The sequence below is a fragment of the Sulfurisphaera sp. genome (assembly GCF_059755235.1).
Genome location: NZ_DBPRYF010000048.1, coordinates 110,771 through 165,285, shown reverse-complemented (window position 1 = coordinate 165,285; position 54,515 = coordinate 110,771). Strand labels below are relative to the sequence as shown.

General features: G+C 33.4%; 74 protein-coding genes and 3 tRNA genes (2 of these 77 running past the window's edge). 22 read left to right on the top strand and 55 right to left on the bottom strand.

Annotated features, from left to right (window positions below; genetic code table 11):
- The 16 genes from rplX to AC3OCB_RS09585 form a co-directional block, all read right to left on the bottom strand.
- Positions 1–92: the beginning of a 50S ribosomal protein L24 gene (rplX, locus tag AC3OCB_RS09660; protein WP_498342239.1), read on the bottom strand. Its footprint begins 322 nt before the window's first position; 92 of the gene's 414 nt are visible here — the first part of the coding sequence; its start codon is at positions 90–92; its stop codon lies off the left edge, out of view.
- A 1-nt stretch (position 93) separates the two neighbouring features.
- Complete coding sequence (locus AC3OCB_RS09655; protein WP_498342237.1) at positions 94–510, bottom strand: 50S ribosomal protein L14; 417 nt, start codon at positions 508–510, stop codon at positions 94–96.
- Positions 511–515: 5 nt separating this feature from the next.
- Positions 516–857, bottom strand: a complete 342-nt coding sequence (locus AC3OCB_RS09650) for a 30S ribosomal protein S17 (protein ID WP_498342236.1) — start codon at positions 855–857, stop codon at positions 516–518.
- A complete protein-coding gene (locus AC3OCB_RS09645) occupies positions 858–1,091 on the bottom strand; it encodes a ribonuclease P protein subunit (RefSeq protein ID WP_498342235.1) in 234 nt (77 codons plus the stop codon).
- Entirely contained in the window at positions 1,088–1,354 is a 267-nt protein-coding gene (rpmC, locus tag AC3OCB_RS09640) for a 50S ribosomal protein L29 (protein WP_498342234.1), read from the bottom strand. The genes AC3OCB_RS09645 and rpmC overlap by 4 nt, the downstream gene beginning before the upstream one ends.
- Positions 1,351–2,037, bottom strand: coding sequence for a 30S ribosomal protein S3 (locus AC3OCB_RS09635; protein WP_498342233.1), 687 nt, complete (start codon positions 2,035–2,037; stop codon positions 1,351–1,353). Before AC3OCB_RS09635 ends, rpmC begins: the two co-directional genes overlap by 4 nt.
- A 3-nt stretch (positions 2,038–2,040) precedes the next feature.
- Positions 2,041–2,514: a 50S ribosomal protein L22 gene (locus AC3OCB_RS09630; RefSeq protein ID WP_498342232.1), complete on the bottom strand. Its 474-nt coding sequence runs from the start codon at positions 2,512–2,514 to the stop codon at positions 2,041–2,043.
- Between the two features lie 4 nt (positions 2,515–2,518).
- Positions 2,519–2,941: a 30S ribosomal protein S19 gene (locus tag AC3OCB_RS09625; protein ID WP_498342231.1), complete on the bottom strand. Its 423-nt coding sequence runs from the start codon at positions 2,939–2,941 to the stop codon at positions 2,519–2,521.
- Between the two features lie 38 nt (positions 2,942–2,979).
- On the bottom strand, positions 2,980–3,696 hold the full coding sequence (locus tag AC3OCB_RS09620) for a 50S ribosomal protein L2 (RefSeq protein WP_498342230.1): 717 nt from the start codon (positions 3,694–3,696) through the stop codon (positions 2,980–2,982).
- Positions 3,697–3,706: 10 nt separating this feature from the next.
- Positions 3,707–3,955 (bottom strand): 50S ribosomal protein L23, encoded by a 249-nt coding sequence (locus AC3OCB_RS09615; RefSeq protein WP_498342229.1) that lies wholly within the window; start codon positions 3,953–3,955, stop codon positions 3,707–3,709.
- Positions 3,952–4,752: a 50S ribosomal protein L4 gene (rpl4p, locus tag AC3OCB_RS09610; RefSeq protein ID WP_498342228.1), complete on the bottom strand. Its 801-nt coding sequence runs from the start codon at positions 4,750–4,752 to the stop codon at positions 3,952–3,954. Before rpl4p ends, AC3OCB_RS09615 begins: the two co-directional genes overlap by 4 nt.
- Positions 4,753–4,757: 5 nt before the next feature.
- Positions 4,758–5,789 carry a 50S ribosomal protein L3 gene (locus tag AC3OCB_RS09605; protein ID WP_498342226.1) on the bottom strand — a complete coding sequence of 344 codons (1,032 nt, stop codon included), beginning with the start codon at positions 5,787–5,789 and terminating at the stop codon, positions 4,758–4,760.
- A 51-nt stretch (positions 5,790–5,840) separates the two neighbouring features.
- Positions 5,841–6,587 (bottom strand): putative RNA uridine N3 methyltransferase, encoded by a 747-nt coding sequence (locus AC3OCB_RS09600; protein WP_498342225.1) that lies wholly within the window; start codon positions 6,585–6,587, stop codon positions 5,841–5,843.
- A complete protein-coding gene (gene ileS, locus AC3OCB_RS09595) occupies positions 6,584–9,721 on the bottom strand; it encodes an isoleucine--tRNA ligase (RefSeq protein ID WP_498342223.1) in 3,138 nt (1,045 codons plus the stop codon). The genes AC3OCB_RS09600 and ileS overlap by 4 nt, the downstream gene beginning before the upstream one ends.
- Positions 9,722–9,791: 70 nt before the next feature.
- On the bottom strand, positions 9,792–10,805 hold the full coding sequence (leuB, locus tag AC3OCB_RS09590) for a 3-isopropylmalate dehydrogenase (protein WP_498342222.1): 1,014 nt from the start codon (positions 10,803–10,805) through the stop codon (positions 9,792–9,794).
- Positions 10,806–10,821: 16 nt separating this feature from the next.
- A complete protein-coding gene (locus AC3OCB_RS09585; RefSeq protein ID WP_498342221.1) occupies positions 10,822–11,412 on the bottom strand; it encodes a DUF447 domain-containing protein in 591 nt (196 codons plus the stop codon).
- A gap of 6 nt (positions 11,413–11,418) precedes the next feature.
- Here AC3OCB_RS09585 and AC3OCB_RS09580 point away from each other — a divergent pair, with 6 nt between their 5' ends.
- From AC3OCB_RS09580 to AC3OCB_RS09565, 4 genes are all read left to right on the top strand, one after another.
- Positions 11,419–12,012: a hypothetical protein gene (locus AC3OCB_RS09580; RefSeq protein WP_498342220.1), complete on the top strand. Its 594-nt coding sequence runs from the start codon at positions 11,419–11,421 to the stop codon at positions 12,010–12,012.
- A 59-nt stretch (positions 12,013–12,071) separates the two neighbouring features.
- Positions 12,072–12,482: an IS200/IS605 family transposase gene (gene tnpA / locus AC3OCB_RS09575; protein ID WP_498342382.1), complete on the top strand. Its 411-nt coding sequence runs from the start codon at positions 12,072–12,074 to the stop codon at positions 12,480–12,482.
- Complete coding sequence (locus tag AC3OCB_RS09570; RefSeq protein ID WP_498342218.1) at positions 12,469–13,737, top strand: RNA-guided endonuclease InsQ/TnpB family protein; 1,269 nt, start codon at positions 12,469–12,471, stop codon at positions 13,735–13,737. The genes tnpA and AC3OCB_RS09570 overlap by 14 nt, the downstream gene beginning before the upstream one ends.
- A gap of 94 nt (positions 13,738–13,831) precedes the next feature.
- Positions 13,832–14,386, top strand: coding sequence for a hypothetical protein (locus tag AC3OCB_RS09565; protein ID WP_498342217.1), 555 nt, complete (start codon positions 13,832–13,834; stop codon positions 14,384–14,386).
- A 66-nt stretch (positions 14,387–14,452) separates the two neighbouring features.
- Here the strand turns inward: AC3OCB_RS09565 and AC3OCB_RS09560 are convergent, their stop codons facing one another.
- The 16 genes from AC3OCB_RS09560 to AC3OCB_RS09485 form a co-directional block, all read right to left on the bottom strand.
- Entirely contained in the window at positions 14,453–15,181 is a 729-nt protein-coding gene (locus AC3OCB_RS09560) for an HAD family hydrolase (RefSeq protein WP_498342381.1), read from the bottom strand.
- Between the two features lie 3 nt (positions 15,182–15,184).
- Entirely contained in the window at positions 15,185–17,398 is a 2,214-nt protein-coding gene (locus AC3OCB_RS09555) for an elongation factor EF-2 (protein WP_498342215.1), read from the bottom strand.
- Positions 17,399–18,089: 691 nt separating this feature from the next.
- Complete coding sequence (gene xpf, locus AC3OCB_RS09550) at positions 18,090–18,785, bottom strand: 3'-flap repair endonuclease Xpf (RefSeq protein WP_498342213.1); 696 nt, start codon at positions 18,783–18,785, stop codon at positions 18,090–18,092.
- 51 nt (positions 18,786–18,836) lie between these two features.
- Positions 18,837–19,214, bottom strand: coding sequence for a prefoldin subunit beta (locus AC3OCB_RS09545; RefSeq protein WP_498342212.1), 378 nt, complete (start codon positions 19,212–19,214; stop codon positions 18,837–18,839).
- Positions 19,211–19,438, bottom strand: a complete 228-nt coding sequence (locus AC3OCB_RS09540; RefSeq protein WP_498342210.1) for a KEOPS complex subunit Pcc1 — start codon at positions 19,436–19,438, stop codon at positions 19,211–19,213. The genes AC3OCB_RS09545 and AC3OCB_RS09540 overlap by 4 nt, the downstream gene beginning before the upstream one ends.
- Complete coding sequence (locus AC3OCB_RS09535) at positions 19,413–19,943, bottom strand: Brix domain-containing protein (RefSeq protein ID WP_498342209.1); 531 nt, start codon at positions 19,941–19,943, stop codon at positions 19,413–19,415. Before AC3OCB_RS09535 ends, AC3OCB_RS09540 begins: the two co-directional genes overlap by 26 nt.
- Entirely contained in the window at positions 19,924–20,136 is a 213-nt protein-coding gene (locus tag AC3OCB_RS09530) for a 50S ribosomal protein L37ae (protein ID WP_498342208.1), read from the bottom strand. Before AC3OCB_RS09530 ends, AC3OCB_RS09535 begins: the two co-directional genes overlap by 20 nt.
- A 15-nt stretch (positions 20,137–20,151) precedes the next feature.
- Positions 20,152–20,979 (bottom strand): exosome complex protein Rrp42, encoded by an 828-nt coding sequence (gene rrp42, locus AC3OCB_RS09525; protein ID WP_498342207.1) that lies wholly within the window; start codon positions 20,977–20,979, stop codon positions 20,152–20,154.
- Positions 20,980–20,981: 2 nt separating this feature from the next.
- Complete coding sequence (rrp41, locus tag AC3OCB_RS09520) at positions 20,982–21,713, bottom strand: exosome complex exonuclease Rrp41 (protein ID WP_498342206.1); 732 nt, start codon at positions 21,711–21,713, stop codon at positions 20,982–20,984.
- Positions 21,679–22,425: an exosome complex RNA-binding protein Rrp4 gene (gene rrp4 / locus AC3OCB_RS09515; RefSeq protein WP_498342205.1), complete on the bottom strand. Its 747-nt coding sequence runs from the start codon at positions 22,423–22,425 to the stop codon at positions 21,679–21,681. Before rrp4 ends, rrp41 begins: the two co-directional genes overlap by 35 nt.
- Positions 22,426–22,432: 7 nt before the next feature.
- On the bottom strand, positions 22,433–23,134 hold the full coding sequence (locus tag AC3OCB_RS09510) for a ribosome assembly factor SBDS (protein ID WP_498342204.1): 702 nt from the start codon (positions 23,132–23,134) through the stop codon (positions 22,433–22,435).
- 15 nt (positions 23,135–23,149) lie between these two features.
- Positions 23,150–23,875, bottom strand: coding sequence for an archaeal proteasome endopeptidase complex subunit alpha (gene psmA, locus AC3OCB_RS09505; RefSeq protein ID WP_498342203.1), 726 nt, complete (start codon positions 23,873–23,875; stop codon positions 23,150–23,152).
- Between the two features lie 93 nt (positions 23,876–23,968).
- Positions 23,969–24,388: an Rpp14/Pop5 family protein gene (locus AC3OCB_RS09500; RefSeq protein WP_498342201.1), complete on the bottom strand. Its 420-nt coding sequence runs from the start codon at positions 24,386–24,388 to the stop codon at positions 23,969–23,971.
- Entirely contained in the window at positions 24,375–24,920 is a 546-nt protein-coding gene (locus AC3OCB_RS09495; RefSeq protein WP_498342200.1) for an RNase P p30-like protein, read from the bottom strand. The genes AC3OCB_RS09500 and AC3OCB_RS09495 overlap by 14 nt, the downstream gene beginning before the upstream one ends.
- The gene (locus AC3OCB_RS09490; RefSeq protein WP_498342199.1) at positions 24,895–25,338 is read right to left on the bottom strand and encodes an RNA-binding domain-containing protein; all 444 of its coding nucleotides are present in this window, start codon (positions 25,336–25,338) and stop codon (positions 24,895–24,897) included. The genes AC3OCB_RS09495 and AC3OCB_RS09490 overlap by 26 nt, the downstream gene beginning before the upstream one ends.
- Positions 25,335–25,982 carry a 50S ribosomal protein L15e gene (locus AC3OCB_RS09485; RefSeq protein WP_498342380.1) on the bottom strand — a complete coding sequence of 216 codons (648 nt, stop codon included), beginning with the start codon at positions 25,980–25,982 and terminating at the stop codon, positions 25,335–25,337. Before AC3OCB_RS09485 ends, AC3OCB_RS09490 begins: the two co-directional genes overlap by 4 nt.
- Before the next feature lie 61 nt (positions 25,983–26,043).
- Here AC3OCB_RS09485 and AC3OCB_RS09480 point away from each other — a divergent pair, with 61 nt between their 5' ends.
- The gene (locus AC3OCB_RS09480; RefSeq protein ID WP_498342198.1) at positions 26,044–27,246 is read left to right on the top strand and encodes a redox-regulated ATPase YchF; all 1,203 of its coding nucleotides are present in this window, start codon (positions 26,044–26,046) and stop codon (positions 27,244–27,246) included.
- Here AC3OCB_RS09480 and spn read toward each other — a convergent pair.
- The 8 genes from spn to AC3OCB_RS09440 are packed head-to-tail and all read right to left on the bottom strand — an operon-like array spanning position 27,236 to position 32,280.
- Complete coding sequence (gene spn / locus AC3OCB_RS09475; protein ID WP_498342197.1) at positions 27,236–28,441, bottom strand: bifunctional sugar-1-phosphate nucleotidylyltransferase/acetyltransferase; 1,206 nt, start codon at positions 28,439–28,441, stop codon at positions 27,236–27,238. The genes AC3OCB_RS09480 and spn overlap by 11 nt on opposite strands.
- Before the next feature lie 14 nt (positions 28,442–28,455).
- The gene (locus AC3OCB_RS09470; protein ID WP_498342196.1) at positions 28,456–29,040 is read right to left on the bottom strand and encodes a 30S ribosomal protein S3ae; all 585 of its coding nucleotides are present in this window, start codon (positions 29,038–29,040) and stop codon (positions 28,456–28,458) included.
- Between the two features lie 37 nt (positions 29,041–29,077).
- A complete protein-coding gene (trmJ, locus tag AC3OCB_RS09465) occupies positions 29,078–29,761 on the bottom strand; it encodes a tRNA (cytidine-2'-O-)-methyltransferase TrmJ (protein WP_498342195.1) in 684 nt (227 codons plus the stop codon).
- Complete coding sequence (locus AC3OCB_RS09460; RefSeq protein ID WP_498342194.1) at positions 29,733–30,341, bottom strand: HemK2/MTQ2 family protein methyltransferase; 609 nt, start codon at positions 30,339–30,341, stop codon at positions 29,733–29,735. The genes trmJ and AC3OCB_RS09460 overlap by 29 nt, the downstream gene beginning before the upstream one ends.
- On the bottom strand, positions 30,293–30,952 hold the full coding sequence (locus AC3OCB_RS09455) for a 16S ribosomal RNA methyltransferase A (protein WP_498342192.1): 660 nt from the start codon (positions 30,950–30,952) through the stop codon (positions 30,293–30,295). Before AC3OCB_RS09455 ends, AC3OCB_RS09460 begins: the two co-directional genes overlap by 49 nt.
- Positions 30,921–31,592 carry a DUF655 domain-containing protein gene (locus AC3OCB_RS09450; RefSeq protein WP_498342191.1) on the bottom strand — a complete coding sequence of 224 codons (672 nt, stop codon included), beginning with the start codon at positions 31,590–31,592 and terminating at the stop codon, positions 30,921–30,923. The genes AC3OCB_RS09455 and AC3OCB_RS09450 overlap by 32 nt, the downstream gene beginning before the upstream one ends.
- A 32-nt stretch (positions 31,593–31,624) precedes the next feature.
- Positions 31,625–31,969 (bottom strand): DNA-directed RNA polymerase subunit F, encoded by a 345-nt coding sequence (locus AC3OCB_RS09445; RefSeq protein ID WP_498342189.1) that lies wholly within the window; start codon positions 31,967–31,969, stop codon positions 31,625–31,627.
- Positions 31,970–31,974: 5 nt separating this feature from the next.
- Positions 31,975–32,280, bottom strand: coding sequence for a 50S ribosomal protein L21e (locus AC3OCB_RS09440; protein ID WP_498342188.1), 306 nt, complete (start codon positions 32,278–32,280; stop codon positions 31,975–31,977).
- Between the two features lie 182 nt (positions 32,281–32,462).
- On the opposite strand from AC3OCB_RS09440, the gene AC3OCB_RS09435 reads away from it, so the two are divergent.
- Positions 32,463–32,559, top strand: a tRNA-Leu gene (locus AC3OCB_RS09435).
- Between the two features lie 1,085 nt (positions 32,560–33,644).
- Here AC3OCB_RS09435 and AC3OCB_RS09430 read toward each other — a convergent pair.
- Positions 33,645–33,744: transfer RNA gene (locus AC3OCB_RS09430), tRNA-Leu, on the bottom strand.
- Positions 33,745–33,782: 38 nt separating this feature from the next.
- Positions 33,783–34,052, bottom strand: a complete 270-nt coding sequence (locus AC3OCB_RS09425; protein WP_498342187.1) for a stationary phase-response protein — start codon at positions 34,050–34,052, stop codon at positions 33,783–33,785.
- A gap of 62 nt (positions 34,053–34,114) precedes the next feature.
- Between AC3OCB_RS09425 and AC3OCB_RS09420 the strand changes: the two genes are divergently transcribed.
- Positions 34,115–34,480 carry an Sjogren's syndrome/scleroderma autoantigen 1 family protein gene (locus AC3OCB_RS09420; protein ID WP_498342186.1) on the top strand — a complete coding sequence of 122 codons (366 nt, stop codon included), beginning with the start codon at positions 34,115–34,117 and terminating at the stop codon, positions 34,478–34,480.
- On the opposite strand, the gene tmk is transcribed toward AC3OCB_RS09420, so the two are convergent.
- The 3 genes from tmk to AC3OCB_RS09405 are packed head-to-tail and all read right to left on the bottom strand — an operon-like array spanning position 34,446 to position 36,612.
- The gene (gene tmk / locus AC3OCB_RS09415; protein WP_498342185.1) at positions 34,446–35,024 is read right to left on the bottom strand and encodes a dTMP kinase; all 579 of its coding nucleotides are present in this window, start codon (positions 35,022–35,024) and stop codon (positions 34,446–34,448) included. The genes AC3OCB_RS09420 and tmk overlap by 35 nt on opposite strands.
- Positions 35,009–36,076, bottom strand: coding sequence for a Clp1/GlmU family protein (locus AC3OCB_RS09410; RefSeq protein WP_498342184.1), 1,068 nt, complete (start codon positions 36,074–36,076; stop codon positions 35,009–35,011). Before AC3OCB_RS09410 ends, tmk begins: the two co-directional genes overlap by 16 nt.
- Before the next feature lie 5 nt (positions 36,077–36,081).
- Positions 36,082–36,612 carry a hypothetical protein gene (locus AC3OCB_RS09405; RefSeq protein WP_498342183.1) on the bottom strand — a complete coding sequence of 177 codons (531 nt, stop codon included), beginning with the start codon at positions 36,610–36,612 and terminating at the stop codon, positions 36,082–36,084.
- Between the two features lie 32 nt (positions 36,613–36,644).
- Here AC3OCB_RS09405 and AC3OCB_RS09400 point away from each other — a divergent pair, with 32 nt between their 5' ends.
- The 4 genes from AC3OCB_RS09400 to AC3OCB_RS09385 are packed head-to-tail and all read left to right on the top strand — an operon-like array spanning position 36,645 to position 38,260.
- Complete coding sequence (locus AC3OCB_RS09400; RefSeq protein WP_498342182.1) at positions 36,645–37,178, top strand: AAA family ATPase; 534 nt, start codon at positions 36,645–36,647, stop codon at positions 37,176–37,178.
- Positions 37,169–37,669 (top strand): CDP-2,3-bis-(O-geranylgeranyl)-sn-glycerol synthase, encoded by a 501-nt coding sequence (locus AC3OCB_RS09395; RefSeq protein WP_498342181.1) that lies wholly within the window; start codon positions 37,169–37,171, stop codon positions 37,667–37,669. Before AC3OCB_RS09400 ends, AC3OCB_RS09395 begins: the two co-directional genes overlap by 10 nt.
- Before the next feature lie 9 nt (positions 37,670–37,678).
- A complete protein-coding gene (locus tag AC3OCB_RS09390; protein ID WP_498342180.1) occupies positions 37,679–38,020 on the top strand; it encodes a hypothetical protein in 342 nt (113 codons plus the stop codon).
- A gap of 18 nt (positions 38,021–38,038) precedes the next feature.
- Positions 38,039–38,260 (top strand): hypothetical protein, encoded by a 222-nt coding sequence (locus tag AC3OCB_RS09385; RefSeq protein ID WP_498342179.1) that lies wholly within the window; start codon positions 38,039–38,041, stop codon positions 38,258–38,260.
- Here the strand turns inward: AC3OCB_RS09385 and mcm are convergent.
- Complete coding sequence (mcm, locus tag AC3OCB_RS09380) at positions 38,257–40,323, bottom strand: minichromosome maintenance protein MCM (RefSeq protein ID WP_498342379.1); 2,067 nt, start codon at positions 40,321–40,323, stop codon at positions 38,257–38,259. The two genes, AC3OCB_RS09385 and mcm, sit on opposite strands and share 4 nt — an antisense overlap.
- Positions 40,298–40,849, bottom strand: a complete 552-nt coding sequence (gene gins23 / locus AC3OCB_RS09375) for a DNA replication protein Gins23 (protein ID WP_498342178.1) — start codon at positions 40,847–40,849, stop codon at positions 40,298–40,300. Before gins23 ends, mcm begins: the two co-directional genes overlap by 26 nt.
- A gap of 46 nt (positions 40,850–40,895) precedes the next feature.
- Here gins23 and AC3OCB_RS09370 point away from each other — a divergent pair, with 46 nt between their 5' ends.
- Genes AC3OCB_RS09370 through moaC form a run of 4 tightly spaced genes read left to right on the top strand, consistent with a single transcriptional unit; the run spans position 40,896 to position 43,387 of the window.
- Positions 40,896–41,405 (top strand): THUMP domain-containing protein, encoded by a 510-nt coding sequence (locus AC3OCB_RS09370; RefSeq protein ID WP_498342177.1) that lies wholly within the window; start codon positions 40,896–40,898, stop codon positions 41,403–41,405.
- Positions 41,406–41,439: 34 nt separating this feature from the next.
- Entirely contained in the window at positions 41,440–42,696 is a 1,257-nt protein-coding gene (locus tag AC3OCB_RS09365) for an ORC1-type DNA replication protein (RefSeq protein WP_498342176.1), read from the top strand.
- On the top strand, positions 42,675–42,935 hold the full coding sequence (locus AC3OCB_RS09360) for a helix-turn-helix domain-containing protein (RefSeq protein WP_498342377.1): 261 nt from the start codon (positions 42,675–42,677) through the stop codon (positions 42,933–42,935). Before AC3OCB_RS09365 ends, AC3OCB_RS09360 begins: the two co-directional genes overlap by 22 nt.
- On the top strand, positions 42,932–43,387 hold the full coding sequence (gene moaC, locus AC3OCB_RS09355; RefSeq protein WP_498342175.1) for a cyclic pyranopterin monophosphate synthase MoaC: 456 nt from the start codon (positions 42,932–42,934) through the stop codon (positions 43,385–43,387). The genes AC3OCB_RS09360 and moaC overlap by 4 nt, the downstream gene beginning before the upstream one ends.
- On the opposite strand, the gene AC3OCB_RS09350 is transcribed toward moaC, so the two are convergent.
- Genes AC3OCB_RS09350 through AC3OCB_RS09325 form a run of 6 tightly spaced genes read right to left on the bottom strand, consistent with a single transcriptional unit; the run spans position 43,362 to position 48,520 of the window.
- Positions 43,362–44,702 (bottom strand): replication factor C large subunit, encoded by a 1,341-nt coding sequence (locus AC3OCB_RS09350; protein ID WP_498342174.1) that lies wholly within the window; start codon positions 44,700–44,702, stop codon positions 43,362–43,364. The genes moaC and AC3OCB_RS09350 overlap by 26 nt on opposite strands.
- A 1-nt stretch (position 44,703) precedes the next feature.
- A complete protein-coding gene (locus AC3OCB_RS09345) occupies positions 44,704–45,687 on the bottom strand; it encodes a replication factor C small subunit (protein WP_498342173.1) in 984 nt (327 codons plus the stop codon).
- A 50-nt stretch (positions 45,688–45,737) separates the two neighbouring features.
- On the bottom strand, positions 45,738–46,187 hold the full coding sequence (locus AC3OCB_RS09340; RefSeq protein ID WP_498342172.1) for a YbhB/YbcL family Raf kinase inhibitor-like protein: 450 nt from the start codon (positions 46,185–46,187) through the stop codon (positions 45,738–45,740).
- A gap of 32 nt (positions 46,188–46,219) precedes the next feature.
- Positions 46,220–46,858 (bottom strand): archaeal proteasome endopeptidase complex subunit beta, encoded by a 639-nt coding sequence (gene psmB / locus AC3OCB_RS09335; RefSeq protein WP_498342171.1) that lies wholly within the window; start codon positions 46,856–46,858, stop codon positions 46,220–46,222.
- 19 nt (positions 46,859–46,877) lie between these two features.
- Positions 46,878–48,062, bottom strand: coding sequence for an amidase (locus AC3OCB_RS09330; RefSeq protein WP_498342170.1), 1,185 nt, complete (start codon positions 48,060–48,062; stop codon positions 46,878–46,880).
- A gap of 23 nt (positions 48,063–48,085) precedes the next feature.
- Positions 48,086–48,520 carry a UCP014422 family protein gene (locus tag AC3OCB_RS09325; RefSeq protein WP_498342169.1) on the bottom strand — a complete coding sequence of 145 codons (435 nt, stop codon included), beginning with the start codon at positions 48,518–48,520 and terminating at the stop codon, positions 48,086–48,088.
- A 70-nt stretch (positions 48,521–48,590) separates the two neighbouring features.
- Between AC3OCB_RS09325 and AC3OCB_RS09320 the strand changes: the two genes are divergently transcribed.
- From AC3OCB_RS09320 to AC3OCB_RS09310, 3 genes are read left to right on the top strand one after another with little or no spacing between them, the layout of a single operon-like run.
- Complete coding sequence (locus AC3OCB_RS09320; protein ID WP_498342167.1) at positions 48,591–49,595, top strand: acryloyl-CoA reductase; 1,005 nt, start codon at positions 48,591–48,593, stop codon at positions 49,593–49,595.
- Between the two features lie 25 nt (positions 49,596–49,620).
- Positions 49,621–50,229: a hypothetical protein gene (locus AC3OCB_RS09315; RefSeq protein WP_498342165.1), complete on the top strand. Its 609-nt coding sequence runs from the start codon at positions 49,621–49,623 to the stop codon at positions 50,227–50,229.
- An 8-nt stretch (positions 50,230–50,237) separates the two neighbouring features.
- Entirely contained in the window at positions 50,238–50,717 is a 480-nt protein-coding gene (locus AC3OCB_RS09310; protein ID WP_498342163.1) for a hypothetical protein, read from the top strand.
- Positions 50,718–50,720: 3 nt separating this feature from the next.
- On the opposite strand, the gene AC3OCB_RS09305 is transcribed toward AC3OCB_RS09310, so the two are convergent.
- A tRNA-Leu gene (locus tag AC3OCB_RS09305) sits at positions 50,721–50,805 on the bottom strand.
- 132 nt (positions 50,806–50,937) lie between these two features.
- On the opposite strand from AC3OCB_RS09305, the gene prf1 reads away from it, so the two are divergent.
- Positions 50,938–52,023: a peptide chain release factor aRF-1 gene (gene prf1 / locus AC3OCB_RS09300; protein WP_498342376.1), complete on the top strand. Its 1,086-nt coding sequence runs from the start codon at positions 50,938–50,940 to the stop codon at positions 52,021–52,023.
- On the opposite strand, the gene AC3OCB_RS09295 is transcribed toward prf1, so the two are convergent.
- Positions 52,020–52,649 (bottom strand): phosphoribosyltransferase, encoded by a 630-nt coding sequence (locus AC3OCB_RS09295; protein ID WP_498342161.1) that lies wholly within the window; start codon positions 52,647–52,649, stop codon positions 52,020–52,022. The genes prf1 and AC3OCB_RS09295 overlap by 4 nt on opposite strands.
- Before the next feature lie 85 nt (positions 52,650–52,734).
- Here AC3OCB_RS09295 and AC3OCB_RS09290 point away from each other — a divergent pair, with 85 nt between their 5' ends.
- The 3 genes in view from AC3OCB_RS09290 to gdS-2 are tightly spaced (at most 1 nt apart) and all read left to right on the top strand, a layout consistent with a single transcriptional unit that may run on beyond the window.
- Entirely contained in the window at positions 52,735–53,547 is an 813-nt protein-coding gene (locus AC3OCB_RS09290) for an S-methyl-5'-thioadenosine phosphorylase (RefSeq protein WP_498342375.1), read from the top strand.
- Entirely contained in the window at positions 53,517–54,317 is an 801-nt protein-coding gene (locus AC3OCB_RS09285) for a hypothetical protein (RefSeq protein ID WP_498342159.1), read from the top strand. Before AC3OCB_RS09290 ends, AC3OCB_RS09285 begins: the two co-directional genes overlap by 31 nt.
- 1 nt (position 54,318) lies before the next feature.
- On the top strand, positions 54,319–54,515 hold the 5' end (the start) of the coding sequence (gene gdS-2 / locus AC3OCB_RS09280; RefSeq protein ID WP_498342374.1) for a hexaprenyl pyrophosphate synthase. Its footprint extends 655 nt past the window's final position; the window shows 197 of its 852 coding nt (coding positions 1–197); the start codon lies at positions 54,319–54,321; its stop codon lies beyond the right edge, outside the window.

The following is a 54,515-nucleotide window of genomic DNA, read 5'->3' as shown; positions in this document are numbered from 1 at the left end:
TCAGACAGTTTAGCAGTAAGTAGTTTATGCTTATGATGTTTTGGGATATTATGAAGAAATGCTCTTTGCTTTGTAGGTTTATGGGACACCATATTAGATCACCATAGTTGCTATACTTGCAACCTTAGGCCATCTTTCAGCAGCTTCCTTTGCTATAGGACCTCTAATTTCAGTACCCTTTGGAGTACCATCTGGGTTTACTATTACAACAGCGTTATCCTCAAACATTATCCATGTTCCATCAGGTCTTCTAAATGGCATTCTTTGTCTTACTATTACAGCTTTGAACTTTTGCTTTCTAACTTCGGGTGTTCCTCTACGTACAGATACTATGACCAAGTCTGCAATATTCGCGAAAGGCACTCTTCTTAGAACACCCTTATATCCATAAATGCCTATAATTACGGCTTCCTTTGCACCACTATTGTCTGTCACAGTTACTGAAGTATAATGCTGTAAACCTGGTGTTAAACCCTTTCTGCTTCCTAGTACTTGAAGTTTTTCTGACATTTACTTCACCTCTTACCTATAACTACGAATGAAATTGATTTAGCAATTGGTCTACTTTCTGCAATTAAAACGTTGTCTCCCTCTTTTACGTCTAAGCAAGGAGGTATATGTACATGTATCCTGCTTCTTCTTCTCTCATATCTTTTAAACTTTGCATCATAGGAGAGATATTCTCTCTCCACTACTCCGCTTTTTTGAGCTCTATATTTTATTAACTTACCTTCTATTATAATTCCTCTTACTCTTAAACTCCCATGGAAAGGACAGTTTTCATCTTCGCATGTTTTTTCTGGTGTACTTATACCCTCTATTCCTATACTTTTAACTAAAGAACCTTTTTTACCCATTTAAGTCCACCTCTTTTCTATTTTTCCAACAAGCTTAGAACCTGGAATAACTAAGTTTTTATTATTATAATAAATTTGAAAAATTCCATTATCTTTAAAAATAGTAATTCTTTTTTGAGGGGTCTGAACCAAAAAAGTCTTCCTTGTCTCAAATATAATTGTTCCCTCTTTTCCGATTATATTAGGATCAGAATAACCTAGGACTTTTATTTTATTTCCTATTAGATCAATCATTTCTTAATCTCCTTCTTTTTCTTACTTATTTCTTTATTTAATATAGAAAGAGCAGTCAATATTCTTGCAATGTCTTTCCTCGTATTCTTTATGGAAGCTGTATTCTTAAGAGTACCCATTCTTGCCTCAATTCTTCTCTTTAGTAATTCTTGTTGCATTTCATTTAGTTTGCTGATAAGTTCTTTCTTCTTTTCAACAAGCTGATCTAGATTTTGGTTATATACCTCTTTTATTTCATAACCTAAAATATCTTTCATCCTCATTGTTTCTCACCTTGTTGCTGTTTCTGTTGTGATTCTTCAACAAAACTAACGTTTGTAACTGTGACCATGCTCTCATTCCCTCCCTTAGGTTCTTCTCTAAGTTCAATTTTATCAACACTCTTCATTGGCTTTGTTATAAGTATTTCAACTCCGTAAACTCCTGCCTTTAGCATTGCTATAGCTATTGCTCTATCTACTATTTTCTCTAGATAGGCACCTGTTTTGTATACTACGCCTTCTTTCAATTTCTCATATTTTGCTCTTTCAGAGGTAAGCTTTCCACTAATTATTACCTCTGTTCCTAGAGCACCTGCATTCATTATCCTTCTGACAGTTATAAACGCTGCTCTTCTGAAGTGATATCCTTTCTCTAATGCTATTGCTAATCTGAAAGCCATAACTCTTGCATTTAGTTCTGGATTTTCAACTGTAGTAACTGTAATTTGTGGATTTTCAAGACCAAAATATCTTTCGAGCATCTGAGCTAATTGTTTGATTGTTTTACCCCCCTTTCCTATAATTAGTGCAGGTCTTCCTGCATATATTATAACTCTAGTTCCTATTGGCGTTTTTACTATTTCGACCCCCGCATACTCTGCATTATAAAATTGCTTAGCTAGGTATTCATCTACCATAACTTTAGTCATGGATTTCTGTAGAAAGTATTTTTTAATTAATACCATATTTTATGACACCTCTGCTAATACAACTTCTATGTTTGATGTATATCTATATTTACGAGTTGATCTACCAAAAGCTCTTGGCATAAATCTTTTGATTGTGATTCCTTTATGGACAGCTATATGCTGAATCTTTACGTTATCCATGTCTAAACCTTTGGAATTTGCATTATTTTCTGCATTTTCGAGGACTTTAAGAACATATTGTACAGCTTTTTTTGGATATCTACCATTCTTTACTTTCCATTTAGGAGATATGTTAGCCTTATGAGAAGATCCATGTGAATATCTCCAAAATGGTAATGCTTCTTTTTCTTCTAGTACATTATTTAAGAATTGTTTTGCATCGTTCAATTTCATGCCTCTAATAGCCTTACATACGTTATATAAGTCTCTAACAGATGATGGTACATTTCTTATTACAGCTTTAGCCATCTTATTCTCTTCTATTTCCAATTGAGGGTAAGTCCAGTGAGCCATCTTATCATCCCTTCATAGCGAGGAATAAGCTTGATCTTGTTGCTTTTAGCCCTGGTTCACCGTGTTCTACTTTCTTCGTGGTTATTGAGAATTCTCCTAGGTAATGTCCTATCATCTCTGGTGTAACTTGGAATTCAACGAATTCTTTACCATTATAAACAGCGAACTTAAGTCCTACCATTTCTGGTAATATGATCATGTCTCTGACATGAGTCCTTATAGTTTTGCTATATTTTCCTTCTCTTGTAGTTTTTCTAATTTTTTCCAATAATCTTCTTTTTCTATCAGAAAATCCTTTTTTTAATGTTCTTCTCTGTCTAGAAGGTAATAATTTTATAAATTCATCCATAGGCATATTTAATAATTCTTCCAATGACTTTCCTCTATATCTAAATTTTTTCCATTCAGGTGGAATTTCCATTGACATTGTATCACCTTAAGTAATATAGTACATGTTTAAAAAATTCATGCACCTTCTCTCCTTCCAGTTCTTCTTGCAGCTATATGTCCAACTTTTCTACCTGGTGGAGCATTCCTTGACACAGTAGAAGGTCTGCTAACACTCTGATGTAACCCACCACCATGTGGATGAGATACGGCATTCATTGCAACCCCTCTAACATGTGGCCATTTCTTTGCTTTTGCTTTATTTTTCCAATAGTTGTTTCCAGCTTTAAGTAGTGGCTTCTCTGTGACACCACCACCAGATATTACTCCTATAATAGCTCTTGCGTCACTACTTACTTGTGCAATTTTTTCTGATGTAAGTTTTACAAGTACTTTATCTCCCATTTTTCCTACGACCACTCCATATGATCCTGCAGATCTGGCAAATTTTCCTCCATCTCCTTTCGTTTTCTCAATGTTTGAGACTATTGTACCTTCTGGGACTTTTCCTATTTCAACAATATTTCCGGTACTTATAGATGCATTATTTCCCATTTGGATCTTTTGACCTACTATTAATCCTTGAACAGCTGGGACATAGAATTTACTGCCATTTTCTAACTTAATTAGCGCAAGAGGAGCATTGACACCTGGATTGTGTACTATATCTATTATTTTCCCTATATGATCTCCTTCTATATTGGGAATTCTTGCCTTACCTACTCTTTTCCAACTTGGACTCCTGAAATTTATGTTTCCCCTTCCTGCTCTTTGTTGTAATAACTTTTTACCCATAACTTTCACCTCATAACATACCTAACTTGTGAGCTACCTCACTTGCGTTAAACTCTTTCTTAAGCTTAACATAAGCCTTCTTTTCTCCTTTAGGTGTAATTAACGTGTTTATCTTTTCCACTTTTACATTAAACATAGTCTCTATCTCTTTTTTAATATCTATTTTTGTAGCTTCTTTATTTACTATTATTGTTAAGGTGTTTTGTGATTCGATTAGCTTTATCGCCTTTTCTGTTGCTAGCACTTCTTTAACTATCATAGGATCAACCTCGTTTCAAATCTTTTACGTAATACATCAATTGAGGATTTAGTATAAATTGTTAATCTACCAGGGTGTCCACCGGGGGCTAAATGCATAACAGTTAAATCTTGTGCTGTAATTACATCCACGCCTGCTAAGTTATCTGCAGCTTTTATAAACCCTGGATTTAACTCATGAGTTACTATCAATAGACTCTTTGATTGCTTATATCTTCTTCCTCTCATTTTGCCTTTTCCTGCTCTAACTTTCTTGCTTTCCTTGGCTCTTTCTATGTCATCTACGAGTTTTAATGCCTCTAAAACTGCTAAGATATCTTTGCTTTTTGTAATCTTTGCAAAATCATCACTTAATATTATTGGTAAACTTTCCAGGGAAAATAAATGACCTCTCTTTTTAACTAGATTTACATCAGTTGTGGCACTTAATGCACTTATTATTGCTAATCTTTTCTCTTTTTCATTGATTTCTTCTTTTATACGCTTTTCTACTGTAGGTGGGAAAGTTACTCTTCCCCCCACTGTATTAGGTGCTAACGCTGCTTCTCCGCTTCCTTTTACTCTCGGAACTCTAGCTAATCCTAAGTTAATACCGAAGCTCTCAGCTGTAGTCCTTTTTCCTGCCATAGGATCTCTTCCTTTTGGCTGAAGTGATTTTGTGAATTCTGAAAGAAAAGCTCTTCTTATAAGGTCTTTTCTTACTGGATAACTAAAGAAGAGCGGTAGTTCTATTTCTTCTACTTTATTTCCTTTGATATCAAAAACTTGAGCTTTTTTACTTTGCAATTCTATATACATAACTTTCACCCTTGTTGACTATTTTTATTGACATAGGTAATCTGGGGAACTGATTGTGGACTCCAACTTGGTCTGATTGGATATCTTAAGAATAATGGTCTTTTCTTAGCTCCAATTATAGATCCTTCAATAACTAAGTAAGTGTTTTTAACTATTCCATAATTTACAAATCCTCCTTTTGGATTGATTTCATCCGGGTTATCAGAGATCTTTAGTATCCTCTTGTTATATTCAGTTCTTCTATGGAATCCCATTTGACCAGGTTGTGGGACATAACTTGGTGTCGATATTGAGAAACCTCTTGCACCTACTTTTCTGCTACCTTTTCTGTGCTTGTGCCATCTTGGTAATTCCACAACTCCATATCTTTTTACTACACCCTGGAATCCTTTTCCTTTAGTTACTCCTATAATATCAATAAGTTGGCCTTCTTTAAATACATCCTTTACTGGTAATTGTTTTCCTAAAATGGAGAGTGCATAATTAAGCTGTGCTTTTATATCTCCTCCACCCAATGCAATCTCTACTATTTCTGGTTTCTTCTTTCCTATTGAAGGCACTAGTTTAGGTTGTGTAGCGACAAGTAATCTTAAATTTAATATATCATTTATCTTATTATTTATAGTATCTAAATTACTTTTTATCTTTTCTTTATCTAGTTTCAATCTAGAGATTTTTCTTTCTTGAAGTGTTTTTAATATGTCATCTGGTATTTCTCCCCAGTATTCAGTCAGCGTAGTCGGTTCCCCTTTAGGCCCCATTACATAAGCTCTGAGTGCTAGTGGGATAATAGGTGGAGTTTCTACGACACTTACAGGAACGTAAACCTCTTTTCCGTAATTAGGAGAAGTAGGTTTATCGTCAATCATAAATATATGAGTCATTCCTACTTTATACCCAACGAATCCCAAAAGCTTAGGCTCATTTAGTTGTATTGCGGGCCAATTTCTTGGTGTAGGTAAGATTTCCTCTGCTCTTTTCCTAGGTCTTACTCCTGCTGATCCTCTTCTTGGCGAAGCAAGCTTACGATGACCCATTAATTTTCCCTCGTTCCCTTCTTTTTAAACTGTCTACGTATAAAAATGTATCTATCCTAAGATATAATTAAGAATCGACAAAGAAACTAATAGTGCCTCTTCTGCTCTAACATCTTTAACTCCTTGGTTAGGAATAAAATTATATACATATTCATATTTTTTAATGTTTATATTTTTTAATATTCCCCCTTGAGGGGGGCCAATTAAAAGTGAAATTCCATTTTTTTCATATAGCTCTTTTATTTTACCAATATCTTCAAAAGGATTCTTACCAGATCTGCTTCCTATAACTAGATTATTCATCGAGAAGATTTGATCTTGTCCTATAAATCTGGTCTTAAATCCACTATAATAAGGGAACATATCATAAGATTTTACTTTTAAGGGATTTGAGTTAATTACTAGGATTGATTTAGATTTACTTTTAATATTTCTTAACCCAAACTCCCCGTTTTCTCCAACTCTATATTCTCCTTCAACTGCTTCTCTCTCTACGATATGTGAAGGAATATTCACCGGATTAATTAGTCCCGCTTTTTTTAAAGTAGTTTTTAAGGGGACTTTTCTCTTAAGATAAGGAGGTAGTAACGCATAGCTAATTATATCGGTTACAGTTTTCTTAACTTGTGAATCATTTAAATCATCAACTAGATAAAGATTTGAAACTCTAAAAATTGCTAGTGTTCTAACTATAAAGGAAGTTTTAATTGTAATTTCAGCAAGAGTCTTATCAGTAGAAAAAACTGATGTAAATAGTATTACATTGAGGTTCTTTCTTCTAGGAAAAGGAAATATCAAGCTTTGCTTACTCCTATGGTATAGTTTTCTTCCTCTATCTCCCAAGTGGTTATTAAGTCTCCTTTTGCTTCTCCTATTATCAGCTCTTTAGCCCTAGTTTCGGATTTTATGTATTCACTCCATTTCTTTAGTATCTCTTCTCTTCCTTGTGGTGGATCGATAGTCAGAATGATGTAGTCATTTACTTGAATATTTAGTAGTTTTCTCATAAATTGTATTCTTCTTACTATATCTCTTATTATTCCTTCCTCTTCCTCCTCTTCACTAATCTCTTTCTTTAATACTACGACTCCTTTATCGAATCTTGCAGATACATATCCTTCTTCGGTCTCTTCTACTATATTAACATGGTTAACCTTAATCTGCAAAGCTTCACCGTCAATTACAACTTCATGATATCCTTTACTTATTACATCTGAGGCAACTTTCTCAGCATTATTGTCTATGTAATCTACGATTTTTGCTGATAATCTCTTAAATTCTGGTCCTATTGTACCTCTATTTGGTATTGCCTTTATCTTGCTGAATCTTTTATATCCTTCAATGCCAGCTATCTCTACGTCTTTAGAGTTTAATAGGAATTTTATTACGTCCTTAACTTCATTAGCCATTGCTACGTCCGTATCTGAAACTAAAAATACATAGGCATTCTTAATTGGCCATCTTAACTTAATTCCAGCTTTAGCTCTCGCATTAAGTCCTGCCTCTCCTATTTCTTTGCTAAGCTCAAACTCTTTCTCTATTCTTTCGTTTATAAACTCTTCATTTGCTTCTGGTAAACTCTCCATGCTTATAGAATCTTTCCTATTTACAACAAAGTTCTGATATATTTTCTCTGTTGTAAAAGGAATTACTGTAGATAATAGGATTAATGTACCTTTTAACACTTCATAAAGAACGTAGTACATGGTAATCTTATCTGGATCATTACTTTCATTCCAAGCTCTTTTTCTAACTAATCTTAAATAGAATCTGCTTACATCATCAAGTAAGAAATTAGAGGCTTTGTTTGATAGTTCATGGACTTTGAAATCCTTCATTGCTTCTTTTACTTCTTTTAACATTCTATTATATCTAGATAGTAACCAGAGATCTTCAACCCTTAAGTTTTCCTTCAAACCATCTAATGAGTACTGTAAGGGGTTAAAATTGTCCAAATTCATATACGTTGAGGCAAACACATAGATATTCCATATAATGTTAAGATCTCTTTTAATCTGGTCTAATGCTTTCCATGAGAACTTAGCATCTTCCCAAGTGGTATTTCTTAGCAACCAAAGTCTTAATATATCTCTACCATACTTTTGGGTGACTTGTGAAGGCTCTACATAGTTTCCTAAACTTTTGTGCATTTCTCTTCCTTGTTCGTCTAACATAAATCCATGAACTAAAACAGCATTATACGGTGCTCTATCAAGTAATATAACACCAGACCTAAGTAAACTAAAGAACCATCCTCTTAGCTGATCATGCCCTTCTAAGACTAAGTCTACTGGACCTATTTCCTTCCATTTCTTTTCCCACTCTTCACCTAAACTAGCAAAGAAAGCTACACCGCTATCAAACCATACATCTGCAACATCGGGCACTCTATAAGATTCTCCGCCACACTTACTGCACTTTACTACTACTTGATCAATCCAAGGTCTATGAAGATCATCAGGAACTTTGTTTATAGCTACTTTTTGCAATTCTTCTTTACTTCCAACTACAGTTATGTTACCGCAATTTTTGCATACCCAAATTGGTAATGGGGTTCCCCAGAATCTTTGCCTACTTATTACCCAATCTCTGATTTCTTTTACCATATTCCCTATTCTAGTCTTTCCCCAATCAGGTACCCATTTTACATTATCTATTTCTCTCAGCAGTTCATCCCTTAATTTTGAGACGCCAATAAACCATTGCTCTATTGCTCTTAGAATTAGGGGAGTTTTACATCTCCAACATACTGGATATCTATGGATAACTTTACCGGCATGTAATAATGCATTTCTCTCTTTCAAGTCGTTAATTATTTCATCCGCAGAAGCCCTTACATTTTTGCCAGAGTATTTTCCAGCCTCTGGTAAGAACTCTCCTCTATCATTTACTAGCATAACAATCGGTGCATTTATCTTCTTGCCTATTTCAAAATCTACGTCACCATGACCTGGAGCAGAATGAACTAATCCAGTTCCTTCCGATAATGTAACTTCTTCACCTGCATCTACTACTACATGATAATTATCTAAACCTTTTTGTGCAGGTACAATGTCAGCTAATGGGTGTAAATAATGTAAACCTAGAAGTTTCTCCCCTTTGTAGGTTCTCAATATTTTATAGTCTTTTACCCCAGCTTCCTTCATTACTTCAGCAACTCTATCCCTAGCCATTATTAGAATTTCTCCGTTAACTTCAACTTCAGCATACTCATAGTCTTTATTTATCATAACAAAGACGTTCGCTGGTAATGTCCAAGGTGTTGTTGTCCAAATTACTAAGTATTTATTATCTTCTCCTCTAACTTTGAATTTTACATAGATAGATGGATCTTCAAGCTCCTTATACTCTGATACTTCATAGTCAGCTAACGTAGTTTCACATCTGGGGCACCAGTGTAATACATGAACTCCTTTGTATAATAACCCTCTTTCATATGCTCTTTTTATTAACATCCAAGAATTAGAAATATAAGAGTTATGGAGAGTCATATAGGGGTTTTCCCAATCCATGAAGACCCCTACGTCTTTGAAGTTCTGTGTCAACGCTGAGGCATTGTTTAAAGCAAATTCCTTGCATTTATTTACGAAATTATCTACCCCTATTTTCTCTATTATATCAGATTTTTTCTGAACTCCTAATTGTTTTTCCATTGCAACCTCAATAGGTAATCCGTGAGTATCATAACCTGGCTGATCATATGTTCTAAACCCGGCTAATCTTTCATATCTTAGTATACAATCCTTTATTACTTTGTTCCATATCGTTCCTATATGAGGAACTGGACTTGACGGATAAGGAGGACCATCTATAAATAAGAATTTCCTTTCCAATCTACTGTTACTTTCTTTCAATTTTTTGTAGATTTTATTTTCGTCCCAATAGCTTAATATCTCCTTCTCTACAGAAATGGGATCAAATTTAGAAGACAAAGGCTTTATTGTGGGGTAAGATAATTTAGTTCACCGTTATAATAGATTAAAATTCCGCTTTAAAAACCTTTTAACTTAGCTTATTGAAGATCTCATTAATCATATCATCAGTAGTTCCATTTCCACCTACGTCAGGCGTAAGAACTTTTTTCTCTCTATACACTTGATGTATAGCATTTTCTAGAGCTTTTGCCGCTTTTAAATATTTGTCGTCATTTGATAGTTGATGCATTCTTTCATACATCATAACTACTGACAGTAAGAAGGCAGTAGGATTACCGATATTTTTGCCTGCAATGTCAAACGCTGCCCCATGTACTGGCTCAAATAATGATTTTTTATCTCCAAGATTAGCAGAAGGTGCTATCCCTAAGCTCCCTGCTATTTGACTTGCTTCATCGCTTAAAATGTCTCCATATACATTCTCAGTAACTATAACGTCGAACATCTGTGGATTTCTTACTAGGTTAGCTGCTGCAGCGTCAACATACATTTCAGAATACTCAACTTTTCCTTTTAAGATACTTCTGCAAGTTTCAGCAAATAACCCGTCTGTCACTCTCATTACATTTGCTTTATGTACACATGTAACTTTTTTGTGTCTTTGCAAAGCGTAATTTAACCCCACTTTTGCAATTCTCTGTGACGCAAATCTAGTTATAACTTTCATTCCAATGGTTACTCCGTCAGATGCTATGTATTCGAAACCTTTGTATAAATCCTCTGTATTCTCTCTTACTATTAGTATATCTACATTTCCGAACTTAGTATCAATTCCGGGTAATGATTTTGCAGGTCTGATATTTGCATACATGTCATACATCAGTCTTAATTTTACTATCACATCGACCGCAGATTCTCCTACGGGTCCTTTAAGTATTATATCTGCTTTATCTATAATTTTCAAGCTTTCTTTTGGCAATGGTTCTCCATATCTAGCTAAAGCTCTGTCACCAGCCTCAACTTCAGTATATTCTATTGGTAAAGAGTACATTTCATTAAGTTTAGCTAAAATTCTCTTAGATTTAGATACTATTTCCGGTCCTATTCCATCGCCCTGTATGAGAGCAACAGTGAAAGACATATATCTTTTTGAGATCTTAGATTTTTAACCCTTTCTGTGAAAATAATTCCATTATTTTTGAGACATTTTTTATACTCTCGGGGCTAGTTTTACGAATAATTTCAATCTCGTATCTGATAATTGGTAAATATTTTTCAATTTCCTGTTTGGTATAAATATCTAATCTTGAAACATGAACTAGCAAATCTATTAACATAGAATTACCTCTGTTAAAAGCAGTAAAATATTCGCTATATTTTTTATAATTTATAACCTCATAAAAGAAATATGTAGGATCTTCTATTTTCTCATATTTACATGAAGCTATTAGAGTAACTCCTTTTTCTAAGATCGGAATGTCATCAACAAAGGAATTAACTTTTACAGAACCAAAAAAAGAATCAAAGAACAAATTAGGATCATGTATAATATTGATGCTACATTTTGACTTTTTTAAAAGATTAGAAAATGTTATAGTATTTCTATATATTTTTGATTTTAATATATTACCTTCTTTTATAATTCCCACAGGGGCTAAGTTTGGCTTTTCTCCATTAGATCCTAAAATTACCTCATAAATTCCATCGCTCGGGAATATATTATTTAATACATTAGCTAGTGTATTCATAATTTAATGCTGTTTAGTAGAGTTAAAGAGCTTTCGAAATTTGGAGAACTTATAGCAGGAGATAAAAAAGAACGCCTTGTAATAGATAAAATAAAGGAATTCTTTGAAGAAAAGGAAGATGTTCAAACCTATGTCTATCCTCAAAATGTTTTATATTGGGAGCAAAAAGAAATAGAGATAGAATGTGAAGGAAATAAAGTAGAATCTATTGCAATGCCATATTCCCCTTCAATAGACATTGAAACAACTAACTATAAAGTAATAAAATTGAATGGTTTACTTGAAATAAATAAATATTACCACTTATATAAAGATAAACTATTAATTTTTACTTTAGATAATTATATGAGAAAGTTTGTTTTAAAAAATGGTAAACTTCTTTCACATTTACCTCAACCTCCACCAGAGATACCTGCTTTTTATGTGAGAGAAAAAGACATTCCTAGTATTAAAGGGAATTGTCGTTTTTATTTAAAATCGAAATTTAGGGAATCAACCGGATACACAATTGAGGCAATTCAGCCCGGTAGATCTGAAGAAAAAATTTATGTTACAAAAGATGAAAGCCTCGCCTTTCAAGGCGGGGATGAAAACTTATAAAGTATGCATCATTTAATATATTCTAGGGACTAGCTGTGGAGGACAACCCTCAAGCGAAGATGAAAATTAAAAGCACAAGGTATGCAAAGTATTGGTGTGCCTACCACTTTATATGGATCCCAAAGTATGGTAGGGATATACTTGTTGGTGAGGTTGCCGAATATACTAAAAGAATCATAAACCAAATCATCACTGAACTAGGCTGTGAAAACCTAGCTTTAGACGTTATGCCTGATTATATCCACGTTTTTGTTTTATGTCCTCCACGGCTAGCCCCAGCCTATGTAGTAAAGTATCTTAAGGGTAAGAGTGCTAGGAAAATTCTGCAAAAGTTTCCTCAACTTAAAGTTAGAGTTAAAAATGGTAAACTGTGGAGTAGAGACTATTTTGTAGCTACAGAAGGAAATGTCACTTCTGATATTATTAAAAAATATGTTGAGGAGCAGTGGTTGAGAAATGAAGAGGACTAGCGTTGTAAAACTAGTGCCCGATAAAGACACTGAAGCTAAGTTGAAAGCTTTATGCAGTTTGTCATCAAAGCTATGGAATGAAGTTAATTACGTCAGAAGGATTCAGTTTTTCGGGAACAAAGGTGTTAATTTAAAAACAACGTATAAAGAGTTCCAAGAAAAATACAAGAAACTAATAGGTATTGTCACAGCCCAACAAGTCCTAAATAAGAACAACCAAGCTTGGAGCAGTTTCTTCAGAGAGTTGAAGGAAAAGAAAGATGGAGGTTTACCTGGTTTCATAAAGAAAGTAAACCCTCCAGGTTATAAAAAGAAAGGGAAAAGCAGAAAACTATGGGTCGTAATAAGAAACGACCAATACGAGATAATGAAAAACAAAATCATTATTAAATGGTTAGGAGCAATTGGTAGGATAGAAGTAGAATATTCTGGTTTAGTTCATTTGAAGGGAAAACAAGGAACATTAGAGATTCATTATGACTCAGGCACTAAAACATGGTATGCACACATCTCTTTTGAAGTCGAAGAGAAAGCTGTTAGAGGTATATGGAGAGAAGTTCCCCTAACTCCTAAAGGTAATCTAAGAGCTGGGATTGATTTAGGAGTAAATAACTTAATGGCTGTATATGTTGAAGACGGAGCATCAGCGTTAGTGAACGGTAGACCTCTAAAGTCAATTGTACACTATGTTAGAGAAAAAGTCTCCGAATATCAGAGTAAAATAAACAAACTCGGTATCAAAATAACGCATAAACTCAGACTGCTATATCAAAGAGGAAGAAGACAAGCAAAGAGCTATATAGATGCTCAAGTTAGAAGGGTTGTTGAGAGGCTCTATAACATCGGAGTTTCAACAATTTATGTTGGCTATCCTAAGTACATTGCCCAACAGAAAGGTAATTTCAACGTCTCTAACGTTTGGAGTTATGGTTATGTGATTGAGAGATTGACAGAGGTAGCTGAAGAGTATGGGATGAAAGTTGAAGAAGTCGATGAAGCATATACCTCAACAACTTGTCCAGTTCACGGTGATTCTTGTGGGAAAAGGATTGTTAGAGGTCTATTCAAGTGCTTCAAATTAAACAAAGTGTTTAATGCCGATGTCGTTGGTGCTTTTAACATTTTGAGAAAATCCATATCCCCGAGTCCTCGGAAGGGGATAGGGGTAATAGGCTGGAGACCCAGCCTGGTGGTGAATGGAAAGAGATATACCACCAAACCAATGAAACGCACTAAAGGAATGCCCGGACTTTAGTGCGGGGAGGAGGTCAGATCTGATATCATTTACTGCAGAAGAAAGCGGTTGTTTCTTTTCAAGTTTTTCTTGGGCGTGCGGGTCTTTCTATTTTTTGAAAAATAAAAAATTAGACAATACTCGACTTGTAATAAGCCTTGATAATGTAACACAAAATTCTAGGTACTATGTCACTCCAGGTTTGTCTAAGTACTTTCCTAACAGTGTTTCATCTCCTTCAGCATATTCAGACTCATATAATTTCTTAAAGCTAGGAATACCTACTGTTACCGTCTCCGATACAAGATATCCTTATTATCATTCTGAAGCGGATATTGTGAATAATGACGAGAACTTTGAGCCAATTATAAAATTTTTTAACAATAATTTACTAAATGGCAACATCCAAATAAATCTGGAAGAATTAAAAAATAATATAATAGGATTAAGGATACCACTGGAACTAAAAATCGTTGCATTAAACCTTATAGAAAAGAATAAGTACAGTGATTTGTTGAAATTTTATGGAGGCATATTAGATTTTAGTATTAGCATAATAGAGCCCTATATCTTTCATAAAATTGTTGGGCTTCAAAAAGCTTACGATGAGGATTTCGTAGCCATAGAAGATTTTGATGAATTTACAAATCCATGTGAAAATGAGGAATGAAAAAAGAATAGAGAAAAATATTTCTCATATTTGCAAAATACAATTTCTAAAGAATACCTTTCCGAATTAGAAAATCTCTTCTAATTGTTTTAGATTTTGAACTACAAAATCTGCATATAGCTCTGCATATTTCACTTTACTGTTTCTATCCACTAATATTGAGTATAAACCAGCTTTTTTCGCTGCTAAACAATCTTTTACGGGGTCGTCTCCTACCATAACGCAATTATTTGTTGAAAGGTTTAGTTTTTCACAAGCCATTATGAATGGTTGAAGATTAGGTTTCGGTTTTATGTTGTTTTCTCCACTAACTAGTATAACATCAAAGTAAGAAATTAAAGGAAATTTGTTCAGTCTCTGCTTTTTATCTCCCCATTCTCCGTCACTATTTGTTATAATGCCCAACTTGAAGCCCTTCCTTTTTAGGTACTCAATTGCATCCAATGCATCATCATATGGCTGATTATTCCCTGCGATGCTCCAATATATCTGTGTCCACTCATATAGGTCTTCCATTTCGGCCTTGATGTTATATTTCTTTAAAACTTCTTCCCACCATACTCTTCTATCATAAATGCCTTCCTCATCAAGTTTTTTAGAAGTTTCAAGGAGTGACTTAAATAATTCATTCTCATCAAGGTTCCTATTAGGATAGTTCTCCTTAACATAATCTAATATATCATTTGCCACGCTTTTTAATGCTTTAATAGAAAGCTCTTCAAAAGAGACAAGCGTATTATCAAAGTCAAAAAATATAGCTTTTACATCTTTAAAAATGTTAAACTCTTCCATAATATTTCACGCTAGGAAGTCTTCTACTTTGGGTAGTTGTTTAGGTAGTCCTTTTCTCTCCCTAATCTTCATTACTAGGTCTATAAGTAAGCTATCTGGAACTGGTGCCCATTTACTGAACTCTGTTCCCCAGAATGCTCTTCCAGCACTAGCGGCCCTTAGTTCGCTAGCTAATTCATATGACTCAGATACTGGGATTTCTGCAGTTATTCTAGCAACATTTCCTACTTGTGACATATTAAGTATTTTCCCTCTCTTTCTCGTAATTACTCCACTAACGTTGCCTACAAAATCCATTGGAACTCTAATATCAAGCTTCTGCAATGGTTCTAATAATGTTGGTTTTGATGTTAGGAATCCTGCATATATCGCGTTTCTTACTGCTGGATACAATTGTGCTGGACCTCTATGTGCTGGATCTTCATGAATTACTGAGTCATGAAGGACTACTTTCAATCCTCTTATAGGCTCATGCGCTAATGGTCCTTCTTTCATTGCTAACCTAAATCCTTGAAGTATAGTATCCATTACTTCTCTCAAGTGTTGGACACCGCTTGTTGCGTTTACGAATACGTTGATATTTTCATCAATTGCTATAATCTTCTTGGCTTCGTCGTAGTCCCATCCAGCTTGATCTCTAAGTATCTTAGCCATTTCTTTATTATCCATATCTTCTTTTATTGTACCGTTTGCGATTAGCTCTATTGTCTGGTCATTTAATGGCTCAACACTAATGTATAATTTGTTGTGTTTGTTGGGTGATTTTCCTTCGAATACCTGGCTCTTTGCTCTTATACTTTCTCTGTATACTACGATCGGTGGTGACGTTACTACATCTACTCCATAATTCTCTTTTAGTAATTGTAATGAAACTTCTAAATGCAAGAATCCCATACCAGAAAGTAAATACTCGCCAGTCTCTTCATTTATTTTGACTAGTAAGTTTGGATCTTCTATGCTAAGCTTTCTTAGTGCATCAATCATTTTGCTGAGGTCTTTAGGATTCTTTGGCTCTACTGATATAGTAACTACTGGTTCAGAAACATAATGTAACGACTCAAATGATCCAAGGTTCATGTCTTTAAACTTTATATCTACAGCAGTTTCACCAGATCTTGCTTGATCCATTCCTAATGCTGCTGCAATATTACCTACTGGAATTTCTTCTGCTAGCTCTCTGGTTTGTCCCATGTATAAGCTTACTTGTAATATCCTTTGTTCTCTTTTTGCGTTAACTAGCCATACTTCTTCACCTGATCTAAGAGTACCCGAGAATACTCTTCCAGTTGCTACTAATCCTGCATGAGGATCAACCTTCATATCACTAATCATCATAACTATTGGTCCATTAGGATCAGCATTAATCATAGATTTTACTAATTCATTATCTAAATCTCCTTTCCATATCTTTGGTATTCTATATTTCTGAGCGTCTCTCGGATTTGGTACGAATTTGATTACAGTTTCTAATAAAGCCTCATGTATTGGTGCCCTGTTTGCTAACTCTTCTACCTTCGACTTATCTCCACCAGAGTAAGCGGTAACTATATCTGAAAACTTGACACCTTTCTTCTGTGCTATTGGTACACTAAATCCCCATTTATCTTTTGCAGATCCGAAGACTACGTTTCCTAATTCGGGTTTAATTCTCCATGCTTCCTTATATTCTGGCTCTGCGTACATCTCGATTAGATTGTTAATCTCTACTATCATATCTACTAATTTTTTCTGAATCTCCTGTGAGCTTAATTTCAATTCTTTGACAAGTCTGTCTACTTTATTTATGAAAAGTATAGGTCTTACTCTTTCTTCAAGGCTTTGTCTAAGTACAGTTTCTGTTTGTGTCATTATTCCTTCTACTGCATCGACAACAACTATAGAGCCATCTAAAATTCTAAGGCTCCTTGTTACTCTACCGCTAAAGTCCACATGCCCTGGAGTATCAATTAAGTTAATAACGTATCCTCTTCCTTCACTTTCGTGGTATAAGCTTACGTTTGCTGCTTTAACAGTAATACCTCTTTGTTGTTCTACGGTTAGGTAGTCTAAGGCTAATGCCTCACCGGCTACTTTCTGAGAAATTATTCCGGATGCAGCTAATAAAGTATCACTTGTTGTTGTCTTACCGTGATCTACATGGGCTATAATCCCAATATTTCTTACTCTCTCAATATCTTTCATTAAGCTAAGGACTTGCTCTACTGTTTTATATCTAGGCAAGGTCTAAATCACCAGTTTGTATTTAGTAACTCAACTTTAAGATATTAAAGTGTAATGGGTTTCAGTACGTAGACTTCTTTCAGTAAGTTTAGCTACTTTTTTTTTCCTCAATTAATATCATTATCACATTAATTAAAATACAAAGGGAAAAACAAAACGCTTTTCTTTTATTAGCCTTATATTTCGTTGTTAGAAAGTAACTATTATTTGGTAGACATTATGTTAAATATGATTAAAAAGACGAAGTGTCGTTACTATACGTAAAGACTAACAATCATCCGAGTAATTAGAGACTTTATTTTATAGAAATTTATGTTAAGCATGACTTATTTAAATATGAAATAAATCCTCACCTAGAAATTAGAAAGAAATAAAGTAGTAATTTCTTAAAGAAATTCTTCAGGATAAAGAGAGTTCTATGTAGTAACTTACTATTTATACAATAAGACATATATCACACAAGAGCTTCAAAAAAATAAAGAAATAAATCCATTTTGGATTAATTTTCATAACTGTTGTATAATGACTAGGTTTGTCAAAATCTTCTAATCGTATTTAATGTCCTAGGATACTTAATTGTTCTTTGTGATTAGTCGATCTAGTTCTCTTTTAAGATCTTTCCCCTACGTTGCCCTTATTGGAAGTAGTCATATTCATTATTAAAAGAAATAATTAGTACTCCTTATTCAATTTACAAGAAATCAAGGAGAGACTTTTTATTATTTTCATCGTTGTTTTTCTTTTCATTTTTATTATAAGCAGTATGTATGATTTTATATATTTCTTCAGCTTTTTTCCTACTCTCAAGAGCTTTTTCTAAATCCGAAATAGAAGCTGTACAGATTTTCTCTATGCTACCAAATTTTTCCAATAATCTCTCTGCTAGTTTACTTCCTATCTGTGGAAAAGCCTCTACAACATAGAGTTGCATGTCTTTAATATTTTCGAATTTAGGTTTTTCGTGTAAGCTAAAACCTTTCTTACTTTCTTGTGCGCTTCTTTCTGCTATTTTGTATATGATTTCAGCAGTTTCAGTTCTATCATTCGAATATATAACTCTAAGGTCAAAATCAACTATTGCAGAAACCAAAGCAGAATTAATAGCTTTCCAACGGCTTGTTATCTTTCTTATTTTTTCGGTATCTCCCTCAATTAGTATAAATGGTCTGGGATAGACCTCGCTTAATCTACTCAGCTGATCGAAGAATCGTTTATCAAATACTGAACTAATTAAGTCTTCTACACTTTTTCTTTCAATTGCTATTTCACTTGATATCACATAGTCTCCTACAGATAAATTATCTAAAATAACAATAACACCTTTCTCCTTGATTAAATCTGGTATACCACTATTTTTTTCACGATAGTCAGCATAAATTCTTAACATTGAATAACTTTTTACGTAAAATCCTATAAAATGCTTGTGTTAAAAAAGGTCTTATGCCTTAATTGTTCCTCCACTTTGCGGATAGTATTTAGCAAGAAGTTCATTCACTTTCTTTTGTAGATCTTCTAGTTGAGTTCTAAGAAGATTCTCTTGTTTCTGATAGGTCTTTGATCTTAATTCAAGAAGTTCTTTCCTATCATTTAGTTCCTTCTGTATAGCTTCTTTGTCAGTTTTAACTAATAAATTTCCTACAATTTTGTAAACAGGAGTTCCTGCAGCCAGCTGTGATAATTCTTGTAGTATTTTGTTTATCTCTCTCAATTCACCATCTATCACATTTTTTTCAGTAAGTAATCTATTAAGCTGGTCTTGTAACTGCTGTAATTTTACTAATTGAGTTTGAAGTTCTGGGGGTATTCTTTCTGTCATTTGTTGTTCACCCTTTTTATTGTCTCCATTATTGTGTATATCCAAGATATATAAGAATTCATTATAGCTCTTCCTCTACTTAATGACTGAGGTCTAATTATAATCTCAGATCTTTCCTTATTTACTTTGACAACCTTACTGTCTACACTCTCTTGTAATATTGAATTAAACAATAATGTCCTTTCCTCATCCGTTCCCTCAATAGTTATTTTGATCTCTATCATATAATGCAAATCTTATTATAGGCCCTAAAATCTTATCATCTCTTAGGAATTTTAACTCAAAAATCTTCTTATCATTTCTATATACATATTGACCAAAAGCGTATACATCACAATTCTGTATTGATGTATACCCTAAATCCAAAAGCAAACTCCTTATTTCATCATTATCTATTTTCCCTAAGCATCCTCTTTTAACAATTGTTCTAGATAAATTTAATTCTGTAAGTAAAGTAACACCTTCAATTTTGAGAGAATATTTGACAAAATTAGTTAATAAATCATAAACTTTAAGTCTACCCGGATTTCCTTTTATAACGTCTACCATTACAAGATATTTGGCTTGTGCATATAAAGATCTAGAAAGTATACTTTCTAAGCTTTGTCTTCCTCTATTAACTTTTATAGAATAAGGAAATAAAGCAACTAATTCATTTAAAAAACGTCTTACTCTTAAGGGCGCGTCACGACTCGTCGTAAAAATAACTTCAATATGGGGTATAGGCAAGCCCTGCCCACTTAGCACCGCACTTTTCACAGTACCATATACCAGAAGCTATCCTAACTACTTTTCCAGTTGTTTTACAAACTGGACATTGATGATCTTGGTATCTTTTTTCCATTATTTCTTTCCATTTCTTTCTTGTAGATGATCCATATCTAGCTCCAAATCTACCAGCAATCCCAGTTGTTTTACCCATTATACTTCACCATATCTAAATGTTAAGTTGCTTTTTAAGCTCTTCGAACAATTTTTGTGATGCAGTTCTAGCCAAGTTTTCTGCCATATCGACTTCTTGTAAACTAAGACTTCCAAAACTAGATTTTTGCATTCCAACTATTCTTCCATCTTGGACATATGAGAATGAAACTTTTACGTCAGCTATATTTTCCTCGTCTAAATTAGGATCCACAACTAGGTATTTGCCTATCTTTGCTACAGTGGTCGTAACGACAGGGTAATTAATTGGTATAATATCTGTCTTTTCTTCTTTTAAAATCTTAATATTCTCTCCATCTACTTCTACTTTAGGAAGCTTTGTATTATATAGAGCTGATACTGCTGCCAATGTACAAGCATCTAAAATATTTCCTCCGTAATCTAGGACATAGACATCTACCCATGCTGTCCACACTTTTTTCCCTGGTACTATAACTAACTTAGAAAGGTCCACAGCTTTTGAATCTCTGAGACTTCTATCTACAACTCTTGCTAATTCTACTGCATTTTCATCTGGTGGCCCAAGTTCAAATGTTTCATAGGCCAATGGTAAAAGCTCAACATTTACTACTAAGTTACCTTGATTTGGCGTATCTGGAAAAGGCTCTTCTTCTTCCAATTTAACTCCTGCTAAAACCATTGTATCTCCAAGTTTAACTAAGGCTGAGCCTTCTGCTTTCTTAGCATAATTCAAAGTAACCGATAATTGTCTATAGTCAGTAGGTTTTCTTCCATCTATTCTTACTCCTTTTTCCAAAGCATTTATTATATTTTCTTTCTTTAAAATTGAAGTCACATTTGTATTAGATGGTGTAATTGACATATTTACTCCTCCTTATACTCAGCATATTTACTCTTTATTGCTTCTCTTTGAAGATTATAAATGGTTTCTATACCTTTCTGGGCCATTTCTAAGCCTTGTCTAAACTCTTGTGGCGTCATATTTCCATTTAGCTGGAGCAACGCTACTTGCTTTAGTGATGGCATTAAAGCAATAGGCATATCTGCTTCTCCCCACATATCTTCTGGTTCGTTTAAATCAAGGACGAGCACGCCATCAGCCTTTCCTACAGCAACTCCTGCTATTAAATCTCTCATTGGGATTCCCGCATCAGCTAAAGCCATGGAGGCAGACATTAATGATACTAATCTTGTTCCTGCATCTGCCTGTAGTACTTCCATAAATATATCAATAACTGTTCTAGGGAATAGTTCAACTAGAATTGTTGATTCTAGTGCTTCTCTTATTACTTTTGATAACTCTATTTCTCTTCTGCTTGGCGCTGGATTCTTTCTTTCATCAGTTGAAAAAGGCGTCATATGATATCTTACTCTTAGTACCGCTCTATCAGGCAAAGCCAGATGCCTAGGATGCATTTCTTTTGGTCCATATACAGCAGCTATAACTTTTGTATTCCCCATTTCAAAGATTGCGGAGCCATCAGCGTTTTTTAGAACTCCAAGTTCTATTTTTATTGGTCTCATTTCGTCTGGCTTTCTTCCGTCTAGTCTAAGCCCGTTATCAAGTATTAGCCGAGGTTTCTGCAGTTGTATCATTTTTATTCTCACCTAATTTTTCTCTCAGAAACTTTCTTATTTTTTCTGTTAGTCCTTTTATATGTGATTCTTTCTCAATTAGTTCAATTGCACTAATTAGTGCTTCTTCAATTGTTTTGTTTGCACAATTAGCTAATATTCTACCATTTTGAGCAACGAGAATTTCACAACCCGTTTCTCCAGTTAAGGTATCTAACATGCTTTTATTTTTCCCTATAACCCTTGGTACTTTTATTGGCGGTATATCTATTACTATACCATTTGTGACTCTTCCCAAGTTTTTCCCTTTAACTGATAAAATAGGATTTACTGTTCTATCATAGGTTTCTATTTTCGCAACTACATAGTCTCCAAGATTTAAATATCTTCTTAGGTCTTCTCCAGGGCTAACAGATCTTCCTAATAATGCCGAAGCAGGTAAATAAGCTGAATAAGGTGATTTTATATCCAAAACCCATCCATAAATTTCAACGTCTTCTACTAAACCTATAACAGTATCGCCTACTTTAGGAAAATATCTATGTCCTTCAAGAGGAATGATCTCGAATAAGTTTTCCTTTACTTCTAACAATCCAGTAATAGACGAATAATACTTATTGCCAACTTTATAGTAATATGGGGACCAGGGTATTTGGAAATCTCCCTCTGCAATTAGTTCCCCTGGAGTTACTACACTTCTATCTTCGAAATATATTTTATTTGTACTAGACATTTTTACCTCACTTAACTTGAAGTATTTTTACTTCTACTTCTCCTTTGGTTAAAGAATTTAACTTATCTATAAGTTCTTGTTGCATACCAGCTGGTATTTCTAGCTCTGCAATTAATGTTCCATCACTAAGCCAATTAGACTTCTTTACTTCGCCCAAATTATGAAGCTGTGATTTAACCCTAGAACTATACTTTGGGTCTACTTTAATTTCTACTAGGGCTTTTGCTACCTTGATCGGAATAATTTTAGCTATTTCTTTGATTATCTGGAGAGCTTGCCCTTCTATATCTTTATTCGCATCTATCTGAACTTTTGCTTGCTCCATTGCCATTTCAATTCTAGTCCTAGGTATGGGTAAATGAGTCTTAGGATCTATTGCATTTCTTGATATATAATCAATGACTTGTTTTCTTTTATTTTCTAATAATTCTTTCCTTTGCTCAGCAGTGACTTGTATTTCTCCTTTTAATATTATTTGCCTGGCAACTTCTTCAAAGTCTGTAGTTCCAAAAGCTTTCTTTAATGCAGAAGGAGAAGCTTTTAAACCTTTTTTGACATCTTTAAAAATTTCATCAGAAACAACTACATCTGATAAACTTATACTTTTCCCGCTCTTTAATTCATTAGCTTCCTTTGGTTTTACTAAAATTTCAAACCTTTCACCGGCATGCTCGTATCTTGCAATTACATATTCCTCTTTTTTAGTCATGAAATAAGTCTCACCTCATAATTTTTGCAAAATAGAAGCTCTTTCCTCAAAGCTCATCTTTCTGAACAATCCAGTTTTGCTATCAGCATACCCTATTTCAAGGTTGGACGGCGCTAGTTTTTCATTAGGTTTCAATGTAGATGCTAATGCTCTTACTGCTAGTAGAATAGTATCTTCCATACTTAAATCATCTCTGTAATTTTTCTCAAAGTATTCTGTTGCAGTATATCCTCCTTGACCTATCGCTACAGCGTAATATGGCATAAATTGACCGCTAGGTTCTGTCATTAATAGTTTCGGTACTCCTCTATCAATACCACCAATTATTAATGCGACACCAAAAGGTCTTACTCCGCCGTGTTGTGTATACATCTGTTTTACGTCTGAAACTACTTTTGTCAAGTAATCTATGTTAATTGGTTCATCATAAATTAACCTATGTTGCAAGGCTTGTGATCTAGCATAGTCAATTAATACCCTTCCATCAGAGGCTAAACCTGCAAAACTGCATCCAACATGATCATCTATCATAAATACTTTTTCTATACTATCTACATCAAGTAACTGTGTAGCCTTTCTTTTTTCTCCAATTAGTACTACACCAGACTTTGTTTTTACTCCTAGAGTTGTCCATCCTTTCTTTACTGCCTCAAAGGCATAATCTACTTGATATAACGAACCATCTGGTGAAAATATTGTTATTGCTCTATCATATCCCATAGCTGCTGGACCGAATGCCAAATTTGTTCTCCCTAATATCTACATAATAATTATTGTTAAAAAGTGTTATCAGTTCGTCGCGTGCTCATCATACTCCAGTCTGGAGCGGCGTCATCATTTAATTCCTATTAGTTTCTTGGCTCTTTTTAAACTTCCGGTAGTTCTTCTTGGTACAAGAAGAACATGTTTATTCTGAACTTTTGCTAAGGGTAAACTAGCTATTAGTATTTTGTAGCCACTTCTGTTGGTCGAGACTATTCCGTGATTCTGGTAAATCATAATAACTTTAGGGTTAGCAATCTCTAACCATAATTTTCCTCCAAGTTCTTTTATGGCGTTTCTGATCGATTCTTCTATCTCCTTTAGCTCTATGTTATCCTGTGATATTATGTCAAAAATTACATATCTCTTAGCTCTTATGTCTCTTTTATTCTTTATTTTTTTAATATAGATAATTTTTGTTCTATACGATAAGATAACTAAAACAGTTAGAGCAGAAAGCCAAAGGATTACTATCAAATCAAAAATGTTCATCTTTCGAAATTAACTTTTGTGGTGAAAAATAAATCCATTTTATTGCTTCTTCTTCATCTGCACCGTGAGTGACAAGAAGATCTATTTTAGCCAAAGGTGGCCATATTTCATCAAAATTATTAGCGCAAGAAGAAAATAATGGATACATGATCCATCTATAAGACCATGTGATAATTTTCCTTAGGACAAAAGAGTTAAAATTATGTAGTTGTACCTCTACTGGTTTATCATACTGTCTAATTAAACTTAACATTGTTTTTTTGAATAGGTGAAGATTATCAGAAGAAAGAATTATACTAGACACCTTATCATTTATTATAGCATATTTTAAAGCATCTATACTTAATGGCTTTACAAATACTAGAGCTTTAGGATTTGTTTTAAGAAAGTTGGTTATACTTCTAGAGTTTTTTGCGATTATTGTTATTCTTTTTTGACCAATTAAGCCGTCTTCTGAGAAAAAATAGTCGTATCCTACTATTTTTAATATATTAAATAACTTCGAGTTAAGTACGCATGGTTCTACTAGCAATCTTTTTCAGCTCTTCTTTAAGCTCCTCCGTTACTTTCCCTTTAAAACTCATAACTATCTTTATCACATCATCGCTATCTTTTATACTAATTTTTTTCTCTGCAATTAATCTTTGTTTGTCTATTCTTAAATGTAATTTACTTCCATCTAGTCTTTCATTAAGAGTAGATAAAAGAAATATTATGTCAGCATTATCTAATGATTTAAATATTTTATCTACTAATTCATTTGCATTTTTCCCTGCCAATTTATACTCTATTATCGAGATAGAATTTCCAAAATACCCTTCTACTTTTCTTTCAGAGATATCTGCTGTATTTAGAATATTACCAAAAAAATCAATTAGTGAACCGATTATCTTATTTTTATCTTCTGTTTCATGACAAAATATAGTGATTGAAATAGTAGAGAGCTTCATTTCCCGGGTACTTTCTTATAATTCTGTATTCTATAATATTTGTTCGCTTCATGACCTTTTTTGAGCTCTCTTTCTTTTTGTTTCTTCTTCCATTTTTGTTTAATAGTTCCTTTAAGTCCTCTACTCTTTCTTAACCCTCTCACTTTCTTACCTGATGAGGTAAGCCCTCTAAACACTCTTTTCCTATTTGCAGGATCCTGTAACCATTTAAGATTAGGATCAGATTTAATCACTGGATGACTAGGATCAACCATAACTATTTCATAGTACTTGTACATACCATCTTCTCCAACATAATAGCTTCCTAATACTTCCAAATTAGGAAACTTTCTAGCCGCTTTTTCCTCTGCTATCCATTTGTATCCTTTAGAGGGACCGTAACCATAAACTCCCATCCTTTTCGGTCTTCTTCCACTATTAGGTCTTGGTTTATTCATTCCTCCTCTTCTTACCCTCACTCTAACAACGATAAAACCTTGTTTAGCCTTATACCCTAATTCTCTTGCTCTGTTTAATCTTGTAGGATTATCAATTCTTGTTATTGCGGGCTCCCTTCTCCACTCAATTAGTCTTTGTCTGAGAACTTTGCCCCAGTCCTCTGATTGCCAAGTTTGTTCTATATAATTATACATTGATGAGGTCATTATTCTTCTAATCATTAAATGAGCAACTACTTAATAAATGTGTTTCTCCACTTTATCATGAATGATAACTATAGGTTTGATTGGAAAAACAAACGTAGGTAAAAGTACATTTTTTGCAGCCTCTACATTAATTGATGTACCTATAGCTAACAGACCATTTGTGACTATAGAGCCTAACGTTGGAATTGCATATGTTAAAGAGAAATGTGTTCATGTGGAATTCGGAGTAAAATGTAATCCTAGAAATTCGGTATGTATCGGTGATTATAGATTCATTCCAGTAAAACTAGTTGATGTAGCTGGTTTAATACCAGGGGCTCATGAAGGAAGAGGTTTAGGAAATAAATTTCTTGATGATTTACGAAAAGCAGATGTACTAATTCATGTTATAGACGCTAGTGGATCTACTAATGAAGAAGGAATTCCAGTACCACCAGGCAGTAGAGACCCGGAAGAGGATATAAAATTTATAGAAAATGAGATAGAGGAATGGTTTTTCTCTATAATAAGCAAAGATTGGCAGAAATTTGCAAGGACTACTGACTTGTCTAACAAAGATCCTGTGGACGAATTACTATCAAAACTCTCCGGCTTATCTATAAATAAATATCATATAATAGAAACATTAAGACAATCTAAATTGGAAAATGTCAAACTAATGCAATGGACTGATGAGGATCTAAGGCGTTTTTCTAAAAAATTAAGAGAGATCTCAAAACCCATAATAATTGCGGCAAATAAGGCTGATCTCCCAGAATCAAGAAAGTTCATAGAGAAACTAAAGCAAAAATACAATTATGTAGTACCTACTAGTGCTGAAGCGGAATTAGCGCTAAGAAAAGCAGCAAAAGCTGGATTTATTGACTACATACCGGGGGAAAGAGACTTTAAAATATTAAAAGATCTAGGGGCAAAACAAAGGGAAGCATTAGATTATATAAAGAAAAATGTACTGGAAATTTATGGAAGTACTGGAGTACAAGAAGCAATAAATACTGCTGTATTTGGAGCACTATCTATGATAGTAGTATACCCAGTAGAAGATGAGAAAAAACTAACGGACCATAATGGTAATGTATTACCAGATGCATATTTGATAAAGAAAGGATCCACACCTAAAGATCTAGCCGCTTTAATTCACTCGGATTTGGCTAAAGGTTTTCTATTTGCAATTAATGTGAAGAAGAAAATGAGGGTAGGAGAGGAATATCAGTTACAAGACGGAGATGTAATAAAAATAGTCTCTTCAACGGCTAAACCTTAAAGAATTCTCCGTAGCCTACATCCCTATTTACAACTGCTCCAGGATAAATCTTTGCATACGCTCCTATTTTTATCCCAGGTAGAATTGTCACATTTATTCCAGTTCTCACATGTCCTCCTATGAATGCACCAAGTTTCTTTCTTCCACTATCAACTCTTTTTCCTTTTACATTTACCTTAACTTCTCTCTCATCAAATCTTAAATTGGCTATCAGAGTCCCAGCACCAAAATTAACATCTTCGGCTATTACTGAATCTCCTACATAACTTAAATGTGGAATTTTTGAAGTTTCCATGATAACACTTTCTTTTACCTCTACAGAAGCACCAATCTTCACTTTTTCAGAAAGAACTGTATAAGGTCTAATATAGGAATTAGGACCTATTTCGCTTCCCTTACCGATATATACTGGTCCCTCAATATATGTACCAGATTTCAATTCTGCTCCTTCTTCAATTATCACTTTTCCCTTAATTTTTACGTTCTCTTCTACATTTCCTAAGTTTTTACTGAATTCTATATTATCTAAAGCCCATTTATTTATATCAATTATATTCCAAGGCTTTCCTATGTCATACCAAAAGCCGTCATAGCTTATCACTTTGACTTTTTTTTCACTTGCCATTAGAGTCACTGCATCAGTAAGTTCAAGCTCGCCCCTTTCCGATAAAGATATTTTATCAAGAAAAGTGAAAATATCTTGACTAAACTTGTATATTCCTCCATTAATTAAATTAGAAGGAGGTATTTCTGGCTTTTCAATAATTTTTGTTAAATTTCCTTCATTGTCGGAAATTAATACTCCATAATCTCGTGGATTATTGACCTTTACACCTAAAATCGCGTTATCTTTTTGAGAAATTAAGTTACAGATTATGTTATGATCTGGAATAAAAATATCTCCATAAATTACTAAAATATCATCATTAGTTTTGATAGAAGATAATGCAGCTCCAGTTCCTTTTTTATCTTCCCTTTGAATTGAAAATGATACTCCAGATAAGTTTTTTTCAAAATATTCTTTGTACTTGTTAGAAATTACAATAGTAATATCATTAATTCCACATTTTTTTAAAAATTCAATCTGATATTGGATAAGGGGCTTGGAAAGGATGGGAATAAAAGCTTTAGGTCTGGTGTGAGTAATAGGCTCTAGTCTTTCTCCTGCACCTGCTGCTAAAATTATAGCTTTCATGAATTTCTAATTTATTAAGCTGGTACTTTAAGCACTTTCGTTTTTTCTACTTCAACTTTTCTTAGTGGATAAATCTTCTTTGCATTTTCGAATATGTCATTAGATAATTTTCCGAATATGACATCTTGGACAAATTCATCAAATGTACTTTCAGAAGCTTTCTTCGAAAGTATATCCCAGATTATTTTTCTTATCTCAGTTTTCTGAGATACATGAGCATTATATGTTGTCAATGCGAGTCCTTTAACTCTTAAACTATAACCGTCTTTGGTTGTTACATCTGTTATAGCACTTATTTTAGAGCTTTTTCTTCTTACTAATGATCTAATATAATCTCTAGAAAGCTCATGACCAACAAATCTAGTCATTAATTTATCTCCTTCTAAGCCAATTATTTTAAAATATAGATGAACATATACCATACTGTAATCACCTGTAAGATCATAAAGTGTAGTTTCAAGTTTTCTCCCTATTGCTTGATTTGCATCATAAGCTGGAGTTGAACCTAATACTATTTCACCAAACGTCTTAGGAGTAACTATAGTAAACCATTTTTTCATTTTCCATTTGTCCTTTATCGCTCCCTTTGCTGATGACATGCTAATCTTCTTATTGCACACCTTTATAAAAAGTTCACTATTCGATTTTACCACTTATTTTCAAATATAGTTTTCTCAAAATACGAATGATGGTTCTAGCTTCTTCTTCATCATACACTCCTTTAATTAGAACTCTTTTTAATACAATTTGCATTTTCTTATCTTCCTCACTACTTTGTAAAAAACTAAGAACATCAGAAACATATCTTTCAATTAGAGAGATTGCTTCTCCGCTTACAATTGGCTTATTTTCTGATCTGCTTCTCCAGATCTCATATAAGACTATACCAACTGCATGAGAAAGATTAAGCACTGGATATTCAGGGTTTGCTGGGATAAATAATAGTAAATCTGATTTAGCTATCTCGTCTCTCGTTAAACCCACGCTTTCCCTACCGAAGACTAGCGCAACTCTTTTACCCTCTATTAGCCTAGGTAAATCCCATGGTCTGATGGACTTTCTCAGAATATCTCCTTTATTATCAGCTATACTAGAAGTGGCTATTTTTAGTTCAACATCTTTTACAGCTTCATCAAACGTAGGTACAATTTTGGCTCTCTCTAAAAACTCTAAACCTTTGGCCGAAAATTGTTTAGATTCCTCTAAGTTACATTTGGGATTAACTATATAAAATTCATCTACTAGAAAATTTTTTGCAAGTCTTGCGATAAAACCGACATTATATGAACCCTCAGGTTCCACTATCACTAATCTTATCATTTCTCATCTCTATAGCAGTTAGAGTTTCAAAACCTATAGTTTTCTCTAATGAATAGGAAATTCTATATCCTAACATGTTTATAACATAAAAAAGATAGTCTAAATCATCTAGCGATGAATAAATTGTGTAAATTCTCCTTGCTTTAACACTTTTCAAGAAATTTATGAGAGTTTCAACTCCACTCTTTCCTCCAGACCAGCTGTAGCCAATCCATTTATCATATTCCTCAACAGGTAAATAAGGAGGATTAAAAATTGCAACATCGAATACTTTATTTCTTAGACAATCTAAAATATTGCAGTTAATAATGTCATAATTAGTAAAATTATATAAAGATAAAGTACAAAGTGTTGAAAGAGTAGCATATGGGTTAATATCTGTAAGAGTTACATACGAAGCTCCTTTAGTTAACGAATATAAGCCTAAGATTCCAGAACCGCTTCCAACTTCAACTACTTTTTCCCCTCTGTTTATCTTTATGATGTCTAAAAGAAGTTTAGTGTCATCTGAAGGTTCATATGTATCTTCATTTATACATAGTTTATACCCATCAAATTCAATAATTCTCTTACCTCCCATGGCTTGAAATCCCTTACTTTCTTATTAGTTTTTCCTGTTTTTTCTTCGGAGTTGCATAATTTTAATGCATTCGAAATGTTCTTATTCTTGTACTTTGCCACGCACTTGAGAAGTACATTGACTCTTTCATCAAAATCTCTCACTCTAGTAAATCTTACTAATGTGGAATATACTTTTGGTTTGGGCGAGAAAAACCAAGGTGGTATGTTGTCTTTTATGTCTATTCTGTAGTAGAAATTTACAAGATATGATATATATGTTGACTCATTTTTTATTTTTTCAGCAAAATCTGATTGTAATATAAGGGTTAAGTATTTTATTCCATCTATTTTGCTTATTTCTTCGAAGAACTCATAAGTTATATAATATGGTAGAGAAGAAACTATTTGCCCTCTAGCTATTGGTAGATATCTTCCGTCTGCCAATACAGCATTAGGGAGAAATTTTACTAATTTTTCATCAAGCTCTATTACCAGATCTGGATGAAGAAAATTAGTTAGATTTCCTTTACCTCCACCAACCTCAATTAGTGGTCTTATGGAAAAATCGATATATGATATTATTTTTTCTATTATTTTCTTATTTATTAGAAAGTGCTGTCCCAGTTTCATTCTGTTTTCCCAATTTTTCTAGATACCCCACGTAAACTGCATGTTCTCCAAGTTTTTTACTCTTTTCCTCAAATATTGGATAAACGAATAAATAGTATTTTTCTCCTCCTTGGATTTCTTTTATTATTCTTTCCACTATGATCCCAGGTACATCTTTTATTCCTACTCTTGTTTCAATATCTTTAAAATCAACAAAAGGTTGTTTTTTCCTTTCCTCTAAAATAATTCTCAAGGTTTTTTTTCCTATGTTTGGTAAAAGTTCTAAAGCATGTAATTTTAACGTCAAGGGTTCTGCCTTATTGAAGAAATCTACAAATATAGACGATTTTTCTTCTGTAACGATCTTTCTTATAACTTTAGGTAACTCATCTTTTGCCATACTCGTAAGATCATCGTAAGTAATATGGAAGTCTACTCTAATAGGTGATTCTGTCAACTCTACTCTTTGTTCTATCTGAAAATCAATATTATCTGAAATAGGTGAGGCTTCTATCAGCATAAAGTAGTCCTCTCCTACCAATTGGAGAACAGGTCTATTCTTGTGCTGAGCATGTTTATCTAAAGGATTTCCTTGTCTCATGTAGTCTAGGACATATGCTACTTTCTCCATCCTCTCTTTTACAGGCTTTCGTCTCTGCATACAAATAATAGTTGTTTTTTAAAGTAAAAATCTCAACTCTCCATATGTGACTTGACTACTTCAATTATTTTTTGTATTATTTCTGTAGTATAAGTTTTTCCACTATCTAAAACTAGAATTGATCTAACTTCCTCTATTGTTGTAGGGCATAAGCTAGCTATGATAGCTCTTACATCTTCTCTTGGTATTATATCTTTCAGTTCTTTCATCACTGCTTCTGCTTCATCCTCATTACATTTAGAGAAAGTATTCAGATATTCAAATGTGCGTTGTAATATAGTGGATGAATTTCCAGAAGATATAAGTTCTTGAAGAATCTTCTTAGCATAAGAATAAGGAACATAGTGTTCCTCTTCTATTTTGAGAGAAAAAGACAAAATATTCACCCAGACTTATTAAATTTTGCTAAATGTTCTGGTCTCACTATTATCTCTTTTTCTTTATCACCTAATGAAACTTTGACTAAATATGCTTTGCCTCTTTTACCTTCTATAATCCCCACTTTTCCGTGGTATATTCTATGAGGCATTCCTTTATGAACAGACGGATTTATCTTGATTACAACATAGTCTCCTTCTTTATATTCTGCCATTAGTTGACTTAGACGTGGAACTGAGCCCCTCTCTCTTACTTTTTTAGTTAATAATTTTCTTGTCCTACTTCTATAGCCCTTCGAATGCTTAACCATCTTTAATCCTAAATCAATCTAAGTTCTAAGTAACAATTAAGATTTTTGTTTTCCTCAAGGAAACTTGGGACGTTTTATTTTAAAGTCATCATGGAATGCAAAGAACTGGTTTTTAAACAAACATTAATTAGCATAAGAGAAAATATTATAAGTAATTATGTGACACTTATTTCTTGGGCAAAGCGGGGGTGCCCGAGCTGGTCAAAGGGGGCGGACTTAAGACCCCTGTAAGTGATCCGCTGGCGAAGGCCTGCGTGGGTTCAAGTCCCACCCCCCGCATTTTAGATCTATGATATAATTGTTATCTCTACTTGGTATTTGTGGAAGATGTTTGTTGATTTCATTAGAGTTTAACTTTTATATATGTGAAAGCCTCAAAAACGATTAATAGACAGTTCATAACCATTAAACATTGTTAATGCAAACAAGAAGTTGCATCATTTTCATTCTTTCTCCTTTATAATTTGTCTGAATCACCAAAATAATGTAATTTTATTTCAGATTTGAAATACTTCAAGAGCCCAAAATGGTAAGACCCACAGTGACACATACAAAGAACTCATAATTGCCTTCTTCTCCCTTATTGACAGCTGATAATAGAACAGTAAAGGTCACTTTGTTAGTATAGTTTAAATATGTTATTATTCTGTAATGAAATTTAAGCCAAACTATTTTTAAGTCTTTAATAGGCTGGTCCAGATATATTGTAAATCTTAAATATTTCAAATAATTCTTAATTATAAGATTCAAATCCATTAATAATTTATAACGTGTAGAAAGTATATTTAAACTCCAACCAGAGGCTTATAGAGATAGCGTCGATCGAGCTGGTGTGGTTTAAGCTGATTATGTTATACTTAGGGTTAATTCAAACCACGGAATTAAGAACATCTCGGAATAACGAAGAATGAGATGTTTGGGAAGCTCATCAGTCTATTGTTTATAATTATTTCAAAGTTAAAATTAATTGTAAGCGAGAGTCTTTATAATTCCTTAGAGTTGTTAAACTAGATTATAGTCATTTTTGTAGAAAAATAAACTAATTATTTATTTTGCATAAACAAGAGCCCCTTATTATGTAGCAAAAATAAGCTTTTTTATTTAGAAATATATTAATGTTGTTTCATTCGAAGCTTATAATATTTCATTACATATGAATAAAAATAAGGTATCTGATTTGTTTAAAATATAAAATACGAAATTGATTAAAATATTTTTAATTATTTATTATTTTAAATTTTGTTGTATAAGTTTCTTTTAATTTATAACAACATAAGATGTCAGAAGAATTAACTCTGTTTAGGTTATAAGTGTTTATGTATTTAGTAACTAATATACAAGAAATTGAAAGATAATTACTGAGATGCGGGGGGTGGGACTTGAACCCACGCAGGCCTATGCCATCGGGGATCTTACCTTAGGGTCCTAAGCCCGACCCCTTTGACCTTGCTCGGGCACCCCCGCAAGATAAAAAATCTATTATGAAGGATAAAAAGCTTAGCTCAATCTTTTATCGTTTCTAACATAGATACTATGTTCCAAATAGAAATTCTAGTATGTGTGGGCATATTAGGATCTTGGCTTATATCTTCCAAAATACCTATTGCATTCGCTGCCCTAACTCCAGGGCTTAATGACGAGTCTTGCAAATTCCTTATTGCATCTGTTGCTGCTCTTCTAATGTTTCTAGGAACGCTAGTATCATTAACTATTTTCTGGAGCATTATTACAGCCTGCTTAATTTTTGCCTCGTTGTCATAAAGCGATGCCATATACTAATCACCGTATCATATTTATTATGCTTTGGTTTTTTAGTTTATACTTGTGATTAGTAATGAGTAAAGAAGAGAGTGGTGTTAAAAAAGCTGCAGATCTTTTACGGCAAGGCGCTACTATGCTTGATATAGCTTGTCCTATTTGTCATATGCCATTATTTAAGCTCAAAAATGGTGATGTTGTATGCCCCAATCATGGCAAAGTTTATTTAGCTAAAGATGAAGAGGAGGAGAAAAAAATTTCTCTTTCAATCTCTCTAGATTCTATTGAAGAAACTTTATTTAAAAACATGAGTAATGTCACAGAGAAGCTAAAGACCGATCCCATGGATAGCGATGCTCTTCTTCAAATAATAAGATATTTAGATGCAATAGAAAGGATAAGAAAAATTAAGAACATTTCAAGTTCATTGATGAACAAATAATAGAGCTAGCTTTTTTTGCTATATTTTCTATTGTGTGCGTTGCATCAAGCACTATAAAATTATATTTTCTAGCTAATTCAAGGTATTTATTTCTAACCAATTTAAGGCTAGTGATTTTCTCCTCAAAATTAAATTTGTCATCTTTTTTTAATCTCTTTAAAGCTTCTTCTTCATTTAAGTCAAGCAAGAATGTAATATCAGGTTTAGGGAATTTCGAATTTACGTTTAGTATCCAATCTTCTTCTACACCTAGGACACTTTGATAAGCTATTGTAGAATAATAGTATCTGTCCATTATTACAATTTCTGGTTTTTGCTCCATTAACCACTTTATGTGATAAGCTCGATCAGCTGAAAATAAAAGAGTTAATAACACGGGATCTCTCCATCCAGACTTCTTTATTAACTCAGTGATTTCATTAGTAAACGGCTCTTGTGTAAGTACTGTGTTATAGTTTTTTTCTCTAAGAAATTTATAAAGTATCTTACTTATTGTAGTTTTCCCAGCTCCATCTATTCCTTCAAATACTATAATCTTGAACATTTTCCTATCTTTACTCTTCTTTCCTCAAAGTTTTCATTTAAATTTATGTTACCCATCAATATTCCATCAGCTTCTTTTACCCTTGTCCTAATTGCAATATAATCTCTTGTAATATTGGTAATTATGCCAGCTCCTATTGTTTTCCCTTTAAGGGTTAATCCTACCAGTAATCCTTTTACATCTTTCAACGTAATATAATATCCTTCACAAGGCTCCTCATCGCTTAATTGAACCATATCTCCCCAACTTATAAATAACTTATCATTAATTGGATTTCCAAATAACTTATTTGTTTCCATCATTATCTGATTCTTTGTATTAAAGTACTCTCTATAAAGGTACTGTCTATACAACCTTCTTTGTTCTCGATTCCGATCTATATCTAAAGGAAAACTTTTACTTTTTATTACTTTTCGTTCTATATCAGAAGGAAAATTCTTGTTATTGTTTTTGTCAAATAATATTATAAAATCAGGGTTTATTAGATAAATTAATTCTATTTTATGCCTGTAAGATTGATAGCCAGAAACCCATCCATCAGTGTCAATCACAACATTATTAACTGAATCACTTAATTTGGATACTAAAGTTTGGTGAAACTTTGGATTTACTGAAGGAGTAATATCTCCAAAGAATTCTATTTTCTTAAGTCCTTTTTCTCTAGGTGTTAAAGTTTCTCTAAAATTTGATAAAGAGATAAACGTTGGTATAAATAGTGAGGATTGTCCAATATCTGCGTCTAAGATAGGAGCTTTTTGAGTGTTTGAAATGAGATTAGCTAAGTATGACTTACCAGAATTTTGCTCTCCAATAATAATAATTTTTCCGCTTATCTCTTCTGCAATATTTCTCCATCCCAAAGAAGGATACTTGGCTAGAATATTACAGTTTAAATCTACTTCGCTTTCTGTTAATGTGGTTATCGTGAATGTCTTATTATTCTCGATATGCAGAGTATCGGTTATTTCAATTCCAGAGATATCAATTTTTCCTTGAATGACCTTTACGTCGCAAGGTCCTTGTATAACTATATCAATGCCTTTTTCTATCATTTTAGCTACCTTATCGTTGATCTTAACGCTATGACATAGGCAGCTCTAATATCTCTATCTTTGATATCAATAAATGGATTTTTTCCACTAGTCTTATTTTCATTTACTATTTTTGTATCTTTGAAATTTATCTTTAACATCCTATATACCAATTGACCAATCCTATTACCTCCCCCTACACCAATATATACTCTTTTATGTGGAATAGATGAAACTATTTCGTTAATTTTTTCCTCTATGTCCATGAGGTTACTATTTAGTGTGTATAGTAGTTCTCCATCACCTATTGCAACTATGGTAAGTTTCTCTTCTTTATTTGTGTCAATTCCTATCAAAAGTTCATTAAAACTTTCTTTTCCTCTAACTTTGCACAAAATATAGCCTAATAGTTTGTTTAATTCCAATTTATTTATAAGTTCATCTGTTATTACAATATCTCCGTCTTCTGCAATGCTTATATTCATTTTTTTAATTTTGTTTATAAGATAATATGCGGTTTTTGGATCATTAACTTTCACTGCTACTTTTTTTACCACAATTTCTCTCTGTAATTTGTGGAATTTAAACCTTGAAAGTATCAGAGTTCATTTTTCAGAAGGGTAAAATTGTATCTATTTACGGTGAATCTGGTAGTGGCAAAACAAGCATCCTTTTACAAGTTGTCAATGATATAACTCCAAGTCTTTATATATCAACTGAAGGAGTTTCTTACCAAGGAAGAGTTGAAAAGTTAAGATGGAAAAAAGATGTAAATTTTGTTGAAGTTTCTAATATTTATGAATTAGTTTCTGCTATATTATACTCTTCTAAACTTAGTTTTAAAGTAATAGCAATAGATACTATAAACAATTTTTATAGACAAAGTAGGAAAGACAAGGATTTAGAATATCCATTGCTTTTGCTTTATGCTATGTCTCAAGAGAATAATGTGAAAATTATTTTAAGCTGGCAAGTTTCCTTTAATAGCAGAGTCACAGGCGAAAAATTCATGCGAAGATTTTCCGAAGACGTATATAGAGTTACTAAAAATCATGTTATCATTGGGAATTTAAGGGTTTGTAGGTTTAAAATTAACAAGTATGGTGTTGAAGGATGCCTTTAATTAATTATGTGGTTCTTTCTATATTATATTATTTACCCGCATTAGTTGCTAATGGCAGTGCTCCATTTGTTAAAAGAGGATCTCCTATAGATTTTAGAAAGAATTTTATCGACGGAAGAAGAATCTTTGGAGACGGTAAGTCGTTCGAGGGCTTAATTGTTGCGTTAACTTTTGGAACTACTGTTGGTATTGTTTTATCAAAATTTTTAGGTGAAGATTGGATTATAATTAGTTTTGTTGAATCTTTATTTGCAATGATTGGAGACATGGTCGGTGCTTTTATAAAGAGGAGATTAGGTCTAGAAAGAGGAGCAAGAGCTTTAGGCTTAGATCAGTTAGACTTTATTCTAGGTGCCACGTTAGCCTTACTTTTACTTAACGTGAGCCTAAATTTATATGAATTTTTAACCATAATAGTTATAGCATTTGTTCTTCATATATTTACTAATAATGTTGCATATCGATTAAAAATAAAAAGTGTCCCATGGTAATATATAACTATGCCGAAGCCTTCAAGATCAGATAAGCTCTATGGAGCAGTAAATAATGTCTATGTCCTAATTGTTTTAGTTGTGATTATGGTTATTGGAATATTAGGTGCAATAGCTTTTCCTTACTATATTTCTCCTATTACGTATTCTAATGGAGGTGCTCCGCAAGCAACCGGAGTGGCATTTTTAGCCACTATATTAATTGCTGGACTGCTTGTAGGAACTTATCTACTAGAAAACAAGAATTATGAGCTGGGCACTGCATTTCTTATCATTGTTTTTATAATTCTAATGGTATATGTATGGATTTCCTACGGATCCACAGCGATTAAATTTTTATTTAATATATGACAAGTAGAAGTGAGAATTATGGAACAGCTTAAAATCAAGCTTTCAACAGGTAGAGAGGTAATATTAGACGATGAAGCAATAAGGGCATTGAATGAGTATGTAAGAACACAACTGACATTAGAACAGCTTGCAAAAAGACTTGGCTTAAGTGGTTGGGAAGAAGCTTATGAATTAATTAAACAAGTCCCCGTTTCGGTTATGTGGAGTCCATTGCCAATATATAAGAAATTAAAAAGCTAAACTTTTCTATAACACTCTGGTCTAGACTCATATATCAACCCTTGTTTTCTCATATCTGAAATTAATTTTTCTACGCTCTGTTTATCTATGCCCAATCCTTCTGCCTCTTTAATTATATCTTTAACCTTAGCACACTCATTACTTCCAGATATAGTATCTATAATTTCAAGTATTCTAGTCATTTTTTCCCTAGCACTTTTAGGTTTCCCAGTCATGATTGTATCAATGTCTATTTTACCGGACTCAACATCTAAACCTACATTTTCAAGGAATATCCTCATAATATTTATTGCTCTTTCCGCATCTTCTCTAGTCACTTCACTTCTTAGAGCCATTCTTGCGTAGGCTTCAGAAAGCCTTATTAATGCCTCAAGCTGTCTTGGTGTTATTATTATCGGCGAATCTGGTGATTCCGAGCTCTTTCTTCTCATTTCAACGAAGAAATCCTGTAAAAGACTTTTTGCTTCATCAGTAAGTTTAGTGACAATGTTCTTTCTAGCATAGGCAATATATTTCTTTAACAGATCTATATCTATAATTTCGTTTTCTTTCCCTTTCCCAGCATGCACATCTAATATATGTGATGCCAATAATTCGTCTTCTGTACCTGGTTTATCTATAAGGATAAATATTAGATCAAACCTAGACAAGATCGTAGGCGGTAGATTAATATTTTCAGAAAGACCTCTTTCTGCTATATATCTTCCTAATTTCGGGTTTCCTGCTGCTATTACTGTTGCTCTTGCGTTAAGTTTAGCTACTATTCCAGCTTTAGCTATAGAAACAGTTTGTTGTTCCATTGCTTCATGAATAGCCACTCTATCTTCATCTCTCATTTTATCTATTTCGTCTATTACCGCTATTCCTCCATCAGCTAGCACAAGTGCTCCGGCTTCTAAGTAAAAATCACCAGAATTCTTATCCCTAGTTACTGTTGCAGTTAATCCAGCAGCCGTGGAACCCTTTCCAGTTGTATACACGGCTCTGGGAGCCACCCTCGCAGCAAATTGTAATATTTGAGACTTAGCGGTACCCGGATCTCCAATAATTAACACATGTATATCTCCTCTTATTTTTGTTCCATCGGGCATTGTTTTGGGTACTCCACCAAATAATGAGAGTGCAATAGCTTCCTTTATTTCCCAGTGTCCATAGATACTCGGTGCTATTGAGCTAATTATTTTTTCTCTAATCCATGGATCTCTAGATAATTCTCTTATTTTTTTCTCGTCGTCTTCGGAAATTTTTACTTCATCAAGAACTTTTTGAGAGATCTCTACGCTATTTACTTTTAAGTAAAAATCAAAAATGGATTTACTTCCTCTCCTTATTTGTGAATCTTTCTTAATTTCTAGCACTCCTACTACCTTTACTCTGTCCCCAGGTCTTGCAGAGTCAACTAAGTCGTCTTCGAATACTATTTCTAATTGTCTAGGAATTTGCCCTGGAGGGATTTCTTCTGGTCTTTCTTGGATTACAGCTTTTTGCCAGTCTACAAACTCTGACTTGTCTTCAATTAGTTTGAACTGTCCGGCTTTACCGCACACTGGGCAAGTAGAAGGTACTTCTAATATTTCATCAAATTCTTCGTCTGGTGGCCATACGAAATCCTGCATACAGTCTGGATTTAAATGTCTAAAGATAGCTTTGCTTAATCTCTGCTTCACTGGAGTTGATTTGACTAAAATTCCTTCAATACTAATTAGCTTGTTTGCATAGTTAGTTCTTATTTTTCTTAATTCTACTGTTCTTGGTACATTTGTAATTCTTATATGAATTTTTTTTATTTCTTCTTGGTAAGTAGGATCTTTCTCTATTATATACTCATATATTTTGTTCTCTAGTACTGATAAGGTTTCTTTAGGATTGTTTATAATCTGTGTTGCTAATTGTTCATTAAAGTTAAATAGATCGGCAAAGTTAATAACTAAACTCTTTTTTCTATATGCAATTATTTCATTTATTTGATTAATATATATATTTTTACCTTTATTATCTCTGAAAGAATTTATAAATTCTAGTAATAGATCCCCATAATCAGCTTGCTGTATTGCCAATGATATCACCTATGCTATGCTCAATTGTATATTTTATGTTTTTATAAACTAAAATCTCTTCTGCTGTTAGTTTGTCAATTATTTCTTGGTCAGTAATACCTAAGAACGCAAGTTGTATTATTTTTCTTACTCTTATTGATATTATCTCATTTATTAATTGTGACGCCTTTTTTAACTGTTCTAACGCTTCTAAATCTTTTTGCATTTTTAAATCTTTGATTAATGCGATTACTCTAAAATAGAAATCTCTAGGCAATCTAACTAAAGACGCTGGTGTATTAACGTTTTGCCTCTCTTGAAATAATATTCTACCCAGTTCTTCTAATGAGACCGAATCTAGTATCTTTACCTTATTTTGTTTCTGTAATTCTTCGGCTAGCCAGAATTGTAATTCATCTTCACTTCCTTTTGTTAGACTGATTTCTTCAAACCCATCATCGAAGGGCCCCCAATCATCTAAAATCATTATTTTTTTCCTATGAAGAAGACTGGCTCTAGATAAAGCCTTGAGTTGTATGCTAAGTATTGTCACAGATTAAAAATTAAATCAATTAAGGATAAAAGCATAAGTAGTAATTATGGAAGAGCCTAAACTATTGCTTACTGTAAGGAACAATAAGAATAACAGATGTATAATAGAAATTTTAAATAGATTATATTTGAAAGATCTTAATGCTAAAGCTGAGGAAGTAATAAGAAACGTTATTACTGTCTTTACTACATTAAGTCCTATAATAAGTTACGGATTGCTTATCTCTGCCCCTCCTTCATGCTTAGCAAAAATTTATCCAATAGATCTAGTTGTGCATTCCACTGACGAGAATCTGATAATAGAAAAAATAGTGAGTTATATTAGGGGACTCTCTCTTCGCATTTTCGAAACATTCTACGTAGATTGCTATAATAGGGGAATAGATTTGAATTGTAGACAAATAGAGATAGGAATAGGGTTAGGACTAAGAGGATATGCAAAAACAGACTTTAAAAATCCTGATAAAATAATAGTTGTTAATGTAGTTAAAAATTCTGCTTTTTTATCCATAATAAAAAGGGGTCAAGAGAAAGTTTCGGTCAACCCCCTCCGTTAAAATATATAGTATTACCAGTATATTTACGAGTAGGGTGAAAGTTTTGGATCACTTAAAGGATCTTGTTGAGGACGCTATCCAAGGTTCCACTGTATTTGAGAAAAATAATGTACTTAACCCAGATTATATTCCTCGTAATTTACCTCATAGAGAAAAACAAGTTAGAGAGTTAACGATAAATTTTAGGGACATATTAGTAAATCCGGGTAGTAGCTCTATTAGAACTGTGATTTCGGGAAAAACTGGTGCGGGAAAAACTGTTACAACTAAAAAATTCGGAGAACTATTCACTCAAGTAGGAAAGGAAAAAGGTATAAGAATTGTTTATTTGCACATAAACTGTCATAGGCAGAGAACACTTTACCTTATATTAATGGAAGTTGCAAGACAGTTGAATCTTCAAATACCCAATAGAGGTTTATCCTCTCAAGAAACGTTTAAATTGATATATGATTACTTAGAAAAAAGAAATATTCAATTAATAGTTACCCTTGACGAATTTGATTATTTCATAAGTACATCGCCTATCGAAGATATTTATTTTCTGGTAAGGATTTATGATGAACTCAATACACTAGTAAAAAGACTTCATTATATTTTCATCGTAAGAGAGATGTCGAGTTTATCTGGACTAGACAAAAGTATTAAAGACCATATTTTAAAGAGTATAATAGACTTTCCTCCGTATACTTCGTCTGAACTTTATGATATCTTAATGGATAGAATAGTTAATGAGAAAGCATTTAGAGAAGGTGCTGTAGAAGAAGAAGCAGTAAAATTTATTTCAGATATTTATGGTGCAGATAAAGGAGGAAGTGGCAATGCGAGACTGGCAATAGAAACATTAGAACTTGCTGGTAAGATTGCTGACTCAGAAGGTTCCCTATTAGTTACGACTGAGCATGCAAAAAAAGCCAATTCCCAAATTAACCCAGAATTAAGTATCATAATGGATACTTTAAAAGACCTAGATCTTCATCATTTGCTTGTTATAAAAGCTATAATGAATTTACACAAGAAGGAAGGATCGGATTTTTTCCCTATGGGAGTGGTCGAAGAACAATACAATTCAGTTGCTAATGAACTAGGGGAGGCACCAAGAAGACATACTCAACTATTTGAGTATATAAGGAGACTAAAGCTAATGGGCTTGCTTACTACTAGACAGAGTGGTAAGGGAATGAGAGGAAGAAGCACATTAATCTCTCTTTCAATACCATTATCAGTTGAATTAGACGATTTAATAACAAAAGAAATAAGGGATAGGCTATCACAGCAGAAGAATTACTAAAATCTTCAATTATAAGGATTCTTTATGTCCTGTTTAAGAATGGAGAGCTCACTGTAACTAGATTATCTAAAGAGTCAAAAGTAAGCTATCCAGCATTAATTAAAGATCTAGATATTCTGGAGAAAAAGAACATAATAGAAATTATAAAAGGAGAAAGAACCAAAATAGTAAGGTTAAACTATTCTAATCCTAAAGTGATAATATTAAAAAACTTGTTTGAGGAATTAGAAGATGTATGACTGAAACAAAAATCGTAGATATATCATCTAAAGATATTGTACTGAGAGAAGCTACAGCAGAAGGTTTTATAAAATTAAAGCGATCTACAATAGAAAAAATCAAAGGAAAAGAAATAGAGAAAGGAGATGTAATTAGCGTTGCAAAGACTGCGGGCATTTTAGCTGCTAAAAAGACATACGAACTTATACCTATGTGTCATCCTATACCGCTTGAGTTTGTAGATGTTGATATAAAGATTGAAGAAGACGGATTAAGAGTTACTACTATGGTGAAAGCTCACTATAAAACAGGCGTAGAAATGGAGGCACTTACTGCTGCCTCCGTAGCCCTTTTAACTATTTGGGACATGGTAAAAAAATATGAAAAAGATGAAAATGGCCAGTATCCTCACACTGAAATCTTAGGGGTAAAAGTATTAAATAAAATTAAGACTTACGACGATAATATCTAGTCCTTCTACTTTTTTCTACTTCCTTTTTCTCGTTTCCAGCTTCTTCCTCAATACTTTCCTTTCTTTGCTCTCCCTGGAAAAGTGATGCTAACATTGAAATTACTTCTTTCTCTCTGTCTGTAAGTTCTAATTCTTTATCTATTTTTTCATGATATTTCTTATAATACTGAACAAATAAAGGAATTACATCATTTAGTGTTTTATCTTTAGAAGCATGAATACTAAATCCTATTTTAGCTAATAGAGTATCTAGTGCATCTCTATTTTGTTTGGTTTTTGCTAACAATTGTATGTACTGGGGGAACTGATATTTCACCCATTTAGCCTTATATGTAGGTTTCTTCTTTTCAAAGGACGCAAAAGCTACTCCGGGTCCCATTAAATCAAATGTATAAGATAAAAGATCCCAACCAACAGTTTTAGCTCTATTTAAAAACACAGAAGCCCTCGATAAGGCGTCATATGCTCTCCATACATCTTCAATGTTATCATATTGGATAGGAATATTCTCATCGAACCATCTCATTAAAAGCTCATAATCGATCTGCGTGTCTGTAACAGCGTTCTTTGCTTGCCAATAGTATTTTGCCCAAAACACGCTTCTTAATGCTTCAAAAGGATCTAATTCTCTATCTTTTTTCCTTATCAGATTCTTGGCAATATCTAGTGTGACTCTACCATATCCTTCAGCAACTCCTTGAAGCATATTTATCGCATATCTTGCATCTCCTTCAGACTGTTCAATGATAAAATCTAATGCATCATCTTCACATTTTATTTTTTCTGAATCACATATCTTTTTTAAAATTCTTTTTAATGGATACTTAGTAAGTCTTTTAAGCTCTATCATTTTTACTACATTTCTAAGAGGCCTAAGAGAAGGATCCCATGGATCATTTGCAGTTAGAATGATTGGATACTTAGTTTTATCTATTAATTCTACAATTGCATCTATTGCTCCTGCGTCAGCCCTTGCATTTAGTCCGTCCACTTCATCTAAAAGTATTAACTTTCCTTTAATTCCAAAAAGAGTTCCACTTACAGACGCTTTTTCAGCCATATTTCTAATATCGTTAAGATTTCTAGAATCACTTGCATTCATTTCAAAGAGTTCCAATTTATAGTCTCTGGCTAAGGCTTCAGCTAAAGTAGTTTTGCCTATTCCAGGTGGTCCATAAAGTAATACAGCCTTATAATTTGGTTTGCCTTTCAACCAACTTTCTATCCATTCTACTAGTTCTTTTTTTGCCTCTTCTTCATTTTCTACTTCAGTAAGGCTCTTTGGCCTATATTTTAAAAACCACTGTAAAGGCAATTTACTTCCCTTTCAAGTATTTGTCTCCATAAACAGCTAGTTTTGCTAAAAGTGCACTTAACTGTATTTCATCATCTGCTCCTTCCATGATTCTAAATTCTACTTCTCCTACATAATCTACCAAAAGCACTTTTAGATCATCAGGTATATTTATGTCATTTCCAGTTATTTCTCTGTGAACTTGTTTTATTATGTCTTCTCCAGAAAGCCCATAATTAATGATTAAATCTCTTAGTTTCTCTCTAGCTTTAATAAAGTTCCCTTGGAGTGCAAGATTTATCATATCTCGTATCTCTTTAGGCTGTGCTAGACCAAGAACCTTATATACAGCTTCTACTGTAACTTTTCCGTAAACGGATGAAGCTTGGAGAATATTTATTGACTTTCTCATATCCCCTTGGGCTATATCGTAAATTGTCTCTAGCGCTTTTTGATCATATTCCACTTTTTCATTTTTAGATATATATGCTAATCTTGCTACTACATCTTCCTTCTTAAGGGGATAAAATCTAAATAAAGCCGTCCTTGATTGTATTGGTTCTATTATTTTGCTCAGATAATTACAAGCTAAAATGAATCTAGTAGTCTCTGTATACAGCTCCATTGTTCTTCTCAGAGCTTGTTGTGCATCGGCTGTCATGTTGTCTGCCTCGTCTAAGAGTACAACCTTAAATGGAGCATTTCCCCCTGCTACTGTTCTTGCAAACTCTTTAACTTTATTTCTTATTACGTCAATTCCTCTCTCATCACTCGCATTTAATTCAAGAAAGTATTGTCTAAAATTATCCCCATATAGATCATGAACTAGAGCTAATGCTGCCGTAGTTTTCCCAGTACCTGGTGGCCCAGCAAAAAGTAAATGTGGCATATTTTTTTCTTTTACAAATTTCTTAAGTCTCTCTACTATATCTCTCTGATTAACTATGTCGTCAAGAGTTCTTGGTCTATATTTTTCCGCCCAAAGAATTTCTTCTTCTGCAGACATATGAATTTACCCTTGATTATATCATTTCGAAAAAATAGATTAAAAGAGCTTTACTTCCTCTTATACTTTCCCATTATCACTCCTTTATCAATAATATGTCCTTCCATCGTTTCTTTTAACATATTAGCCGTTACCTTTGATTTCTCGGGTAATTCTGTATCTAGCGCGTAAACATAAAAATAATATCTATGTGGTGGATGAGTCCTAGGTGGGCAGGGTCCTCCATATCCTATTTCGTCAAAATCATTTAAACCTTGAATTCCATACTTTGTTTTTTCGGTCTTTTCAATATCCTCTGGTAGCTTGGTTGAGCGAATATTATAGATAACCCAGTGGATAAAAGTACCTCCAGGTGCATCAGGATCTTCAACTATCAGTGCATAAGTCTTAGCGTTCGAAACCAAATCCCATTCAATTTCTGGAGAAATATTCTCTCCATCACAAGTGTATTTTTGAGGAATAAATTCCCCGTTCTTAAATGCAGAAGACCTAATATTCATAATTATGAATTGGAAATTAGAAATAAAAATCTTTAGATTTTCTTTTCTGGGTAATACTCTTTCTCCTCATAACCGTTCTTTGTAATCTTAGTCACTATTACCCCAGTTCCCGTATAAGGATCTCTTTTTATTGACGAGAAAATTGCTCTTCTAGCCAATTCCGCGGCTTCATCAAGACTCATATCATGTCTATAACCATCTTCTATTACACCTATAGCTTCCACAGAACCAGAGCCGGTTGCTGTATATTCCTCTTCAGTTATGTCACCAACATAATCCAAGTTATAAAGCCTTGGCTGTTCATCCACCCCTCCTATTAAAATCTGGACCAAATACGGTAAATACTTTGAGAAGGAGAGAACATTTGCCAGATAAGTTGCTAATGCTTTTATTGTTATCGGCCTCATCCCTGTTATAAGGTTATAATGATATATGTTTTTCAGATTTTCATAAATAAACTGTAAATCGGCCACGCTGCCTGCTGTAGTTATTCCTATATTGGGAGCAATATATAGAACCTTTCTGACAAACTTGTTTGCTACAAATGAACCAGCACTAGCTCTTCTATCTGCAGCTAATACCACTCCATCTTTAACTTTAATTCCAACAGTTGTAGTACCTGTCTTGAGAATTCTCAATTTGTTCAAATCCATTAACTTATTTGGCTCCATTAACATAAATATAGGTAAACTACTTAATAAAACCAACAATTCCCATAATCTGCTCTGCCATATCTAGAACTACTCCATCTTTATATGGCTCTCCGCTTATCATTAGCCCTACTGGCATATCATTATACTTAGTTACTGGTAATGAAATAGAAGGGGCTCCAACGGTGTTAAAAATTTCAGTATTTGCAATTAAGGAGTCTCTGAATTTAAGTTCATTTCCTATTACTTCATTTATTTTTGGAGCTGTAATTTTTGTCGTCGGGGTAAGCAGTAAGTCAACCTTTTTGAACAACGAGATATATTCTTCAATCAATAATCTTCTTAATCTTAACGCATCCACATAATCAACTGCAGAGATCTGAAACCCAGATTCAAGTAATTTTCTAACATCTGGAAAATACTCGTCTTTATGTTTCTCAAAAAATTTTTTATGATAAGAAGAAGCCTCTGGAAGTGCAATATTTTTCCTTACCTCACCTGAGTACTTAATTAGAAGTTCGTCACTAATTTCAGTTATATCATAATAGGTTGACAACTTATTGATGATGGGTTTGAGTGCCTTTGACGTTTCATATTCTCCAAAGAGGAATAAACCTAACTTAGGTTTTCTTTTTACTTGTGCGACTAAAGGTATCTTATCATCTGCGACAGCTTCTATGGTTTTTCTTATTAAGTTAATATTCTTGGCAATAACGCCTATGGTATCGAAAGTCCAACTAAATGGTATTGCTCCATCTGTTGAGATCCAACCAGTGGTTGGCTTAAATCCTATAACACCACATAACGCTGAAGGAATTCTTATAGATCCTCCAGTATCGCTACCAATACCTACGTCAGCTAAATCTAAAGCCACAGCCACTGCTGACCCTCCGCTAGACCCTCCACTTATTCTTTCTGGATCTAAAGGGTTTTTTGCAGGTCCAATCAATGAGGAAGTATTTGTAGCGCCCATAGCAAACTCGTGAGTATTTGTTTTTCCGATTATTTCTCCTCCTTCAGCTAAAATTTTATCTACAATATATGCGTTTTTGTCTGGTATATAATCCTTCAAAATCCTAGAACCAGCTGTCGTTCTTATTCCTTTAGTCAAAAATATATCCTTAATGGCAAATTTTAATCCGTGAAGCTTTCCTTTATTCCTAACATTTATTTTACTTATTGTTATGAATATATTGAACTTTGAATTTAATTCTTCTAATGACATTTTCATTCACACAGAACAAAGGTTCATCTAATCTTTCTAAGATGTAATCTTCCAAGTTCATCTAGCACAACCTTAATAAAATTTTCTAACTCCTCCTTATTAATCCCTCTCTCTTCCACTATAGAATATACAATCTCTTCAACCTTTGCGTAATTCTTATATTGCTCATTAAGTCTTCTCCAAGGGATTCCCTTTAACGCATTAGAAAGTTTTTCATTAAAAGGTATTTTCTTTAAGAGCATTAAGCACGAAATAATTGGATAGCCAATATAATTTCTATAGGTAGTGCCATTATCATTACTACTTACTAAATTTTCTTTTATTGTTACTTTATAAACTCTATCTCCTTCTGATGAGGTAACCTCGCATTCATTATCATTTAGGACTTTTACCCTCTTATCTGCTATAGCGCCCAAAGCTTCTAAGACCTTTATTCTGGGAGGATTTTTTAAGTACACAACATACTATCCGCGTAGAAACTAATAAATTAATAAAAAATTTATACTGTATAAACAGTATGAACACCAAATGAAAGCAATAGTGGTTCCAGGTCCTAAGCAGGGATATAAATTACAAGAAGTTCCAGACCCTAAACCAGGGAAAGATGAAGTTGTGATTAGAGTAGATAGGGCTGCTTTGTGCTATAGAGACTTGCTACAGCTACAAGGGTTCTATCCAAGGATGAAATACCCTGTTATATTAGGTCATGAAGTAGTAGGAACAATTGAAGAAGTAGGAGAGAATGTCAAAGGGTTCGAAGTAGGCGATAAAGTAATATCTTTGTTATATGCCCCAGACGGAACATGTGAATATTGCAGGATTGGTGAAGAAGCGTATTGCCATAACAGACTTGGATACTCAGAGGAGTTAGATGGGTTTTTTGCAGAAAAAGCTAGAATTAAAGTCACTAGTCTTGTAAAAGTTCCAAAAGGCACTCCAGATGAAGGAGCAGTTCTAGTTCCATGTGTAACTGGGATGATCTATAGAGGGATAAAGAGGGCTGGGGGCATAAGACAAGGTGAAATAGTCTTAGTAACTGGTGCTAGTGGTGGTGTCGGGATTCATGCTCTTCAAGTAGCAAAGGCTTTAGGTGCTAAAGTAATTGGTGTAACTACTTCAGAAGAGAAAGCTAAAGTGATTAAACAGTATGCTGATTACGTTATAGTTGGAACTAAGTTTTCAGAAGAAGCTAAGAAAATTGGAGATGTAGGTATGGTAATTGATACAGTAGGTACTCCAACATTTGATGAAAGTCTTAAATCTTTGTGGATGGGAGGAAGAATTGTACAAATAGGTAACGTAGATCCTACTCAAATTTACAATCTGAAACTAGGGTACGTAATCTTGAAAGATATTAAGATAGTTGGTCATGCATCTGCTACAAAGAAAGATGCTGAGGAGACGTTAAAACTTACACAAGAAGGAAAAATAAAACCTGTAATAGCAGGAACAGTAAGCTTAGAAGAAATAGATCTCGGTTATCAGATGATAAAAGATAAGAATAAAATAGGCAAGGTATTGCTAAAACCATAAAATATACTTTTTATATCGAATAATTGTGAAGTTAAAATTTTCATCTCTTGAAATAAAAAGCGATTTACTTCCTCATGATAGAAATGAGATAGATCAATTTAAGGAATTATCATTTTACATTTATGAAAGTATGAAAGACGCAGATTATATAGAACTGGAAATAGATGATAACATAATTAATTTATTATCTTTTTTAACAACCAAATTGATAGAAGGTATTTCAGATAACATATACGCTAATATTTTTGAAAATAAAGGAGCTAAATACCTCTCTGGAGATATTTCCTTAGTAGTTAGTGAAGCATTAACTTATGCCACATTAAATTCTGTATATAAAGTGAGTCTTACAAATATAATTCCTTTTAGAAGCGTAAAATACCTTGGAACAATCGTAGATGCAATGATAGATATAGGTAAAGAAGAAGAATTAAGAAGAATTTTAGGAGCTAGAGGGGGATTTCTCTTTATCAATATTAGAGCATCTATGACACCACGTAGTTACTATATTGTAGATAAGTTAGCTAAAAGTTTGATGAACTTAGAGATGGTGCGATATCCAAACGATTATGGATTAATATCTGTTATAGTAAAGGATAATGAAGCAATAAAAGAGAATTTCATATTTATAAAATAGTGGTTATCATGACAGACTGCGAAAAAATTTCATTAGCCCTTTTATATGCATGGATAGGAGATTCAAAAGAAGCTCAAAAAATATCTAAGGAATGCGTTGAAAATCTAAGAGATTCAATATTTGAGATAAGAGAGAAGATAAAAGAGATTAAAAGTAAAGTGGATGAAGACTATTTGTTACCTAAAGCTCTTAGGGAAGAAGGAATAGAAAGTGCTGACTTAGTTAAATTAGCACTTTATGAGCTTTCAAGAAGATTATATAATTTTTCTGGAATTTCAAAAGTAGAGCAATATAATGGGATAAAGTACACTGTTATTAAGTCCGGTAATAAGTCAGTAATCAAAGGGTTCTGTGAGACATGCAAAGGGTATAAAATAAGAGAATTAGACAATGGGTTTCTGACCATGATAGAAGGAATAGTCTATGGAGAAGTACTAGGTAATATAGTTAAGGAAGATTTGACAAAAGTGTTAGAAGAATTAAAATAAGAGTGCGGGGGGTGGGACTTGAACCCACGCAGGCCTTCACCAGCGGAGCCTCAGTCCGCCCCCTTTGACCTTGCTCGGGCACCCCCGCACAACACTTATATTAAAATAAACAGTTAAAAAACGTTTTCTTTAGTCAAAGATTAAGTATACGGAGCAAGTTTTATTAAGCATTAGAGCATAGATTTATATCGATTAGGGATGAGTCTTTGACAAATATCAGATAAATAAGCAAGAACTAAAAGTTTTAGTTAGAGAATTAAAGAGATGGTCCGCCCCTGCAACTGTTCTCTTATCTCTATATATACCACCTGGTAGACCGATACCAGATGTATTGGCGCTTTTAAGGCAAGAGTACTCTATAGCTCAAAATATTAAATTAAAGAGAACAAGGGATGCGGTATCTTCAGCAATACAGTCAGCAATAGATAGATTGTCACAAATTCCTAAAGTTCCCGAGAACGGTCTAGTTATATTTTGTGGAGAAAATATGGACACTGGAGAGTCAAAGTGCTTTATGTTCTCTCCACCGGAAAAAGTTACAGTATTCTTCTATCGAACAGACAAGTTTTTCCATGTGGAATTTCTTGAAGATATGATAGAGGAATCTGATGTATTTGGGTTAATTATAGTTGAAAGAGATTATGCAACTATTGGAGTTCTAAAAGGAACTAGGGTAGAAGTTTTAGACGAATTTGAAGGTTTCGTACCGGGGAAGCATATGATGGGGGGACAGTCACAGAGACGTATTGATAGAATCATTGAGGAAATGTATGCGAATTTCTTAAAGGAAGTTGGAGAAAAGGCTAATGCGTATCTATTGCCTTACGTAGAAAATGGCAAACTTAAAGGCATATTAATAGGTGGTCCTGGTTATGCTAAAAAAGATTTCTATGATGGAGATTATTTAGATTATAGACTTAAAAAATTAGTATTACAACCTTTATTTGATATACCAGATCAAGGTGATACTGGTCTTAAAGAATTAGTAATGAAGGCTCAAGATATTTTAAAAAACCAAAAGTATGTCCAAGTCCAAAATCTGCTAGAAGAACTAAAATTCCACATAGCTAAGGATGACGGATTAGTCATTTATGGTATTGAAGAAATTAGGAAGGCGTTGCGTATGGGCGCAGTAGATTCTTTGATTGTTTATGAAGAGCCTAATAGTGAACTAGAAAAATTAGCCCAAGAGGCAGAAAACTATGGAACTAAAGTGTATGTAGTTGGTGACGAACTTCCAGATGCAGAGTGGGTTAAAAAAACGTTCGGTGGCGCAATAGGAAAATTAAGATATAAAATATACTAAATAAGTTTTCTTCTTTTCATTTCAGCTACTATTTTTTCTAATGGAATTGGAGGTTCTGCATTATAACTTTCAACAAATTTTTTCTTTAGTAACACAAGGTTATTTATTATTTTGTTATCCTCAGCTACTATTTTTCTTATCAAGTTTATTTCGTCTTCCCAATAATTCCAAGGATACATGAACCACGTCCAATCTTCAATAACAAGGGCATAATAATCGGGTTCAATTTTTGCACTTTGCCTTATTATTTGCATCGTTGCAGATTTTATTTCAGAGGGATTAAAATTTTCCTTTATATATTTTTTAGCCAAATCTACGCTATCACCAGTATCAGTAATGTCATCAACTACTAAGACTTTTTTTCCCTCTAGGTTTAGTGTAAAAGGATATTTTACTTTAGCTTGTGGAGTATGTGACGCAGTTTCTACCCAATGTTCAATTTTTATAGATAACATGTCAAGTACCCCTAATACGTCAGCTACTATTCTAGCTGGTACTAAACCACCCCTAGCTATGGCAATAATAATATCTGGGTTGTAACCACTTTCTTTTACTTTTTCGGCTAAATTAGTAGACCACTCTGCTACTTCCTCCCATTTTACCACTCTTACCGGGATCTTAGGCAATTTAAATTCCCAAAAGCTCTTGAAATTAAACTTAATCAATTTTTTGGTTTATACTTTTTTATACCAATTCGTTAACAAAAATATGATGATTGAACCAAAAGAGAGAGTGAACATTGGCATAATAGGAGGTTCTGGTCTTTATGACCCTCAGATTTTAACAAATGTGAAGGAAATAAAACTGTATACGCCCTATGGAGAGCCAAGTGATAATATAATTATTGGTGAATTAGAAGGAAAGAAGGTAGCATTTTTACCTAGACATGGTAGAGGACATAGAATTCCTCCCCATAAAATTAATTATAGAGCCAACATATGGGCGTTAAAGAGTTTAGGAGTAAAATGGCTAATCGCTGTTTCGGCTGTAGGTAGCTTACGTTTAGACTATAAGCCGGGAGACTTCGTTATTCCAAATCAATTCATAGATATGACTAAAGGAAGAACATACACATTCTTTGATGGACCTACAGTAGCTCATATTTCCATGGCTGATCCTTTCTGTGAGCATCTGAGAAGTATTATTACAAAGGCATCTAAAGATCTAGGCATACTTACTCATGAACAAGGGACTTATATTTGTATTGAAGGTCCTAGGTTTTCGACTAGGGCAGAAAGTAAGGTTTGGAAAGAGGTATTTAAAGCAGATATAATTGGGATGACGCTCGTTCCAGAGGTGAATTTAGCTTGCGAGGCAGAGATGTGTTACAGTGTTATCGGAATGATAACAGATTATGATGTTTTCGCTGATGTACCAGTAACAGCTGATGAAGTTACAAAAGTTATGGCAGAGAACACTGCTAAGGTTAAAAAGTTACTATATGAAGTGATTAAAAGACTGCCAGAAAAACCAGATGAGAGGTTGTGTTCTTGTTGCCAAGCCCTAAAGACAGCTTTAGTTTAAGTAGATATCTTAAATTTTATGATATTCCAATTAATTTTTCCGAGAATATTTCTTTGCTTTATGATGAGGATACCGAGCTTGAAGCATTTACATTAGAACGTTCTCTAATTGCACTAAAAGGTTCTTTCGTAAAATCTATAAATATTTATGAATTTTCATTACTAGAAAACGCTTACTCTGTAAATTTCAAAGATGTGGTGATATTTGTTAATGACGAGAATAAATCTAGAATAATACTAGATAATTTATGGGCACTAGAAAATCAAGGTTATTTAATCACTTGTAATAATAAGATTAAGAGTAAAGGGCAAATTAGGGTTTTTTCTTTTCCGTCTGATGAACTTTGTAATGTTAATCTTTCTTTATCAATAATTAAGAAAGTTTCCAATTTAGTAAATAATGAAAGGAGCAAAGATTTAATAAAAGAATTAAATAATTTAAATAATTTAGATCAATGGCTTATATCAAAAATACGAGAAATAGATTTTCAAAGCGAATTTTTCTTATCACCTGTCTACTACCCAGCAATCACGATAATGAGCAAAATACTTAATAGAAACGTGAAGAGATTTTATGAATTACCATCTAGCAGCAATATTACTTTTATAACAACTGGGGCTGATGCATTGATTATAAGAAAGAAAGAATTCGAACTTAGAAGTTCTGGCAAAAACGTAAAAGAAGTCTTATTGGATATAGATCCTCTTTTAGCGCCAATTTATTTAACTCTTATGACATATTTATTTAAACAATTAAATGGAGGATTATAAAGTGGACTTAATTTCTTATTGGAAAAAGAGTAAAGAAATAATTGACAAGCTTATCGAAGATTATCTTGCCGATATAAAAGAATGGGATTTACTTGAAATAAGCAAATATATTCTTAAGGATGGAAAAAGATTTAGAGGTACACTCACTTTTCTGTTTACTGAAGCACTTAATGGCGATATTAAAAATGCGTACAAAGC

Coding starts and splice junctions, on each gene's coding strand:
- AC3OCB_RS09650 (WP_498342236.1), bottom strand. CDS start 857: ATGGGTAAAAAAGGTTCTTTAGTTAAAAGTATAGGAATAGAGGGTATA.
- AC3OCB_RS09410 (WP_498342184.1), bottom strand. CDS start 36,076: ATGATAGAAAAAGGCATTGATATAGTTATACAAGGACCTTGCGACGTA.
- rrp41 (WP_498342206.1), bottom strand. CDS start 21,713: ATGATACAACTGCAGAAACCTCGGCTAATACTTGATAACGGGCTTAGA.
- AC3OCB_RS09570 (WP_498342218.1), top strand. CDS start 12,469: ATGAAGAGGACTAGCGTTGTAAAACTAGTGCCCGATAAAGACACTGAA.
- AC3OCB_RS09455 (WP_498342192.1), bottom strand. CDS start 30,952: ATGAAACTGGGACAGCACTTTCTAATAAATAAGAAAATAATAGAAAAA.
- AC3OCB_RS09345 (WP_498342173.1), bottom strand. CDS start 45,687: ATGTCTGCAGAAGAAGAAATTCTTTGGGCGGAAAAATATAGACCAAGA.
- AC3OCB_RS09625 (WP_498342231.1), bottom strand. CDS start 2,941: ATGTCAATGGAAATTCCACCTGAATGGAAAAAATTTAGATATAGAGGA.
- AC3OCB_RS09530 (WP_498342208.1), bottom strand. CDS start 20,136: ATGGGTAAAACAACTGGGATTGCTGGTAGATTTGGAGCTAGATATGGA.
- rrp4 (WP_498342205.1), bottom strand. CDS start 22,425: ATGTCTAGTACAAATAAAATATATTTCGAAGATAGAAGTGTAGTAACT.
- AC3OCB_RS09485 (WP_498342380.1), bottom strand. CDS start 25,982: ATGACCTCATCAATGTATAATTATATAGAACAAACTTGGCAATCAGAG.
- AC3OCB_RS09310 (WP_498342163.1), top strand. CDS start 50,238: ATGACAGACTGCGAAAAAATTTCATTAGCCCTTTTATATGCATGGATA.
- AC3OCB_RS09500 (WP_498342201.1), bottom strand. CDS start 24,388: ATGAACATTTTTGATTTGATAGTAATCCTTTGGCTTTCTGCTCTAACT.
- AC3OCB_RS09440 (WP_498342188.1), bottom strand. CDS start 32,280: ATGGTTAAGCATTCGAAGGGCTATAGAAGTAGGACAAGAAAATTATTA.
- rpl4p (WP_498342228.1), bottom strand. CDS start 4,752: ATGTATATAGAATTGCAAAGTAAAAAAGCTCAAGTTTTTGATATCAAA.
- AC3OCB_RS09655 (WP_498342237.1), bottom strand. CDS start 510: ATGTCAGAAAAACTTCAAGTACTAGGAAGCAGAAAGGGTTTAACACCA.
- AC3OCB_RS09390 (WP_498342180.1), top strand. CDS start 37,679: ATGCCGAAGCCTTCAAGATCAGATAAGCTCTATGGAGCAGTAAATAAT.
- spn (WP_498342197.1), bottom strand. CDS start 28,441: ATGAAAGCTATAATTTTAGCAGCAGGTGCAGGAGAAAGACTAGAGCCT.
- AC3OCB_RS09460 (WP_498342194.1), bottom strand. CDS start 30,341: ATGGGAGGTAAGAGAATTATTGAATTTGATGGGTATAAACTATGTATA.
- AC3OCB_RS09470 (WP_498342196.1), bottom strand. CDS start 29,040: ATGTCATCAGCAAAGGGAGCGATAAAGGACAAATGGAAAATGAAAAAA.
- moaC (WP_498342175.1), top strand. CDS start 42,932: ATGACTGAAACAAAAATCGTAGATATATCATCTAAAGATATTGTACTG.
- AC3OCB_RS09605 (WP_498342226.1), bottom strand. CDS start 5,789: ATGGGTCATCGTAAGCTTGCTTCGCCAAGAAGAGGATCAGCAGGAGTA.
- AC3OCB_RS09545 (WP_498342212.1), bottom strand. CDS start 19,214: ATGACAGAAAGAATACCCCCAGAACTTCAAACTCAATTAGTAAAATTA.
- AC3OCB_RS09395 (WP_498342181.1), top strand. CDS start 37,169: ATGCCTTTAATTAATTATGTGGTTCTTTCTATATTATATTATTTACCC.
- psmB (WP_498342171.1), bottom strand. CDS start 46,858: ATGGAGCCAAATAAGTTAATGGATTTGAACAAATTGAGAATTCTCAAG.
- AC3OCB_RS09580 (WP_498342220.1), top strand. CDS start 11,419: ATGCTGTTTAGTAGAGTTAAAGAGCTTTCGAAATTTGGAGAACTTATA.
- rpmC (WP_498342234.1), bottom strand. CDS start 1,354: ATGAGGATGAAAGATATTTTAGGTTATGAAATAAAAGAGGTATATAAC.
- AC3OCB_RS09645 (WP_498342235.1), bottom strand. CDS start 1,091: ATGATTGATCTAATAGGAAATAAAATAAAAGTCCTAGGTTATTCTGAT.
- AC3OCB_RS09490 (WP_498342199.1), bottom strand. CDS start 25,338: ATGAAGCTCTCTACTATTTCAATCACTATATTTTGTCATGAAACAGAA.
- AC3OCB_RS09585 (WP_498342221.1), bottom strand. CDS start 11,412: ATGAATACACTAGCTAATGTATTAAATAATATATTCCCGAGCGATGGA.
- rrp42 (WP_498342207.1), bottom strand. CDS start 20,979: ATGTCAATTACACCATCTAATACAAATGTGACTTCAATTTTAAAGAAA.
- AC3OCB_RS09425 (WP_498342187.1), bottom strand. CDS start 34,052: ATGGCATCGCTTTATGACAACGAGGCAAAAATTAAGCAGGCTGTAATA.
- AC3OCB_RS09450 (WP_498342191.1), bottom strand. CDS start 31,592: ATGCAGAGACGAAAGCCTGTAAAAGAGAGGATGGAGAAAGTAGCATAT.
- AC3OCB_RS09615 (WP_498342229.1), bottom strand. CDS start 3,955: ATGATAGTTAAAGAAGTGCTAGCAACAGAAAAGGCGATAAAGCTAATC.
- AC3OCB_RS09480 (WP_498342198.1), top strand. CDS start 26,044: ATGATAACTATAGGTTTGATTGGAAAAACAAACGTAGGTAAAAGTACA.
- AC3OCB_RS09340 (WP_498342172.1), bottom strand. CDS start 46,187: ATGAATATTAGGTCTTCTGCATTTAAGAACGGGGAATTTATTCCTCAA.
- tmk (WP_498342185.1), bottom strand. CDS start 35,024: ATGTTCAAGATTATAGTATTTGAAGGAATAGATGGAGCTGGGAAAACT.
- xpf (WP_498342213.1), bottom strand. CDS start 18,785: ATGTTAAGAATTTATGCTGACTATCGTGAAAAAAATAGTGGTATACCA.
- AC3OCB_RS09540 (WP_498342210.1), bottom strand. CDS start 19,438: ATGATAGAGATCAAAATAACTATTGAGGGAACGGATGAGGAAAGGACA.
- AC3OCB_RS09620 (WP_498342230.1), bottom strand. CDS start 3,696: ATGGGTAAAAAGTTATTACAACAAAGAGCAGGAAGGGGAAACATAAAT.
- AC3OCB_RS09320 (WP_498342167.1), top strand. CDS start 48,591: ATGAAAGCAATAGTGGTTCCAGGTCCTAAGCAGGGATATAAATTACAA.
- AC3OCB_RS09635 (WP_498342233.1), bottom strand. CDS start 2,037: ATGGTATTAATTAAAAAATACTTTCTACAGAAATCCATGACTAAAGTT.
- AC3OCB_RS09370 (WP_498342177.1), top strand. CDS start 40,896: ATGGAAGAGCCTAAACTATTGCTTACTGTAAGGAACAATAAGAATAAC.
- AC3OCB_RS09290 (WP_498342375.1), top strand. CDS start 52,735: ATGATTGAACCAAAAGAGAGAGTGAACATTGGCATAATAGGAGGTTCT.
- AC3OCB_RS09420 (WP_498342186.1), top strand. CDS start 34,115: ATGAGTAAAGAAGAGAGTGGTGTTAAAAAAGCTGCAGATCTTTTACGG.
- AC3OCB_RS09510 (WP_498342204.1), bottom strand. CDS start 23,134: ATGACTAAAAAAGAGGAATATGTAATTGCAAGATACGAGCATGCCGGT.
- AC3OCB_RS09330 (WP_498342170.1), bottom strand. CDS start 48,062: ATGTCATTAGAAGAATTAAATTCAAAGTTCAATATATTCATAACAATA.
- tnpA (WP_498342382.1), top strand. CDS start 12,072: ATGAAAATTAAAAGCACAAGGTATGCAAAGTATTGGTGTGCCTACCAC.
- trmJ (WP_498342195.1), bottom strand. CDS start 29,761: ATGATAAGATTAGTGATAGTGGAACCTGAGGGTTCATATAATGTCGGT.
- AC3OCB_RS09630 (WP_498342232.1), bottom strand. CDS start 2,514: ATGGCTCACTGGACTTACCCTCAATTGGAAATAGAAGAGAATAAGATG.
- AC3OCB_RS09385 (WP_498342179.1), top strand. CDS start 38,039: ATGGAACAGCTTAAAATCAAGCTTTCAACAGGTAGAGAGGTAATATTA.
- leuB (WP_498342222.1), bottom strand. CDS start 10,805: ATGTCTTTCACTGTTGCTCTCATACAGGGCGATGGAATAGGACCGGAA.